General features: G+C 37.6%; 39 protein-coding genes (2 of these 39 only partly in view). 7 read left to right on the plus strand and 32 right to left on the minus strand.

Annotated elements, in window-relative coordinates; translation table 11 throughout:
* From EXT43_RS19270 to EXT43_RS19295, 6 genes are all read right to left on the minus strand, one after another.
* Positions 1 to 2714 carry the 5' portion of an ATP-binding protein gene (locus EXT43_RS19270; protein WP_130167692.1) on the minus strand. The gene continues 760 nt to the left of window position 1, outside the view, so only the first 2714 of its 3474 coding nucleotides appear in the window; its start codon is at positions 2712 to 2714; its stop codon lies off the left edge, out of view.
* 1 nt (position 2715) lies between these two features.
* The gene (locus EXT43_RS19275; RefSeq protein WP_130167693.1) at positions 2716 to 4974 is read right to left on the minus strand and encodes an ATP-binding protein; all 2259 of its coding nucleotides are present in this window, start codon (positions 4972 to 4974) and stop codon (positions 2716 to 2718) included.
* A gap of 9 nt (positions 4975 to 4983) precedes the next feature.
* The gene (locus tag EXT43_RS19280) at positions 4984 to 6252 is read right to left on the minus strand and encodes a substrate-binding domain-containing protein (protein WP_130167694.1); all 1269 of its coding nucleotides are present in this window, start codon (positions 6250 to 6252) and stop codon (positions 4984 to 4986) included.
* A gap of 83 nt (positions 6253 to 6335) precedes the next feature.
* Positions 6336 to 7259 (minus strand): diguanylate cyclase, encoded by a 924-nt coding sequence (locus tag EXT43_RS19285; protein ID WP_130167695.1) that lies wholly within the window; start codon positions 7257 to 7259, stop codon positions 6336 to 6338.
* Entirely contained in the window at positions 7250 to 9361 is a 2112-nt protein-coding gene (locus tag EXT43_RS19290; protein ID WP_130167696.1) for an EAL domain-containing protein, read from the minus strand. The genes EXT43_RS19285 and EXT43_RS19290 overlap by 10 nt, the downstream gene beginning before the upstream one ends.
* A gap of 601 nt (positions 9362 to 9962) precedes the next feature.
* On the minus strand, positions 9963 to 10367 hold the full coding sequence (locus tag EXT43_RS19295; protein ID WP_130167697.1) for a hypothetical protein: 405 nt from the start codon (positions 10365 to 10367) through the stop codon (positions 9963 to 9965).
* A gap of 993 nt (positions 10368 to 11360) precedes the next feature.
* Between EXT43_RS19295 and EXT43_RS19300 the strand changes: the two genes are divergently transcribed.
* Together EXT43_RS19300 and EXT43_RS19305 are read left to right on the plus strand one after the other, a co-directional pair.
* On the plus strand, positions 11361 to 12233 hold the full coding sequence (locus EXT43_RS19300) for a hypothetical protein (protein ID WP_130167698.1): 873 nt from the start codon (positions 11361 to 11363) through the stop codon (positions 12231 to 12233).
* A gap of 411 nt (positions 12234 to 12644) precedes the next feature.
* A complete protein-coding gene (locus tag EXT43_RS19305; protein WP_130167699.1) occupies positions 12645 to 14453 on the plus strand; it encodes a DUF4365 domain-containing protein in 1809 nt (602 codons plus the stop codon).
* A gap of 87 nt (positions 14454 to 14540) precedes the next feature.
* Here the strand turns inward: EXT43_RS19305 and EXT43_RS19310 are convergent, their stop codons facing one another.
* The 5 genes from EXT43_RS19310 to EXT43_RS19330 all read right to left on the minus strand — a co-directional run bounded on the left by EXT43_RS19310 (position 14541) and on the right by EXT43_RS19330 (position 19421).
* Positions 14541 to 15998: a hypothetical protein gene (locus tag EXT43_RS19310; RefSeq protein WP_205990976.1), complete on the minus strand. Its 1458-nt coding sequence runs from the start codon at positions 15996 to 15998 to the stop codon at positions 14541 to 14543.
* A gap of 257 nt (positions 15999 to 16255) precedes the next feature.
* A complete protein-coding gene (locus EXT43_RS19315) occupies positions 16256 to 16492 on the minus strand; it encodes a hypothetical protein (RefSeq protein ID WP_130167701.1) in 237 nt (78 codons plus the stop codon).
* 425 nt (positions 16493 to 16917) lie between these two features.
* On the minus strand, positions 16918 to 17775 hold the full coding sequence (locus tag EXT43_RS19320; protein ID WP_130167702.1) for a hypothetical protein: 858 nt from the start codon (positions 17773 to 17775) through the stop codon (positions 16918 to 16920).
* An 889-nt stretch (positions 17776 to 18664) separates the two neighbouring features.
* Complete coding sequence (locus EXT43_RS19325; protein ID WP_130167703.1) at positions 18665 to 19057, minus strand: hypothetical protein; 393 nt, start codon at positions 19055 to 19057, stop codon at positions 18665 to 18667.
* A gap of 49 nt (positions 19058 to 19106) precedes the next feature.
* The gene (locus EXT43_RS19330) at positions 19107 to 19421 is read right to left on the minus strand and encodes a hypothetical protein (protein ID WP_130167704.1); all 315 of its coding nucleotides are present in this window, start codon (positions 19419 to 19421) and stop codon (positions 19107 to 19109) included.
* A 108-nt stretch (positions 19422 to 19529) separates the two neighbouring features.
* Here EXT43_RS19330 and EXT43_RS19335 point away from each other — a divergent pair, with 108 nt between their 5' ends.
* The 3 genes from EXT43_RS19335 (at position 19530) to EXT43_RS19345 (ending at position 24090) form a co-directional block, all read left to right on the plus strand.
* Positions 19530 to 19862, plus strand: coding sequence for a hypothetical protein (locus EXT43_RS19335; protein WP_130167705.1), 333 nt, complete (start codon positions 19530 to 19532; stop codon positions 19860 to 19862).
* Between the two features lie 481 nt (positions 19863 to 20343).
* Positions 20344 to 22002, plus strand: a complete 1659-nt coding sequence (locus EXT43_RS19340; RefSeq protein ID WP_130167706.1) for an integrase family protein — start codon at positions 20344 to 20346, stop codon at positions 22000 to 22002.
* 501 nt (positions 22003 to 22503) lie between these two features.
* Positions 22504 to 24090, plus strand: coding sequence for a hypothetical protein (locus EXT43_RS19345; RefSeq protein WP_130167707.1), 1587 nt, complete (start codon positions 22504 to 22506; stop codon positions 24088 to 24090).
* A gap of 147 nt (positions 24091 to 24237) precedes the next feature.
* Here the strand turns inward: EXT43_RS19345 and EXT43_RS19350 are convergent, their stop codons facing one another.
* From EXT43_RS19350 to EXT43_RS19375, 8 genes are all read right to left on the minus strand, one after another.
* Positions 24238 to 24831 (minus strand): SLATT domain-containing protein, encoded by a 594-nt coding sequence (locus EXT43_RS19350; RefSeq protein ID WP_165385124.1) that lies wholly within the window; start codon positions 24829 to 24831, stop codon positions 24238 to 24240.
* Between the two features lie 126 nt (positions 24832 to 24957).
* A complete protein-coding gene (locus EXT43_RS20735; RefSeq protein WP_165385125.1) occupies positions 24958 to 25110 on the minus strand; it encodes a hypothetical protein in 153 nt (50 codons plus the stop codon).
* A gap of 236 nt (positions 25111 to 25346) precedes the next feature.
* Positions 25347 to 26042: a DUF4145 domain-containing protein gene (locus EXT43_RS19355; protein ID WP_130167709.1), complete on the minus strand. Its 696-nt coding sequence runs from the start codon at positions 26040 to 26042 to the stop codon at positions 25347 to 25349.
* Between the two features lie 532 nt (positions 26043 to 26574).
* Positions 26575 to 27489: a hypothetical protein gene (locus EXT43_RS19360; protein WP_130167710.1), complete on the minus strand. Its 915-nt coding sequence runs from the start codon at positions 27487 to 27489 to the stop codon at positions 26575 to 26577.
* A complete protein-coding gene (locus EXT43_RS19365) occupies positions 27482 to 28174 on the minus strand; it encodes a DnaJ domain-containing protein (protein ID WP_130167711.1) in 693 nt (230 codons plus the stop codon). Before EXT43_RS19365 ends, EXT43_RS19360 begins: the two co-directional genes overlap by 8 nt.
* 210 nt (positions 28175 to 28384) lie before the next feature.
* The gene (locus EXT43_RS20740) at positions 28385 to 28777 is read right to left on the minus strand and encodes a hypothetical protein (RefSeq protein WP_138519609.1); all 393 of its coding nucleotides are present in this window, start codon (positions 28775 to 28777) and stop codon (positions 28385 to 28387) included.
* A 566-nt stretch (positions 28778 to 29343) separates the two neighbouring features.
* On the minus strand, positions 29344 to 29589 hold the full coding sequence (locus tag EXT43_RS19370) for a hypothetical protein (protein WP_130167712.1): 246 nt from the start codon (positions 29587 to 29589) through the stop codon (positions 29344 to 29346).
* Entirely contained in the window at positions 29579 to 29779 is a 201-nt protein-coding gene (locus EXT43_RS19375; RefSeq protein ID WP_055022470.1) for a hypothetical protein, read from the minus strand. Before EXT43_RS19375 ends, EXT43_RS19370 begins: the two co-directional genes overlap by 11 nt.
* 857 nt (positions 29780 to 30636) lie before the next feature.
* Here EXT43_RS19375 and EXT43_RS19380 point away from each other — a divergent pair.
* Positions 30637 to 31440 carry a hypothetical protein gene (locus EXT43_RS19380; RefSeq protein ID WP_346470077.1) on the plus strand — a complete coding sequence of 268 codons (804 nt, stop codon included), beginning with the start codon at positions 30637 to 30639 and terminating at the stop codon, positions 31438 to 31440.
* Between the two features lie 131 nt (positions 31441 to 31571).
* Positions 31572 to 31934 carry a hypothetical protein gene (locus tag EXT43_RS19385; RefSeq protein ID WP_130167714.1) on the plus strand — a complete coding sequence of 121 codons (363 nt, stop codon included), beginning with the start codon at positions 31572 to 31574 and terminating at the stop codon, positions 31932 to 31934.
* A 69-nt stretch (positions 31935 to 32003) separates the two neighbouring features.
* On the opposite strand, the gene EXT43_RS19390 is transcribed toward EXT43_RS19385, so the two are convergent.
* The 13 genes from EXT43_RS19390 to EXT43_RS19450 all read right to left on the minus strand — a co-directional run.
* Positions 32004 to 33107, minus strand: a complete 1104-nt coding sequence (locus EXT43_RS19390) for a cell division protein FtsZ (RefSeq protein ID WP_240701539.1) — start codon at positions 33105 to 33107, stop codon at positions 32004 to 32006.
* A gap of 61 nt (positions 33108 to 33168) precedes the next feature.
* Positions 33169 to 34143: a WYL domain-containing protein gene (locus EXT43_RS19395; protein WP_130167716.1), complete on the minus strand. Its 975-nt coding sequence runs from the start codon at positions 34141 to 34143 to the stop codon at positions 33169 to 33171.
* Positions 34144 to 34288: 145 nt separating this feature from the next.
* Positions 34289 to 36130, minus strand: a complete 1842-nt coding sequence (locus EXT43_RS19400) for a hypothetical protein (RefSeq protein ID WP_130167717.1) — start codon at positions 36128 to 36130, stop codon at positions 34289 to 34291.
* Positions 36130 to 38550 (minus strand): AAA family ATPase, encoded by a 2421-nt coding sequence (locus tag EXT43_RS19405; RefSeq protein WP_130167718.1) that lies wholly within the window; start codon positions 38548 to 38550, stop codon positions 36130 to 36132. The genes EXT43_RS19400 and EXT43_RS19405 overlap by 1 nt, the downstream gene beginning before the upstream one ends.
* Positions 38550 to 40043 carry a hypothetical protein gene (locus tag EXT43_RS19410; RefSeq protein ID WP_130167719.1) on the minus strand — a complete coding sequence of 498 codons (1494 nt, stop codon included), beginning with the start codon at positions 40041 to 40043 and terminating at the stop codon, positions 38550 to 38552. The genes EXT43_RS19405 and EXT43_RS19410 overlap by 1 nt, the downstream gene beginning before the upstream one ends.
* Positions 40040 to 43318 carry an ATP-binding protein gene (locus EXT43_RS19415; RefSeq protein WP_130167720.1) on the minus strand — a complete coding sequence of 1093 codons (3279 nt, stop codon included), beginning with the start codon at positions 43316 to 43318 and terminating at the stop codon, positions 40040 to 40042. The genes EXT43_RS19410 and EXT43_RS19415 overlap by 4 nt, the downstream gene beginning before the upstream one ends.
* Before the next feature lie 4 nt (positions 43319 to 43322).
* A complete protein-coding gene (locus EXT43_RS19420) occupies positions 43323 to 44783 on the minus strand; it encodes a serine/threonine-protein kinase (RefSeq protein WP_130167721.1) in 1461 nt (486 codons plus the stop codon).
* 26 nt (positions 44784 to 44809) lie between these two features.
* Positions 44810 to 45499 (minus strand): PP2C family serine/threonine-protein phosphatase, encoded by a 690-nt coding sequence (locus EXT43_RS19425; protein ID WP_130167722.1) that lies wholly within the window; start codon positions 45497 to 45499, stop codon positions 44810 to 44812.
* The gene (locus EXT43_RS19430; RefSeq protein ID WP_130167723.1) at positions 45493 to 46185 is read right to left on the minus strand and encodes a VWA domain-containing protein; all 693 of its coding nucleotides are present in this window, start codon (positions 46183 to 46185) and stop codon (positions 45493 to 45495) included. The genes EXT43_RS19425 and EXT43_RS19430 overlap by 7 nt, the downstream gene beginning before the upstream one ends.
* Positions 46186 to 46232: 47 nt before the next feature.
* Positions 46233 to 46568 (minus strand): DUF4258 domain-containing protein, encoded by a 336-nt coding sequence (locus EXT43_RS19435; protein WP_130167724.1) that lies wholly within the window; start codon positions 46566 to 46568, stop codon positions 46233 to 46235.
* 185 nt (positions 46569 to 46753) lie between these two features.
* A complete protein-coding gene (locus EXT43_RS19440) occupies positions 46754 to 53032 on the minus strand; it encodes a DEAD/DEAH box helicase (RefSeq protein WP_130167725.1) in 6279 nt (2092 codons plus the stop codon).
* 4 nt (positions 53033 to 53036) lie between these two features.
* Positions 53037 to 56531 (minus strand): STY4851/ECs_5259 family protein, encoded by a 3495-nt coding sequence (locus tag EXT43_RS19445; RefSeq protein WP_130167726.1) that lies wholly within the window; start codon positions 56529 to 56531, stop codon positions 53037 to 53039.
* A 254-nt stretch (positions 56532 to 56785) separates the two neighbouring features.
* Positions 56786 to 57671: the 3' portion of a DUF2130 domain-containing protein gene (locus tag EXT43_RS19450; RefSeq protein WP_130167727.1), read on the minus strand. Its footprint extends 377 nt past the window's final position; the window shows 886 of its 1263 coding nt (coding positions 378-1263); its start codon lies beyond the right edge, outside the window; its stop codon occupies positions 56786 to 56788.

Consider the following 57671-nt stretch of genomic DNA (forward strand, 5'->3'; position numbering starts at 1 on the left):
TCGACAATCAATACCGTACAACCTTTTAATTGCTCAATGACATCATCTGCAAGTTCAAAGCCGCTAGTTTCAGAAAGTACATATAATGGTTCACTTTTTGGCACTTCATAGCCAGCTACTTGCACCAGCTCTGTTTGGGTTGCAGGCTTTGTAATTTGAGAAACTTTTGACGCAATACCTTTAGGAAGTGGGTTTCCTGGCTGATGAAGTGTTATAAACTGAGCGCTTTGGTTATTTTCGCTTAAAACTTCAATAATAGAACCTATGTTATTCGTTGTATCATCTTCATAGTCTAAGAACACGTAGTCAAAAACTTTGCTTTTATGTGCGCCAAGCTCTGCCATAGAGCATGTGCTGACAATACCGCCTAGCAAACTGATTGTCTTATCTAAAACCTCCCAAATATTTGGATTACTGCTCGCCACCAAAATGGCTTTATTCTCATAGCATTTTTCAGTACCCTGAGAGTTTTCTCCATTGCAGCGAACTTTAATATTGAAGGTGAAAACACTGCCCTGATTTAAAGTTGAACTGACAGAGATGTCTCCATCCATTAATTGGCATAATTGTTTACAAATAGACAAGCCAAGTCCGGTCCCCCCAAACTTTTCTGATATTGCTGTACTTGCCTGCTGAAACGCATCAAATAATTGTCCTTGTGTACTAGACGCGATCCCTATTCCCGTATCTTGGACCTTCACTTTTAAATTGTGTGTACCTTCTGATATGCGCTCAGAACTAACAATGACTTTGATATAGCCTTTATCAGTAAATTTTATCGCATTACTGATTAAGTTATTTAAAATTTGGGTGAGTCTGAGCGGATCTGTTTTAACATTCTCACAGTTTAAGTCACTGGTATCTAAATATACATTTAACCCTTTATCAAAGGCTCTAATAGCACTCGATTCAACTAGCCTTTCAATTAGCAGTTGTAGATTGATTGTTTTAAGATTTAGATCCAATTTACCTGCTTCGATCTTTGATAAATCAAGTATGTCATTAATTAATAGATTTAAATTTGACGCACTTTGCTCCATCATTTCAACAAGGTTTCGTGATTTATCAGACAACTCTTCTCGTTTTAAAATATTTAAAGTACCAATTACTCCATTAAGCGGAGTACGGAGCTCATGGCTTATATTCGATATGAAAGCACTTTTTATATCGCTATGCTTAATAGCATCATCTTTGGCCTCTGCAAGCGCTTGAGTACGCTTTCGAACTTTCGCTTCTAGTTCTGTATTTAATCGTTTTACTTTTATCTCTGCATCTTTTTCTTTTGTTATATCCCTAATAATTAAAGCAAGCCCGATTAAGGTATTATGCTCAGAAAAAACGGGACTAACAGATATAGCGTAATGAAGCGTTGTTTCGCCAATTTGTTCAGATAATTCATCTTTAATTTGTGATTTTGAGCTTTGTATATCATTAATGTAGGTGTGGGTCGGTAATTTTGAGAGAAACTCAATGTCTTTTGCTGGTTTCCCTAATGCTGTCACTTTAGAAATTGATAACAAACGCTCCGCTGTATTATTTATACTTGTTAACTCCCCCTCTAGATTTAACCCAACGATTGCATCAATAGACCCATCAACTATTGCAGATGCTTCTCTGCGAGCTTCTGCTAATAACTGACTTCTTGTCGCATTTCGATAAAACATGATTAATAGCACAGAGGTGAAAGCTATGACTGCAACTAAAAAACTGTATGTAATGATACGCTTCTCATTAATCAATGCCTCTATATGTTTATCAGGAACTAGAAGACTAAAGTTTATATACCCATACTTTTTACCTGGCCTCGTTTGTACCTTTTCCGAATGAACATAAAACTGTAATTCAGGGTTAAGTTTTGGTTCTATCGTATACAGCCCCTGATATTTTATTTTCTGCTTGTAAAGTTTATCCCACGTTATGTCAGGATTTAAGTCTCGTGAAAATTGATATTCTTCAATAGGATGGTAAACAAAGTCCCCCTCAGAGCTACTAATGATTAACTCAGAGTAATCGAAAACTGTTTGTTTAAGATTATTAATGAGTGAATTCGCATTTACATTCATAATTAAAAATGCATACCGCTTTCCTTTATCACTAAAGATGGGAATAGAAAAACGTAACATTGGCTGGTAGGGAAAAACCACTTCACCAAATTCTTTATTTAAAGTAAGTGATGACATGTAAATTTGACTCGTTTCGAGCTGAGAGCTTGGTAAAAAGTATGGCTCACCACTTTTAGCCTGCAATGAGTAATCAGGCACAGCTTCCACAGATGCGCCTACCCGTTGCACGCGTATTAACTCTTTACCTTCGGCCGTAACAGCAATAACACGGAGTTGCTCAACAGCAAGGTTATTCTCCATAAAGCCAATAAATATGGTTTCTAGACGCTCTTTCCACTGGTTGTATGTAGTACCATCGTATGGATCAATTCCATCATTAAATTCAGCTCTTGGTAAACCAGATATGGGGGGAGTCGAGTATAAAAAGCGGAGATCTGATTTTGACTCAGTAATTGAACTAGTTACTATTTCTTTTAAGCGCTCTTGAGTCTCAGAAAACTCTTGATCAATTGAGCCTAAAACATCATTTTTAACGTGCCCTTCAAAAAAATAAACTGCGAATAAGCCAAAAATGCAAAACACAAAGGAAACTACTGTTAAAAATACCTTCGAACCAACAAAACTTGTACCACCTTTATCATGAATATTCATACTATGTCCGTTCAATATTTGTTCTACACCACTTTAGCAAGATAGACCTTAAAGCGTCATACTCGAGTGGCTTTGCGATATAATCATCCATTCCGGCGTCAAAACAGCGTTGCTTATCAGCACTTAATACATTAGCAGTTAAAGCAATAATTGGCGTATGTTTGAAAGCAGAAAACTCTCTGATTTTTACAGCGGCTTGGGGGCCATCTAATACTGGCATTTGCATATCCATAAAGATGATATCAAATACGCCTAGTTCACATTGTTCAACAGCTTCCTGACCATTATTTGCCATATTTATAGAGGTGATATTAAATTCATTAAGCATCGCTTCAATTACTATCTGATTAATGTCATTATCTTCAACTACAAGGGCATTAATATTCGATAAATCAATGTCTTCTTTTTGCGACATTAGCACAGCGCTATCATGGTCAAAATCCATTGAAGCCAATGTGCGCTTTGATTTTAAATCAAAGTAAAAGTGAGATCCCTCCCCCAATACACTTTCAACTTGTAGAGGTGCTTCCATCAAATCTAATAACTTATTTGATATTGTGAGGCCCAAGCCTGTACCACCAAAACGCCTTGTGATAGACGTATCTGCCTGAGAAAATGCTTCAAATAGTGTACTCAAGTGTTCACTTGCAATCCCAATCCCTGTGTCAGAAACATTAAATGTCAGCTTTACTTCATCAAGTCCAATCTCTTGTATGTTAACTGTTAAAGAAACACTGCCTCGCTCTGTGAACTTTACAGCATTACCCAGTAGATTAATTAATACCTGCTTTAATCGTGTTTCATCTGCCAAAAAAGCCAATTTTTCAACTTCCGGAGACGTAGAGATACAAAGCTGAATATTCTTACTGTTTGCTTGTTCCTGAAATAAATGTTTAAGCTCTTCTAAAAGGTAGCTTAAATCTACAGGCTCAGACTCAAGCTCAATTTTAGAAGCCTCAATTTTACTCAAATCAAGAATGTCGTTGATAATAACTAATAAGCTTGCACCTGAAGACTGTATCAGATGTAGCATCTTGCTTTGTTCTGGTGTGAGCGTCGTGCGGCTTAGCTGGCGAGCCATACCTAAAATGCCATTCATAGGAGTTCTAATTTCATGGCTCATGTTGGCTAGAAACTCTGATTTAACTTTTGTTGTATGCTCCGCGCTTTGCTTCGCTTCAGAAAGGTCTTTACTTAGTTCTCTAAACTTATTAGCAGCCTCGGCTAAAATACCAATTTCGTCTTTTCGTTTTAAATCATAAATCGGAGCTTCCAAATCTCCGTTTAAGAAATGTGTAAAGCTATTTGTTAAGCGTTTAATCGCACGTGTAATTTGCAAGTGAAAGAATGCTGATAGAGTGACAATGTAAATAACAACCATCAAAGCAAGTGCATTTAAAATGCTTTCTGTCATTGAAACCGTTTTTTGAGCATCCCGTTTTATTTGTTTTAGCTGAGTTAACGAATCTTCCCTTAAACTATTTGCAAGCGTACTAAATTCAATTGCATCTCCAGCCATTACTACATTTACTAAGCTTAAATAGTTTCGATTAGCCTGAACACTTTTTGAAAAAGTATTTCGATAGCTATTAGACAAATCGATCATATTTTTAAATTTAGATTTATCTGCAACGTTTTTAGATAGCGAGTTCAGTATTTTTTCAACTTCAACTCTTTTGGCATAATCTTTTTTTGTTAAAAATTGATAAGCATCACGATGCAGCATATGCCATAGGTTAAGGTACTCTGTAACAAACAACTTCTCATTTGTATCAGTAGCCTTCGCTTTTAAATTTTCAAGAAGTGAAATTGCGTTCAAATAAATTTGCGGTAATTCTTTTTCAATTAAGTCATTCCGTCGTGTAAAGCGAAATGTCAGTACTTTTAAATTAGCGCTATAACGACTTACAAGCTCCGTCATACCATCAAGATGAATTTGAATACTTTCTGCGCCTTTTACTACATTAATTTCAGCTAATCGCTTTTCAATACTTTCAAAATTTTCCATGATTTTTTTAAAAACGGGTGCACTACCTGATGCACCATAAACTGAGATATCCCTTTGCATCTCAACAATATCTTTATTAATTTTTAAAATATCTACAGCATAGTTGCTAATCTTACCGATGTTATTAAAAGAGTCCTCAATCGTTTTAAGTCTTTGATTCATAATCAAATAACTCACACTCATAGCGACTAAGACAAGCACCATTGCTAGCGACATTTTGACAGCAAGAGACTTTGAAAAAAAACTTAACAATTTACTTCCTTATGCGTTAAGTAGTTCATACCACTTATCTAAACTGTAATCATAATTTGGCATCACAGTATTCCAAACCGCAATATTCGAAAACCGTTTAATATAACTGCCACCATCCCTTATTTCGCCTGCTTTAATAGATACTTTTCCATCTGTTCCCTTCAAGTCAGTTGACGCTTCTTGTCCTTCATACCAATAGTTCCACTCAGGTTTAGACATAAGCGGTTGGCTACGACTAGGGTTAGAAATGTAATATCCTTGCCTTGCTATAAATGCACCTGGGTAGCCAGATAACCACCAGTTCATATACTCATACGCAGCATCTTTAACATGCCCATGGGTATTTTTTGATAAACACATAACTCCATGCCATGCTCTGTAACCTTCTTTTGGCGATGCATAAGTTACTGGAATGCCTTGCCCATTTAGCGCACTGACACCTGGTGAGAACATACTTTGAATTGTCACACGGTTCATTTTCATAAAATCAACAGATTGCGGTACTGACGTCCAAAAACCTGAAAAATGACCTTGCCGTTTCTTTTCAAATAAAATGGCAAATAATTGGTCAATCTCGGCAATAGTCATATTGCCGAAATCATTAAATTTCATTAATCCTTTAGCTTGAGCAGCTAGAGCAGCGTCAAAAATGCCTATTGTTGGTGCATTCACTAATGCTACTTTCCCTCTATTCTTTTCATCTAATAACCATGCCCAAGATTCTGTTTCGTAGGGAATACCTTTTTCAATAACATTCGTGTTATAGCCAAATGAATCGACATTATGTACATAAGGCATGAAGCTAATTAATTTGGATGGTGTTTCTCCTAACGAACCATCCGGCTGTGCATAAAGAAGCTTATTTGGTGAATCGCCTGAACCTAACTTTGCATCCGGTACAATTTTGCCTGTCTTGGAAAGTGGGTTTATTTCATCCCAATAAACAAGTCTATCAACCTCGATTGGCTGGATTGCATCAGCTTGCCACAAAATATTAATAGAGTCAGACCATTGCTCATACAAATCAAAAGAGCTCGGGTCTGCTGCTGCTTTTTGCAAAACGGCGGCACTTCCCATTGGCGAAAACTCAATGTTTATACCTAGTTCGCGCATTGCTCTTTGTCTAAGCTCTTCTTGCAACGTAACATGTGTTCCCATTACACGAAGGGTTACTTTGTTCTTTGCAAAAACATAAGGGGCTTTAAACGCAAGTGTTGATGCCGCAGCACCAACACCGAGTGTTTTTAGAAAGTCTCGACGCTTATGGGAATGTTCCATTGTATTTCTTGGTAAGTTAACAATCTCCAAAGTATAGGCTATGTTCCTGAGGTTTCTACAAAAAGCAGTAAGAAAAGCCTAAATCAATCACAAAAACTAAGCCTAAAACAGTTTCGCCCATCACTTTTAGCCGCATAAAGCGCCTTATCTGCGCAATTAATTAGCTCATTAAAGCTCACCTTATTTTGATGCTCATAGATAACCCCACCGATACTGACTGTCGCGCGGCCCCAAATAGACTTAACATGCGGGATATTAATCGTCTCAAGCTCAGTTGATATACGGTCACATATGAATTTAACACCTTCGAAGTCAGTGTATGGCAGTATGATAAGAAACTCCTCGCCACCATATCGTATTGCTATATCTTGAGGTCGTTGAATAGAACGCTCAATAACATCAGCAATTAGTTTCAGGCAAGCATCTCCTTGCGGGTGCCCGTATTGATCGTTGTATAACTTAAAGAAATCTAGATCAAGCATTAGCAAACTGAACGGTTTCTTCTCTCTTGAAGTTTGTTTAAAAACATTAGCAACTTCAAGGTCTAAATAGTGCCGATTAAATAAGCCTGTCAATGGATCTTTATAGGTAAGCTCTATTAGTTTTTCTAATCGAAGCTTATTCTCTAAGTGATTTTTTGTACGATGTATCAACGTGGATGCTGTGATGGGTTTACCAATAAAATCGGTAGCTCCGGCTTCCCAGCATGCATTTTGACACTCTGTATCGTAAGTCGAAGTGATGAAAATTATTGGGATATTTTCGAATGTAGCTTTAGCCTTAAGTCGCCTACAAATATCCAGACCACTTATATCCGGTAAATTAATATCTAGTAAAATCAAATCTGGAAGTAAATCCTCACAGGCTTCTAAAACAGCCTGACCAGAAGAGTATGCATCAACAGCAAAATGCTCTTCTAAAATTACACCTAAACTTAGCCTTACCATCTCATCATCATCAACAATGAATACTTTACATTGTGATAATGGTTTTAAACTTAAGGGCATAATATTCCTTCAGCTTTACTGGTTTGAATTAGTTTATCAGCGTTGTCGAATCTCAATGGTTTACTAAGTAAATAACCTTGGCCTATTTGACAGCCAAGCTCTTGCAGTCGATCTTTTTGCTCTAAAGTTTCAATCCCTTCAGCCACAATTTGGAGTTTTAAAGAGTGAGCTAGTTCAATTATAGTCGTTACAATATTGAGCGCTTGCTCATCGTTAAGCATATCGCGCACAAAAGACTGATCTATTTTTAGCACATTTAGCGGGAACAACCTTAAGTATGAAAGACTGGAATACCCAGTTCCAAAGTCGTCAAGAGCAATACTGACCCCCATACCAGAGATAAGTTTTAATTGACTTACAGTATAATCAAAGTTTTCAATTAAGGCCGACTCTGTCACTTCTAACTCTAAATAACGACTTGGTAATTGGGTTCTTTCAAGAATTTCGGCAACAGTATCTACAAGTTTAGTATCTGTGAATTGTTTCGCAGATATATTTACTGCTACTTTAATAGGCAGACCTTTATCAAGCCAAGTTTTCGCTGCAATACAGCTCTTTTCAAGAACTTGTTCTCCTAAGCGAAAAATAAGCCCCGTTTCTTCTGCATATTCAATAAAGTGAACAGGAGAAATAAAGCCACCTTGCCCATCTTTTAAACGAACTAAGCTTTCTACACCAATCAGTGTGTCAGTGTTTAAATCATATTTAGGTTGATAATGAACGTCGAGATCATCTTCATCTAATGCCTTTCTTAGTTTATTTCCAACCTCAAGACGCCTATTCATTTCAACCTGTAAATCATCACTAAAATAGAAGTAACTATTAGCAGATTCGTTTTTTGCTTTGTACATTGCGGAGTCTGCATGGCGAAGCATTTCTTCTACACTTGATGCATCATCAGGGTACACACTTATGCCTAAACTTGCTGAAAGAACATGTTGTTCACCACCAGATCTAAATGGCTTGCTAATAACACTAAGAACCTGACTGACTAATGGCTCTAAACTTAAAGAATTAGCCGAGTGAGGAACAACTAGTGCAAACTCATCCCCACCAACACGAGCAACAGTAATGTCGTTACATGCAAATCGGTCTAAACTATGACCAATATGTGCAATTATCTCATCACCGATATGGTGCCCTAAGGCATCATTAATAAACTTAAACTTATCTAGATCAAGTAACATTAAGCTTAACTTAGTGTCATTAAAAGCAGCCCTAGCAATACCCTGCGTAAGTCTATCGTGAAGTAATACTCGATTTGGTAATGATGTTAATTGGTCATGATGAGATAGATATGTCATCTGCATCGACATAGCTAAGGCTTCGCTCACATCTTGAAATACCATAACAGCGCCGCATTGATTATGGTTTTTATCAAGAATTGGAGCTGCGCTATCTTCAACTCGATGTTCAATTCCTTGCTTACTAATCAATTGCGTATTTAAAGCCATGGCGACAGGTCTATTTTCTTTTAAAGCAACAGATAAAGGATTAATGGACGGTATTTTAGTTGTCGCGTCGCATAACTTCATGACTTCTTCAATATGGCGACCTTTTGCTGCAGTTTGTGACCATCCTGTTAGTCTTTGTGCTACAGGGTTCATGTACACAATATTTGCATTTTTATCAGTAGAAATAACTGCATCTGCAATCGAATCTATCGTAATTCTCAACTGCTCTTTTTCAGCAAATAGTTCTTCTTGTGTTAGCTGTAATACCTTTTCTTGCGTTCTGATTTTTATATGATTTTCAATACGAATTCGACAAAGTCTGAGGTTTAGCGGTTTAGAAATAAAGTCTATCGCGCCTAAAGATAAGGCTTTTTCTTCAATCTCAGGATCGCTGTGAGACGTAATAACAACAGTTCTAATATGTGCCAAAGTAGGCTTTTGCTGTATCACTTCTAAAATGTCAAAACCACTGACTTTAGGCATTTCTAAATCAAGAATCAAAATGTCTGGTCTAATTTTTTCAATCAGCAGTATTGCTTCAGAGCTGTTGTTAGAAGTTGAAATATCTCCAATTCCTTCTAAAGCATGCTCCAGCTGCAAGGTATTAATTTCTTCATCATCAATGATAAGAACGCTGCAATTGTCCATTTAGGGTTCCCCTCAATACTTTGTACCTACTTACAATAACGCTAAAACAGTAAATTTGCGACACACTTTTTTATTAGTCTTAAAATATTATTTTTAGTTTTTTAAGTAGTTTTTGAGGTTGATTTACTTTGCCAGAAAACAGCATATTCAGAACATAAGAAAATATTAAAGTCGTAATCACCTTCAACAGTTTCTAACTTAGAGCTAAAGAAATTAAAGAAAGAAGCAGATTTCACAAAGTCTTCGCTCAAAACAGAGCTTTACAATATTAGGTTAACTCCTTTTGAGTCAGAGATTTATTAGCAAAACGTCAGCTTTATAGAATAGGGTCAATCCTACCAGGTTGCTTTGGTTTGCTTTAGGTATCTTCGAGTCACCTTTAGTTATATTCGTTTTGAGGAATAAACTAGCAAGAATTTACAGTTAAATCTGGGCGAAGTCTTAAATACATATAAAACAGGCCTTATTGGAATTTGAACACAAAAAAGCCCACTGATGTGGGCTTTGGTAAGGACATTAACTAAAACTAACGAGAATTTGATTACCAACTTTTTGTATTAGCTGAGAAAATTTTGCTCAAATCTAAATTGACAGTCACCGATTAATAATCTGTATTATCACTGATACCTGCATCATCAAATCCCCAGTCCGTCGCACCATGGTCGTCATCAAACGTTATGATCCCGCCTTCATCCGATAACATGAAGCTATGGTCTGTGTGGTTTACATGACATTCATCGGTACTTGATATTGAATCTGACAAAGCTAAGTTGTCATTAATATCTATTAGCGATACAGGCTCTATGAGGGGCTCTGAAATATCACTTTCATCTAAAAGCACGCAAGCAGTTGCTGCAGTCATATCTATCTGCGCTGAGAGGTTCAAAGGGTTGGTCAGTATGTCATCACATACATCTGTTTGCATTATTTGTGTGTCTATATCTTCTTCAATAAATGGCTCTACAGAACAATGGCCGAATAGTTTTAAACTTAGTAAGTCTGTCATAATTGCACCTTAATTTTCGTTTTGGCGCTATTTGACTTTAAGAATTTAAAACTCATTTGCAAACATATTTTTATAAAAACTTTTATCGGCTAAAAAGTTTTCAAAGATAAAAAGTGTTGACTGCTTTTATCAATGGCTTTGTTTCTCGTGCAGCGCTAAACACCAGCCTGTTTACGGCTCAACCACAGCTAATGCTGTGCAGGCAAACCATCTTATCTATCTCATAATTCGTTCTCCTAGGCTCTTTGTAGAGCTTGTTTATTAATAAAAGCAAAGATACTCGTCCCGCTACAATTCGAGATTCTGTATCTGTTTTTTGTCAACGAGATAATCGTATACGCATTATCAAAGATTAATAAAAGTAGATTATGCAGAAAGTGTTCTGGTGTTAATTACAAAGCGAAGCGTCATCTCGTATCAAAGCAACCGCTTTGACTGCAACAAAAAGCAGTTGTGAAACAACTCAATAAATCGCGTAGTAAGAATAATTGCGAAGCCAATTTTCGAGCGCAGCAGCGCATGTCCGACTGTGGCGGACTAACCCCGCTTTTGTTTTTGTGGAGCAAAAATTTACTGTGAAATAGCGAAGCAATGAAACAGTAAACCTAAAAGTGAGGACACGAACGACTGCCAGCTTTACAAGCAACATGATTTATCAATGCGCAGCCTGGCATGGCAAAAGGGGGGTTAGTGCGGCGCAAGCCGGACATGCGCTAAGCGTCAACCCTAGAAGCGAACGCTTCGTGGAGCTAGCTCGTTGACGGATGTCAACATTAGAGCTGGCGTGGGTTGTAAGCGTTTAATCGCAAAGTGAAACCTTTGCGATTAATGAAGTGAAACGTCTTATTTAGTTTATTTATAAGTAGTTTCATTAGGTGTGGTGAAGCAAATGCTTCTCCTAATGAAAAACGATAATTCTTCGCTATGTTAGCAAAATTCGTATCACTCAAACCTTCATATCTCCTAGTAAACAAATCACGATGGAGATAAAAAATGACGATAGATAAAGATACTTCCGATATTACCAACAGTAATGTATATCTGCCCTACTTTGACATCGATATGCATTACAAAAAATATAAAAACCGACGACAACAAGGCCAAGTAAAACTAGAGTGGACAATAAAATATGCAATGCGGTTTGGATTTGTATCAGCCATTGTATGCGCAGAGATATGGCAAACAAGTAGAGCAAAAACCTTAGAGTTTTTAAACAAACTCGTCGGTATGGGATTACTTCAAGCAGCGAAAACAATTCGTGCGGCAGATGGTCGCGTCTATGTATTATCATATACAGGCGCTCAATATGCGCGTGAATTAACACAAATTGACTTCCCTTATCGCTCAACATCAGAGCCAATACACCAAGTGAATCAAAATTCCATTATGCATGACAGCATTTTAAGCTTAGTTCTCGCGCTTGGTATTCAAAATAGTAATACAGATGGTACACCGAATCCGCTATGGAAAGCCTATTTGACTGAGTTAGAGTTTAAACGCCTATTTCCATCAAATGATGTAAAAAACGTTGATGCGCTAGTATTGCTAAACAATAACGAAGTCGCTGCAATTGAAATAGAGCACTCATTCAAGCGAAAACAACAGCATGAACAAAGTATTTTAAAATTTAAAAGCGCACTCTTTGGTGAGCAGAAATTATATGACAAAGTCTTTCTCATCGTAGCTTCAACAAAAATACAGCAAGACACACAGCGCTTTTATAAGCAGCTACTCAATGAAATGCCAACAAGGTATGACAAGAAAACAAATCTGCCACTGTTGACGGAGCGAGAAGCTGAGATACTGAAAGATAGAATAATTATTAGAACCAAGTTTATTAACTTGATAAATGATAAATTTTACTGAAATTCAATAATGCTTGCAATTAAGGTTACATGAAGAGTTTAATTTATGAGTGATTAATAAATTATAGCGCTCAGCTTTCATTAACTTACCTTGATGTAATACTAATAATGCAGGTTCAAATAACTTCTCTCTATCTAAAGCTATTTAAAACATGCTTCCTAAGGCCCGTTTTGAGTGTTTAGCGAGGGCCACAACAACTTAGCGAATTAGCTTGACTCTGTAAAACGGACATTCGCCTAAATGGTCTCTGCCCAAGTTAATTTTGTATGCTTATAGCTTACATGCCTTAGGTTCAAATTTTGTAGTAATTAGAATACTCTGACATAACTCTTAACATGACTTGCTCTATGTAATTTGAATTATTCTAGCTTCCTGTTAGAGTAAAAATCTTCAAGGTTATCAGGGGTCAGTATGAATGCAGGTGAGATCGGCGCAGCCGCAGGGAGAATTTTTAACTACAAAGCGCCACTTAATTGGATTATCCGAAGTCAAGAAGACCAAGATGATCATGGTATTGATTGTGAAATTGAACTGAAAGATGCAAACGGTATAGCTCTTGGTCAAGAGAGCGTTTTTAAAATTCAGCTTAAAGGTCAAGAAAGATGTTCATTTATTGAGGGTGGACATAAGCTGTCTTTCTCGGTTTCTCGCGCCCGTCTTCAGTATTATCTCAACTTCAATATTCCAGTGATTTTGGTGGTTGTTGAAGTGTCTAAAGAAGATGTTTACTGGGTTTCTGTGACTAACAATCAAAAGATCTTGGAGAAAGTAAGAAATTCATCTACTGATACTTTGACTGTTCATTTACCTGTTGAAAATAAGCTGGAAAGAAACGATTCCACAGCATTTGATAAACTGTTGGTGTCAGTACAAGAATGTTGGGACTTTCTGTCTTTAAGAGACCTTAAGCTTGCGGTAAACAACTGTAAAACTCTGCAACCAGAAGCTTTAAACAAATGTATTGAACAAGTTGGTGATGCTTTGTTTAAAGCTTATCATATGAAGTTAGAGCAACTCCTCATTGCTGGGTCATATGGTGAACTATATCATCAAGCTGGTGACATAATTCAATCTCGCGTTGTGCCAGCCAAAGATCGTTTTTTAGCTACTCTTTACTTTGACTATGCCTTTAAGGTTGCTCCTTATAAAAAAATAAAGAATGAGCAGATTGAAGAACAGTTGAAACTATGTGAATACTTAGTTGTCTTTGCAAGAGAGCAAAGAGAGAGTGCTTTACGGCTTACCGCAATAGCTAAGGCTAGAAGTTCGCTATTTAGCTTCAAGGTAGAGCAACTATATGCACAGCATCATTCAAATCAAAATTTCAAACCTGACAGTTTTGAATATTTGTTTATGAACAGAGAAATACACAAGCAATACCATGATGCTTGTGCTCAGTTGCAAAAAATCATAAACCTGTGCCATAGATTCATTAACCTCAGTCAGTTTAATATCTTGGCTGATTTGATGTGTGATTTAGCTTTGTCTCTAGGTACGTTTAAAACTATTCATAATGCACGTGGCTCAAATGAAGCGATCGTATTCTTGGATGAGTGGTTTGAAAAAATGCTGCACACAGTATTGATGTACTTATCAATTATAAGCGACATGAGGAAAATTGAGCTGCTTTACCTAATGTTCAATATACAGTCAGAGCTTAAAACTATTGTTAAGTTTGACGTTAGAGCTTTAATCATTGAGCATTGCCCTAGTGCTCAGGATTTTTTGGATGTACTTGATAAAGAAATCGCCAATAAGAATGAACCGAAGTCATTTTTTGAGGCAACTATCGAAGATCAAAAACAATTGTTTACGGATAGGGCTAAGAATCTTGGTATGGACCCAGACGATCCTTCTTCGAGAGAAGGTCATTTTATAGCAATAGGTTTAGCCAATTATGATCCTACAAATGTTATTGGTCATTGTGAGCACATGTTTGTTGATTACCGACCGCGAGGGATGATAGCCCAACAGTTAGGGATGCACTCTTTGAGTATGCCTATTATGACTTGCTTAAAGCACAAACACATAGGTGTCACTGGAAACTTGTTGATCGAAGCATTTGATAGTTCTGTGGGAGTAGTCTTAGGATTTAAGCAAAGGCACTGTGATAAATGCTCGGACTGTTCACCAAGACCTAATGAATGGGTTTGGAATTTGAAATGGCAACTAGAAGAGCGTGCAAAACATGTCGAGTGGCTTGATAAGATAGATTTTTAAACCGCTAAAGCAAGTCATTTAGAAATCAAAGAATAGAGGTACTATACAGCACCTCATTATAGGCAATTAAGCGTCGTCCACTTCAGCCTAGGGCTTTTTTGCCACAACAACCGTCATGGAGTTGAGCACATCATAAGGCTGGTGGAAACCAGTAAACCCTTCTTCTTCTGAGTAGAAAATATGGCTGATATCCGAGAATGCATCAGGGTTAACCTTGTGTATAGCATTAGGGTTGTGGAACATAACCAGTCCATCAGACCATGATTCTTCATAGTCGGAATCGTCCACATTTTTCGTAAACGGAATTGGATGTAAACCGTCAGGATTATACAAGAAGCCTTGTCTGAGCATTGTTACATCTTTACTACCGAGGCCTGCAATTTTACCCATACGGTTGAATTTAGGTATTGTTGCTTGGTTGCTGAATAGAACAGCACTAATATTCTCGGCACCTTCTTGATTGAAGAACCCTGACGGAATTTTCTTACCATCCCATTCGTGGAACTTGATTTTTTCAAGCACTGGTTTTCCTTCGACATAGCGGGATCTTACGCCATATAAATATTCAGACAACGCTGTCCGTGACCAAGTCATAGAGTTGTTATTGTGATAGTCGTGAATTGCAAAAATCAGTGAGTGATCTTTAACATGCTCTTTCTCCCAGTATTTGTGCTTGAGCTTCGAGAACAGAGGACTGCCGAACTTGATCGGCATGTAGTCGGTTAGTCGCTCAGCAATGTCTTTATGATCTTCTGGTGGTGGTAGATCAGGGCGAGCAGGGTTGCCAGATGGATTAACTGTTACGGCTTCAATAAAGTATTTCTCATCGAAGTAATTTACTTCAAAATCTGGTGCAGCATGGTTGTTATTGATTTGCAGACCTTGAGTATGCAAGTACACGTGTAAGTACATCTCCCAAAGACGAGCATTAAAGTTCACTGATTGGAACTCGCGAACAAAGTGACCGTCATTATCAACAAACGAGTTTGCAATTTCGTTAATGATGTTTCGTCCTGCATCGAAACGAGGTTCATTAGCGATTATTTTATATCCGTGATGTTGTTTATCTTCTGGAATGATTGCATTGAACAGATCCATTACTGCATCTATTTCATCGCCCTGTGGGTAGATGTCTTGCGGGTCATTTGCATATATTGAGTTAATGAGTACAGCCATGTCTTCTCTGGCTTTGGCTGGAGTTGCATGAAAGTCCTTGCTTCCGTTAATCCAACGGAACAGCTTGCGAGTATCTCGACCCATTATAGCAAAGCCATAGTCACGGTCTGTAGAATCTTGGAAGATAATACCAAGGAGAGTGTTGTTTAAGAACGAATACCATTCGACTTCATTGGCTTGGAATCGAACAAGCGGCATTCTTGAGTAAAAGTACGCATCGAACTGACGGCGAGTAATTTTGCGTCCATTTACAAATATATTTTTAAGCTTTTTATTCTCAAATGCTTCTTGTTGTTGCTTAGTGATTTTTGCTTTTTGTGCGGCTTTTTTCTTCTTATCTCGTTTTTGTTGCTTTGTTAATTTCGTCATATCGCGAACATCCATTTAGTATATGCTGTTTGGTATCACGATATCATAGACATAACTATCAGACATTGGTTTTGAGTGAATAAAAAAGAGACTAGAAATATGCTAGATAATCTATTTTTAGTAAGTTAGACCAAACTAATTCGAATTTAGCCACAAGATTATGCTAAATCTCACTTCAGTCCAAAAATAACTTAGCGATAACGTCAACGCCTCGACCAAAAACTTCATTAAAAAAAGCGCCCATTGGGCGCTGAGTATTACAAGTACTTCTCTCTTAAGCTCGATTCTACATAGCCTAAAATTTCTGCAAATATGAATGCGATAATAAGTCGTGCATATCCATCAATACCAGAAAATGCGTAACTTGTTGCAGCGTTGTAGATGGAAAAATAGTCCACGACCCAAAATACAACTGCAATAACCACAAATATATAAATCACATTCACGATAACTCGAACTAAATCTAAAACGAACTTTAAGCGTAATGTCTTCACACAGTTTCTCCTGTTTTATGTACTGTGCAAATACATAAGTTTGCTATGAGGAAATTTATACTTAATGAAAGTGACTAAGACCACCTACTTCATTACATTGATTTTTAGACTGAAACAAGTTCTTAAAAAGAAAAAGGGTTAGCCGCATTTGGGTAGTAAAGCCCATGACTCAACATACCTATAACTAAACTTAAAAAGGGGAATTATATTGATTCTGTTAATAGTAGTTTTAGTCACTTTTCTACTAATAGAACTCATAGGCTTGAGTTAGAAAAATGCAGAAGCTTCACGCTTATATTTAACCGCGAAAATCATTTACGCTACATCTGCAATCAAAGGATAATAAAGTAAAACCCGATTAGATAATGAGCAAACTTTAATGATTGAGGGTTTAGCAACCCTCAATCATTTATTTTAACTTAAATTTAACCACCACAGGCAGGCGCATTAATACCTGAGCAATCTTTGATTGTAACCGTTCCTGTTCTGATAGGGATAAAATAGTTGAAATTTTTTATGGTAATATTAATACTATTTGCTTGAGAAATAGTACCTACTCTAATTCTCAAATCAGCTAGCTCCTTTGCATTTTTAGGAATTATATTTCCATTCTCATCTACAACTTCATTTATTGTTGCTTCAATTTTAATTGGCTGCGAAAGTAATTTAAGAGACACTTTGATATGCCCTCCTGATGACAGCGGTATAATAAACTGATCTGGAATATCAGTTTTAATCAAACCAAAAGCTTTACCAATTGAGATCAAACTTGCTTCAGCTGTTCTCATTGAAGAATAAATACTGCCATTTAGCTGAGAGTTAATTTCAGATTTGCAAAATGCACAATTTACAAATGACCACGCATTATCAATACCAGTGCTTCCACCAGTTTGTATCTCTATATTTTGGGCGCTTGCATGTAGACTTTGAATTGAACTCTTAACATCTTCTATGTATCTCTGCACTGTGCTAGAAGTTGCTGTTAAAGATGACCTAGGGGCAACCTCTGGTGGTCTTGGTGGTGGAAGTGGCGTTGACTCCAACCAAACTTTGTATGTAGAAATTTCTTTGTTATATAAATCTACAACATGAACCGTTTTAGAATTGCTTGAGCCAAGGTTTGATTTGCTAATGTTGTTCATAGCCCATGAATTTGCTTTAGATTGCCTCTCTAAGCTAGTGCACTGATAACACTCCGCTCCATTATATGTCTTAGCCTCTGAAACAGACGAACAGGCTATTAGAGTTGAACTTAATAACAGCAGCGAACTAATAAATCTCATAAATACTCCACTTAAAATTAATGATATTAGTTATCATTTGCATTCTATGTTCCGTGTTGTATATATGTAAATAGTGTTTAAGCAAATTTGGTCCTAACTGAGGGAATTTTACACAAAGAGGAAGGTAGACTGACGATGTACACAAGTATACCTATACTTTACAACTGTAAAGACATGGCAAATACATTAGTTTGGTCGATGAGAAATCTAAAGAGAAAAGCAGACACATAGTGCCTGCTTCTCTATTTTATTGCTCTGTCATTCATCTGAGTTTGCTGCAACGCATTCGTGCAACTCACACAGCTAACTCTCCCTACAGTTAACTCTTATCGCAAACCGCTTATATATGCGAGCTGACTTCCTAAAGAAGCCAAATCTAGGTCCTCCGCCAGGGTGCGGTGGTAACGACATTTGCTAAGTGATGATTGAGCGTCCTGCTTATTTCAGTCTGTCTCGCACTATTAAGTAAGAAATAAACAAGCAAAATAAGTTTATCCATTACCAGTTTAGTGAAGTGAATTTTTGTTTTTCTTATTAGCGCCGCTATTTTGTACTTGAGCTAGCATGTGATGGATAGTAGAAATGACATTGATATTGCTCTAGGCCGTATAGTGAAATCATGCTCAGTTTGCGATGTGTTATAGTTAATTACTAGCAAAGGTAACGAGCTATATTTTTTCCTCACATTGAATTGGAGAAGTGCTATGAACTTTCAGATTGAATACTTAACTTTTCTGGTCCCCCTATCAATGATGATTGGCGGAGCTATTTGGGTATATCTAGATAATAAAAAAGCGAGTGCCAACGAATAGTGTCATTGCAAGTAAGGGCATGACGCTATCTGGTAGTAATATGTTCTAGAAAAAGCGACTCTTTCGAGTCGCTTGAATTAACCATCATTTTCAATGATTGTGTTCCAATGCCACTGCACTAATTCGAAGAACAAATCAGGCGGCAGTAGAAAGAATTGTTCAAATTCATCAGCCCAGTGCTCGCAGAAATCTTTTATTTGGTCGATGTAAAAGATGAGTATGCTGTACATACCGCTCCCTTCAAGATACTGACTTTCAAGACTATGCTCTCGAGCAATAGACTTACTAACACTGACCCCGACGACTTTTCCAACATCATCACGATGAACGTATATGTACTGTGAAAAGTCTAACTCAAGCCTATCTTCGTTAGTGACATTTGCAAGCCAAAGGCTCGTCGATGCGTCTTGAAAAGGTGACTTAGACTCTCTTGTGTACTTTCTGACAATTTGAAGTTTAGTTTGGCTCATGTTTATCTCCTGTATGTACTTAAAGATAAACATGTTCACTGCAAGCGAATTAATACGAGTTATCGAAGTCAAATTCCAACTGACGCTCATCAACAAAGCCTTCACTATCACCAGCGTCATTACTCATTAATAAGTTAGTGTTGCTGCAAAGTAGTAATAATAGTGACTTTAGGAGAGATAACTGTTCATAGCTAAAACTAATTTTGTAGCTACTCGAAAAGCAGTGAAATAGCAGCTTCTCTACATCAAAATTATCTTCCGTAAAGTTTAGGTCATAAATAGCGTCATACTCTTGATAAAGGCACTGGCTAACTTTCTCTAAAAAATCGGCTGCTACAGCTGCATTAAATTTGTAATTATCCATTTCATTTACTCCATGTTATTAAAATCAAAAATAAGAAGCGGCAGACAATGCAAATTTTGCATAAGTAGCTCGTATTTATTTTCGAAGACAAACTTTTTGGAGATGAATATGACTAACTCAAACGTTGTGGAACTATTTCAGAAGCGACCTGCAGTTGCTAATGATGAAGAATATATTGCTTTATATGAACAAAATGATGGCTACATATATTACGTAAGAAACTATGTTGCCCAGCAGGAGTTTATAGTCGTTAGCGACTCTTTTATGCAAGCGTTGCCTGAAGAAATGCGCCCAGCTACGAACGTGTTTTTCAGTTGTAATTTCTACTTATTGAAACAGTTCAAGCGAGATGTGCAATCGCATATTCAAAACACTGGACAATTTTTATATTTTTATCACTTGTTTGATAAATCAGTTAACGTGTTTTTTGACTCGTTATGACTTAAAGCCAGCTCTGCTGGCTTTTTTAATTCAATGATTGCTACTAAAACAGGTTGATTTCTATCCATATAAACATTAATTTTGGTTACTGCTTTAGAATTATTAGGGCAAATACACGAAGATGGAAAACACAGAAAAAACACAAAGAATTTAAGCCAATGATTTTTATGCGCTAATTGGGTAGATGCATTACATATCACAGTTAATACATTTGTTATTGATGAGTAATGCCATTTAATGACCTCGAACATAAATCACTATAAAACAAATAGTTACACGAGTCGGTATGTAACACATATATTTTTCAAACAAGCTTAGTTTGAAAAATATTCGATAAATAATAACACAATTCGTAGCACACTCTGTTTATGAGCAGCCGTTACAAAAGCGGTCGCGCATTCTACTTTACCCCACTCTAAATTTTGTTGATCTAGATCAAACGACAGGCCTGCAGGGCTTAATAAACCTGAGTTTTAGAGAAATGAAAAACACGAATAAACCCACTACAAAAGCCGAATACATCAAAGCAAAAGCAGTTTGGAAAGAGACGAAGGCACCTTTTTCAATGTTGTACATAAAAAAGTGTGTTACTGCGATTCAAATAATTTCAAATTTTGAGAGAAAAGTTGCTTTAAAACAAGGAATTAAAAATAAGCCCTTGGTTCGTTTGTCTAAATATGAGCAACAACACAATTTACGGCTCGTTTTCACCCCAAAAGGTAAGGTCATCTTCTATTCTAATTTCCCAAAAAAATTAGAGATCCGAAACGTAAAGCTAGGGGAGTTACCAGAACTCACCATTGCAAAAGCAAGAGAGCTTACGCAAACGATATTAGAGGGAAGAACGATATTCGCCGATTTAAACACTATTTTTAAAGAGTATGAGCAGAACCTGACAAACCGACATTTACTCGCACCAACAAAGTTTGCAGCCGGTTCATTGAGAACATATAAGTGCAGAGTAAAAAAGCTTAAGCAGTACTTTAATATGAAAACGAGATTTCAAAGTATTACGGCAGGGGATCTTGAGCGAATCATTGATAAAATTATTGCTAGCGAATCCAACAACCAAGCCATAGAGCTATTTGCTCAAATAAGGCGTATATGGAAGTTTGCCAAAAATAAGTTTAACAATGGCCGTAATCCTGCTGCTGACATTGATGATTATTATGTTTCGGATCGAGTTGATACTCCCCGTCCGTGCCAAGCCTACACTGACTTTGATTCAATTGCAGAGTTGTGGATCAACCTTGCAACTACGCCATGCATTCACCAGAAGAACGCAGCCAGGTTTATGATTTTAACGGGCTTGAGGCCTATCAACATTCCTCAAATGAAATGGTCATGGCTGAATAGCATTACCTTTCCGACCTTAATAACTTTTCCGTCATCAATCGTAGGTGTACGTGGTGAAATGAAAAACCAAAAAGAATACAGACTCCCACTAACAAAAATGATGCGTACTATTATCCTTGAACAAAGGGCATGGATGGAATCGGCACGACCTAATTGCAATCAAGAGTTCATTTTTCTGCAACCACGCGACCCTATGAAGCAATTTTCTAAACGCTCCCTCGATAAAATTATCAAAGACTATTCTCCATTTGATGCAGTAAAAGGTGATATCGAACAAATTGTAATGAAAGGCTCTGCGGGTGCATTTTGTACTATGTGTAGAAGCTTCTTTAAATCCAATACAAAAGAGCTGATGGTATCAAACGGCTACCACTTTAAGCATGCAGAAGACTTAACCCGTTTAGCACTTCATCATTTGAGAAAGTCTGATGATCCGAATGGGCTTAACTACGATAAATCTGAAGAGCTCTACGGCACTTCAACAAAACTTAAGTTTAATGTATTTAAGTTACACGAGGTCAGCATTTTAAAACGAGTCCATGAGCTTCAAAGCTTAGAGTTAAGGCCGACAGCATTTCATGTAAACCAACAAAAAATAATCAAAGATAAGGAACATAAAAAAGCGCTAAGAGAGCGAATAAAAGCATCTCTTGTCCATAAAGGTGCATACATTCAATTCATAAATCAGCCTTTTGGCGATACAGGAAAATCAGTTAAAGAGTTAATTCTGACTAAAGATGGTAGAACTGTAATCGAAAGTTACCTTGATGATATTGCTGTTTAAGCTAAATACTCATCCGAAAAGTATACTGAAAGAGCATATAGAAACTAAATAATGACTTAGCGTAAAGCCGGGTCATTTTTCGTACAACAGCAAAGATAATGAACACTTTTCGCTCAAAAATAATAAATAGTATTGGCAAAAATAAATTTAACGATAGAACGAAGAAAAGTATTGAATTTTGATGAACTTACAAAGAATTTATAAAAAATACACAAAAATCGTTAAAAAATTTTATTTAAAAAAAATTAAAAAGTTTAGTACCCAAAACATACTAATACACCACCAAAAAGCTCAGATTTGATAATAAGCTTATAAACGACTTATCAGTAGCTTAAACAAAGCCATTTAATTTCACCACCAAAATGATCTTAGTAGTCATAGGCTTAAAGCCATAGCTGGCAAGGCTTCCCCCTCTTGCAGCAATCAAAAAACTCATTCAACATAATAAAAAAGCGACAAAGTTAATTCATCCCAGATGAAATAATAAAGACTTAATAAAATATGAAAAAAACCAACAAGAAGTTTAAGAAAAATAAAATAAGCAGAATATTAGATAAAATTAGAAACCTATCTAAGATAACAAGTGAAAATGAGTCTGAGAAGCAAAGTGAAAGTGAGTGTATTAGCAAGTCGAAATTCGACAGTATTAAACCACCATATAGTGATAAAGATATTTTAATATTATCTGAATGCGCTGCAGCAATTGAATACCCAGAACCAGAACCAGGTCAACCAAAAAAAGATCGTAGGATGTCTAAATATGACAGTGAAAAAAACTTAAGATACGTTTTTTATCCAAATGGAGTCGTAAAAGTTTTTGCAGAGTTTCGTAAAATAGATGGGTTAAAAAGTACTCTTTTAGGTAACTTTGAAACAATGACAGTCGCTGAAGCTGCTAGGCTTAGCGCCATAATTTTAGATAATCACCTATATGGTCAAACGCTTGGAGAAGTTGCTGAACTGTATATAGAAGAATTAAAACAAGAGCAAAAGAGTAATCGTCGTTTATTTTCAGATGGAACCATTAGAACGTATTCATGCTACCTTAGAAAATTTTCAACTATCATTGGTGTTGATAAAAGGTTTATTGATATTACAAGTGATGATATTCAACTAGCATTTACGAAATTAAAAAGTGATCTTACAAGGGAATATGTAGAAACCATTTTCCATCGCGTTAAAGATTTATTTAAGTTTTCAATAGACAGACTAAATTATAAGAACAACCCTTTTAATAATGTCAAAAGTTTATATTTATCTAAGAAAAGATGTGAAATAAGAAAGTATGAAGGCTACACAGATAATGAATCTACAGCAAAGCTATTAATCACCCTGGAACACAACGAAAATAGAAATTTAGTAAATGCTTTAAAGCTATGTATTTTTGCCGCATTGAGACCTCAGTGCGCTTGCACATTAAAGAGCAGTTATTTAGATAATTTAGATGATCCGAAGGTTTTGATAATACCAGGTAGTACCACAACAGAAAGAGGGCCAACCAAAAACCAACAAGAACAGAAAATAATATTAACCAGTGAAATGATAAAAGCCATAAAAGATCAATTAGCATATTCAAAAAGAGTATATGGTGAGATAAAAGAGTACTTGTTTGTAAGCATACGAAATCCTGAAAATCATTTACCATACAATACGCTTAGGGAGTTCATGCTGAAGAATGCACCTAAGAATATGGATAAGGCAAACCCTTATAAAATTAACAAGAAAGGCTCTAAAGGTTCTTGCTTAACTATGTTTAGAAAACTTGCTAAAACAAATGTACTGGTTGCATTATCAGATGATTATTCAACACTAACGAAAGCTGAAATTGAATCAAAAGAAATATTACACCACAAAAGTAACTCTGAGAAAAAGCTATCAACAGAAGAAATATATGTAGCTGAAGCAAATAGAATGCTTCATATTTTACATACAAATCATGACCGCTCCGGATGGCATTACACTTCCGCTGAGGAGCAACACGGGACGTACTCAAAAGTATCAAACAATTTATTCATAATGCATGAAAATGCAATCCTTGAAGCTATGAATAAAATAAAGAAAAGTAATGAAGAATATCAAACCATCTAAATCTGGCGCATTATCTAAACTGTTTATGGACAAAAGCGCGTTAGAGTATTTATTCGGTGACGCTCGCATAAGCGGCGTATAACGCTTGGCTAATCTAAGTAAGGCACGAACGCACCCAAGCTTTTTGCGTTCGCACTTGATACGTTGTTATACCTTAAGCGCACCAAACAATGTGCCAACCCAAATAAATTCAGAACCTAGTATTGCTGCGTATAACCAAAATTGAGAAAAATACCTCAAAGTAAATATTCCACGATACCAAAATGGAAGTTGATAATACTCAGACATTTCTAACTTAGTTCGCATAAAATCGACTTTTGTATGATTTTCATAGCGTCTAAGTATTTCATCATACTCTTGGTTGAAAGAGTCATATTGGTCGTCTTGTTCGGTTAGCTTAATATGCGGGAAAATTCTGCGTCCTAGTCCATTTAGCTCCATTCCACAGTTATGGATTCGCTCACCACGTACTGCGAAGTTAGCCATACTCAAAATAATTGAAACAGCCAAAATCACTATAGTTAATATAATCTGTACAAAATCAATTGTAGTTTTGCTTTGTGTTAGTTCAAGACCGAAGCCTTGAGCTAAAGGAGTGATGAGTAAGAAAATTGATGACAAAGTAATTGTCCACAAAACCGCTTTATTGTGATGTTCCAATCGACGTTGTGCGGCAAATCTATTCTTAGTAGTTTTGATTACTCTATCATGTAGTTCTTTATACGGTGTGACGTCTGACATCATACTTCCATTTAGGTATAACGCTCGCCTAAGAGGCGAAAAATGCTTTACTAAAGGTTGCGAAGAATGAGCGCAAGCCAAGCGTTTTTCGCCCATTTTTTAATGCACTTGTTATATGCTTTTTCATTAAATTTTAAACCTCCCGAATGTCTTTCTGGCTATGAATAACGCCAAACCAGCAAGTGTTAATATCGATAGGCCAATTGCACCAAAAAACATAGCTATTTTTATGCCTGAAAGCTCACTGCTCCGAATCGGCTCATTAAGATCAACATTCATCAAGTTTCCTAACACATAAATCATTGCGGTCATTGAACCGGTGAGTATAGGGCATAGAACAAAGTAAACGCAAAATCTAAGAAATCGATTCTTTTTATTAAATGGAGCATCGATACGGTAGTTAAAATTTGAACTCAATGCCTGTATCCCTTCGTAGCGAGTAACGCCGCCAACACGGGCGTATTTTTTGCGGAGCCGAAAGCGGAACGAAAAATACGTCGCGGAGCTTGCCCTTGTTAACTGTTTTTCCCCTTCTTAGCTTCGGCTTTAATAGACCCAATATCAACGATAGCCTCAAGCCTATTTTTCCTTTCTTCGCGGGTTACGTACCAATCTTGGAAGAGCATTTCTATCAAATTAATTAGCAACTCGGCTTCATTAGGGTCTACATCAACAATGAGATTGATATCCTTTTCCATGTGCGCGCCGATATTACCAACTTTCCTAACAGCGTCTATTGCCTCCCACGTTAAATGGTCGGTTTTGTCCTTAATAGCCTCAATTTCATCAACGAGTCGCCCTGGCTTAACCCGCCAGTAGTCACGAATTATTCCTTGAAGGCAGCGCCTTGATAATGTGGCAGAAGCTTTTGGGCTGTACTCTTTGATTAAGCAGGCTTCGGTATAATCATCTATTAGCGGCTTGGGAATGTACTCCGGAAATACTTTCGCATTAGATGGTGGAACAAGTCTCCAGTGTTTAACCACATCCCCTAATCTTTCGCCATTTGGTGTTCTGCTACTCACATGGAGATTGGCTTCGAGAGTGAATTTCTCGCATTCAGGGTTTGGGCAAACGATGAATGTGGTATAAAGCGTATGCCGCCCATCTGCATTATCGTGGTATACCGTTGTTTGCCCGCCAGAAATAGTATTCGTGATGGTTACATACCTCTGACAATGTGGGCATCTCCAATTAAATGCTTGTGCCATGATAATCCCTTACAGTTAACAGCGTATTACCGAGAATTCCCGTTAACACTCTATGTGTTAATTTCCAGAATTATCAAAATACGGTTTTTAATAATCTAATTATTAATAACTTACACATAGCTAAAAAGATTTACAATTGTTTAGGCTACGCTATAACCGAAAATTTACTTATTCGAGAATGGAGAGAATTACATTACGAGAACACGCATAAAAAATAGCATGTAAATTAGCAACTTAAATACTTATGAAAATTTTAACGAGAAGCCACTTAAATTGCATAACGAGAGTTGATTATTTATACATTAAATACGTTGAATGCCTGCTTCGCTAAAAGCAGCCATTAGAGAGTTTACCCTAACTCGTTTTGGGGCAAAGGCGAGTCAGCAGATAACTCGCCTATGGACATGATCAATTTAGAGCCGAAAGACAACTACATGCTATTTAATGCGTCGATTTCACGGCCGTTAGCTTAAACTTCCCCCTAAATCTAAATATTAAGCTTTCTTTAGGAAAAAGTTTGTAACTGACTGAATTAAAACTGTGATTTGTTAATCCCCTTTGTTCTCAAGTTACCATTTGTCACTCTATAAAGAGTCAATGTATATCCCGTAACTTGATACCCTGTATCTGCAAATCTAAATATACTCTCGGCCTTACTGTAACCTGTTTCTGGGCCAAAATAGTGTTGGTAGCCGTACCAAGTTTCACCAGAAGCATATTTAATATGATAATTGCCTAATGGCACTTCAACTTCAATATTACTGCCACCATGAATAAATATATCCATAACATCTTCACCCGTGTATGCATCGACAAGCTTCACTAAATAATTGCTGCCAGAACTCGTATTTATGCTGAGAGGAGCAACGCTAAGTGAAGAAACCCATTTCCTTATTTTTCCATTGTATGGGGTTGCAATAATGGGCTCATTAAACGTTGACTTTGGTTTACTGCTGCTTGAACTCTTCTTCCCATCGTCTAGTAGATAAATTGCTCCAAAGATTAATGCTCCAATTAAAGCTAATGGGATCAACCTAACTATAACTTCAAGTATCCCTTCAAAGATACCCTGTATAAGACCCAAAGCAAGGTCCACAAAAAACATTATGATCTTAATAAAAATGTTCACCAGAAAGTTGTTGGAGTAATCTCTCTTGTGAAGTGGAACATTATTTTTCTTCGTTGATGGTTTAGGTATTTTTGTATAATCGGCTGTTGAGCCTTGAATCCAGTTATCAGAATTATTGAGACCTAGACTCGCTCTCAGAGCGCCAATGTCATCCAAAGTCCTGTGAATTTTATCGTATGACTTCTTCCTATTTGTGTTAAGAAGTACTTCACTCGCATCTATCCGAAGGGCATCATTACTGCATTGTCTAATCGCTTGGCTAATTTCTTCTTGAGAAGCTAAGTCAGATATTCCTAATCTTTTGTATAAATTACGCATAAGTCACCAAGTAATCGTAAGCATCTTTAATTCGTTGAAAATTTATTTTGGCCGCAGCGGTAGCTTCTTCTCCTAAGGTCGCATATTTATCTGGATGATGCATTTGAGCCAACTTTCTATAGGCTTTTTTTATTTCTTGTAGAGTTGCCCCTTTCTCTATACCTAGCGTGACATAAGCCTTATCCAGCCTACTTAAATTATCTTCTGAATTGTTGGGTCTAGACTGTGACGACCAATAACTTGCATAGCTTGGGTCACTAGGTTCGGGAATAGCTTTACCGGTAAATTCAGTAAAGATGCTATTGAGTAGGGGTTTGCTAATATTTAGTAAATCCGAGATATACCGCAGAATATGATTTTCAGAAGGCAAAAGATAATTGTCCGCAATGGACATTTGAATTGCCATCTCTAAGAAAAGTCTGGCTTTTGTACCGGTGAAATGAGCCTTGACGACTTCAGATGCTAATCGAATAGCTTCCACATCTCTGCTTTCAATTATTTCCAATAGCTTATTAATGTCACTACCACTGCTAGATGCACTAGCTATTTCCTGAAGCTGAGCTAATTCTGAGTCATCTAAATTACCATCACTAAGCGCAATCCAACTCAAAATTAAGAGTACGGATGTACCTAAAGGATTTTGGCTATTTTTTAATATACGAGTGAAATTAGTGTATGCGGGCATAAAACATAAATCCATTTACGCTTGCAAAACTTTTTGTTTTGCTTGTTACTCAATAAGATTTAAAAACTATCAAACCTTTTCAATAGTTACAATTTTAACATTAGGGCTAATCTTAATAAGTGATAGCAAATTGTTTTGTAATGGTAAATTATTTTGGGGCATTTGTGAGTTAATTAACCCAATTGCTTGTTGCTGGTAATTGCTAAATCACTAAATATTTATATTTTTTGTTAGGTATTTATATGTAAAAAAAGTTGTAGTTGAGGCAACGAAACCTGCTACTCCATAATAAAAGGCTACTATTGCAGGTGGAGGAAACTGATAAAACACTATCGAAATGACCATTATTCCACATATAGAACCGACAATTGACATCGTATAGATGTTGAACAAATTTAACCTAAATAACAAAAGAGATGTTGAGTAGCCAATTATGAAGGTGATAGGAACAACAAATATTGGCAATATTAACAACAATAAATCAATCCATTGAAACGAATAATGATGCCATGTTACACCATCAATAGAAGTCTGAGGAGTATATCCTCCCAAAAGTGCAAGCGTTATCGTTGCCATAATTGAAGCGAGAACCAATGCTTTCAATATTGCTCTATTATTCATAATAGTTGTGGCCAGAACTTTCGATAAACAAAGACCGTAGCATACCTACATAAATTAGTTAAGATAACTTCATTAAACTCCTCAAAGCTGTCCTTAGAGCAATTACGTTTACTCGTTTTGGGGGAGTAATAAGTTAGCCTTCATCCAATTACTATAAGTTATCACCTAACAAACATACGTATTTGCACAGGACAAATAAGGAGAATCTGTGTGAAGACATTTTGTTTAGAGCTCGTACTTGGGTTAGTTCAAGTCGGTGTGAATAGTATTTATTTGTTTATTTCACTTGCGATATTTTTGTGGGTTCTTGATTATCCCAAAACTTCTAGACTGGCGTCTGCTAACTTACTCGAAGGCTATGAGCACATTATTTTGGCATACATATGTGCTGACATTTTAAGTTTCATAGAATCAAAATTACGAGACAAATACCTTTAATTCTAAGCGCCCTGTGGGCGCTTTTTTAAATTCTGATATAACTACGATTTTACTCTCTTATAAACCGATAAAAGCGCCATATAGGCGCTTTGCTGGACAAACATAGGAGGTTAGTAAAACCTTAGTAACACATACTCAAGCATCTTTTTCATGCTGGGTGCGTGCTTTTCTGCATAGATATAGTAGCCCGTTGCACCCATTACAAATTTGGTGCAAAACAGGCTCATTACGATTAACCAAATGAGATTTTCTGTGACCTTAAGCTGATAAAAGGTAAATCCAACACCACTGAATAGAATCAGTGCGATAACGATTTCTATGCGATTACGATAGATAAATGAGTGTTTAAAACTCATCTATTCCACCACAAGAAATATCTATACCCCAATCAGTATCATCAAAAACAGAGAAAGAATCACAGCTTGTTGTATCAGAAAAGTCACTGTTATCTGTGCCAAATACGTTGCCACCTATATCAACACAATTGCCATTATCAGCATCATTGATAGGTAAACCGGTTGCAGGATTAATCGAAGTAGTCGTCATTTTTTAACCTCTTAGAGTGGGTGAGTTCTCTTTAAAAGTTAATGATTTTGTGATAAAAAACAAACTCGTTTGACTGCGAAGCTCAGCAACAAACAGTTTGAATTATCACTTTCTTCTTTTCTATTTATCTCACTATTCACAGGCAATTTTACTTTGTTTTGTTACGAAGTAGACTTACTTTTTCGTCTGAAAGACATCACATCCAGCCTAATTCGGAACGAAATTAGGCAATAAAAAGCGTCTCAGAATGAGACCAATAAGTCGCGTAATGTACCGTAGGCGAAGCCGAAGAAACATGGAGCAGCGCGAATGTACAGCTGGTCTGTACTCACCGCGATGATGTTTCGCCCTAGCGAAATTCGGTTGAAATTTGGTACAAATTGAAAAGCGAACCACCTTTTCGATAGAAAAGTAAGCGATATGATGAAGGCGGATAATGGGGCACCCATCGCCTGTTCATAAAGCGGCATTGTGGCGGTGAGTACAGAGCGTAGCTCGGTACATTCGCGCTATGGCTTAATACGCTAGAGCGGTAGCTCGTCGAGTCAGCTCGTTGCGGAGCAACATCAGAGATGACGGGCGTTTTAAGCCATATGTTTGAACAACAACGTTGTGAAGACATCAGCTGAAAGCTGCCTGTTGTTGCGATAATCATCGCGACAACCCTACCGGGCATGCGCACAAAGCATCCCGGTAGGAAAACCGGCAAACAATCGCTAAAAAGCGATAATTTGCAAGGTGGGTTGTTAGTTAAAGATTCAAACTAACAACCAAGGTCTTTAAATGTGAAAAACATCCAAAACAACAATACCAGTAACCAACTTCAGCTCGCCTACCCTCGCTATTTTGATATTGATATGCGCTACTATGGAGGTGCAAACAATCATCAAAAGTTTAGCAATCGCCTGAGGCTCTCAATCCTCATTGCCATTCGATTTACAATCATCACACCAGGCCTTGTGAGTTGGCTTTATGCCATCTCACACCGATTAGCCTTGGAGCATTTAAATAGGCTCACCAACGATGGCTTTTTAAAGCTCGTTAAAACACATCGTAGCCCCGATGGGCGCGTCTATGTTCCAACCTACAGTGCTGCAAAGTACGCTGAAGAAATAATGAATATTGATGTGTACTTCAGAGCCAATACCAACCCCGCTTTACAGTTTAACCATAACAACCTAATGCATAACCTTATTAACGCCTTTGTGATGCTAAGAGGCATTCACAATTATCACAGTGATGGCACCTACGCCCCGATGTGGCAAAGTTTCATAACTGAACCCGAATTCAAACGCGCCAATACAAGCACAGAGACCCGAACAGTCGATGGCGCAGTACGCTTATTAGATGGCTCAATTACAGCTATAGAAGTCGAACACTCCTTCAAGAACAAAACAGCACGGCAAGCCATTCTTCTAAAGTACCTAGCCTCACTTAAAAATGGCGACTACGACAAAGTGTTTTTATTCTCCCAATCGCAGCAAATTTTTGACGACATAAAGCGCCTGCATGAACAATTATTCGAAGAAATGACAACACGATTCGATAAGAAAACTCGCCACCCTCTCCTATCGCCTGAAGATGTCGAGCTACTGCAATCATCGATTATCTATCGAACCAAGCTATGTGATGAAATAAGTGAGAGGTTTTATAGCATTTAGATTTTGCTTACCAGTGGCGATAATAGCACCATATAAAAAGTAGAAATTTTTCGCAGAAATGGGCTATGAAGAAGGGTTCTAAATTGGGCATAACCGAGTAATGTCGGGAAAAATAAATTTAGGAGCCCTTAATGAATAACAAAGTTGGCATCTTTTGGTTTGCTGAAAACACATTAGTCTTTAAAGCTCAAAGTGCTATCGACTTAAAGCCAGATCAACTTGGATTTATTGATAGCACGCTGCAACACCAAGTTGAGTGGGAAGATAATAATATTTATCAATTGTTTGGTTTAATGCTAGACAACACTGACTACTACAACTTTCCCAGAGGTCGAGTTGTTTTTAATGTTGATCAAAATGCCTCATACGTATATTTAGACAAAAACTTGTTTAAAAAGCATATAGTTACAAAGATAAAAGCTAATTTTTCTTTACTAGATACAAATGTCAGGTTCTTTACTGATCCTCATTACAATTGCTTTGGTAGTATTTAGAACAAATAAAATACTACCAAATAACTGAGCACAGATACGCAGAGCTAGATTGGTGGTAACCTTGTGAAACTACTTACCAGAGGGAGCTGGTGATTGACTGCGTATAAAAGCCGGAATATCAAAAATATCACTTTGACTAGATACAACTGCTTTAGCTTTTGTTGTTTGCTCTACTTTAGGTATTGTTTCATCTATGTTTTTGGCATGAATTAACTGACTTTTTGCACCAGTGGCTATGATGAGTATTTCAAAGTTATTCGCCAAACTCGTAATTTTAGAAGCACCACAAATAACCACTGCGTTAGGGCTAACTTGATGACGTACTGTATCCATGATGGTGTTGTAACTACCTAATGAAATCTCATCGACACAATTAATTTGTACAATAACACCTGTACTTGTGCTCATATCAACACTGCTAACCAGAGGGTTACTCAGGGCTTGCGTAAGAGCCATTTGTAAATCGCTTTCATCTGCACACTTTCCAACCCCCAATACAGCATCGCCTTGGGCGTCCATTACTCTTTGAAAGTCACGCAGATCTACGTTAATTAATCCCTGATAACACAGCATATCAATGAGTGAGGTAATTAAAGAATGTAAAATTTGATTACTGTGCTTAAAGGCATCAAATAAGCCAATGTCATTGCCAAGCACCTCAATAAGTTGATCATTTGGTAAAGTGACAACAGCATTAGCGAACTGCTTTAATTCATCAAGCCCTTGCTCAGCTACTTTTCGCCTAAAATCCCCCTCACTGGTAAAGGGTAATGTTGCAATACAGATTACAGGCTTATTAAGATCTTTGGCTAACTTAGCTATGTATGGGCTAGCTCCTGTGCCAGTGCCACCTCCTAAGCCAGTTGCGCATAAGAGAATATCGCAACTTTTGATAAGCGTTAATAATTGCTCTTCACTTTCTTGTGCGGCGAGTAACCCTATTGCTGGGTCTGCGCCAGCGCCATAGCCGTTTGTAAGCTCAGCACCTATCAACACAAAATCATCATTTTGAGAGTGCTCTAATACAACCTTATCAGTATTAACGCAGTAAAACTTAGTTTGCGGGTTTTGAACCTCATTAAAAATGGTATTAACAGTGTTACAACCGCAGCCACCAATACCAAATACGCCAATAGACAAGCCATCTAAATTCTCAACTAACTCAAACATCATTGCTCCTCATTTTTTAAAGAGCATAACAACAAGGTGCGTCAATTTTTGACGCACCTAAAAGTCACAAGTTATAAGTGTTTGAAGCCTCATTTAGTTTTTTAATGATTCTGCTGCGTACAGCTTGAGGCTCTATTACCTCAAGCCAATGTGATGCTCTAAACAATTCACTTGTTAATTGCTCAGTGTCCTGCACATTGAATTTAAGCAGTGATGTTTGAGCATCTAACTTTTTCTGCTCTATTAACTCACCAAATTGTACAAACCCCTGATTCAATGAAGATTGAGACGGCACTTTGATAATCAAATTAATACTGTCCTGACGCTTTCCTTTATTAATCGCAGATCTTAAAGAGCTTAACTGCTCTAAATTTGGTTCACGCCGTGTCTTTTGTAATACTTTCACATTACGAATACGATAAACCGGCATCTGATAGCACTTGTCATGCAGCGTCCCTACCATAAACTGCGCCATAAGAATTCCGTTGTCTTCTTCAAGACCATAGAAGCTAAGTTCAGTAAAAGCTAACCAGTGTGCCTGATCATATAAAACGCGATAAATCTCAGCACTAACTGAACGATTATGTTTTATTGCATGCTCGATTTGTTCAACAACCTTGCTGTCAAGATTCACCTTAATCGAGCTATTATTTTCTAGGTTTAACCATTCAGGTTTGATGCCATTTAGTCGCTGTAATGCAATATCAGCTTTAGCATGAATTGTTTGTTTAATATCTACAGGGATATTCTGTGGCAGAAGCTGCTCAAGCAGTAAGTAATGCTGAGCAAGCTCAATACTTAGTAGCGGTGAGCTTCCCCGCCAATCCTTACTAATAGACCATGCATAAGGTTTTGTTCGTGTATCTTTTTCAAGGCCAAAACAGCCTTGATCGTATAAAGATTGAAGATCACGCTGCAACATGCGTGTTGAGAGGTCAATACCATGATTTAAGAGCTTAACTTTTAAGTCGAGTACTGAAACACGCTGCGGTTCAATTGGAATACTATTCAAAATTAAGTGATAGCGTTGGATTAACATTATCTCAAAGCCTCAACTAATATTTAATATAATAGAAAAAAGGGCTTAATTGCCAACCAATGTTGTATAAACTATAGCTAACTGAAGAGATTTAATTTTGTGATCAATTTAGAATATTAATCACAAAATCAAATTTATCTAGTCATCATAATTTAACTTGCATTTGGTATCGACCGTAGTCTTCAAATCTATATGGAACATTAACCTCTGATAGTTTAGCTGGTTTTATGATAAATACGTTAACCCCATCTGGAATACGTTGCACCTCCCAATTATGATTACAGCTAGACCTTCTAATAGCGAAACAGTTTTCATCCCTAGAAATCCATTGTTCTTCATTGGCTTTTTCGCCACAACAAGGGCAATACAACAACTCTTCAAATCTTTCTGCGGCCTCAGTAACTGCATCAACAGCCTGGGCGATAGAAACATCCTGCTTATGCTCTTTCTTAAACTCCAGTAGCTTGGGTTTAGTAGCTAGACATGGCTTTATTATGGTGATGCTATTATTCTCAAACTTCCAATAGCCATTTGCATTCATTCGGTTTAACGCTTTTAAAAGCAGTGATGGAGCTTTAGATATTGTAATTCCAATAGTTCGCAATGTTTGACTGATTAACCACTTCGAAATCAAAACAGCTAGCTGTTCTAATGAATAAAAATTGGTTGGTGCAGTACAAAGGTATTTTTCATTCATTTCTACAGAAGAACCTAAAGAAAGCAATATCCTTTGACTGTTTTCCATCAACTCTGTGTCTGAGAGGTCAATACTATTGTTGAAACACGGAATAAAGAATAAACTATGTTCAGGTGTTTTTAATACGATTTCAGAGCCAGTTGTTACCTCAAGATAAATGGCCTGGTTTCCATTTCTTTTAAAACAGTTTGGTGTCAATTCATTAAAACCAAGTTCATGCAATGTTCGTTTCACTAAGTCACGACAATATTGTGAATATGCAACTGCAAGCTTCTTATTTCGTTGAAAGATTTGTTCAGAATCGAGGTTATTAGCTTGCTGAGTATCCAACCAACTATTCCATAACCTTGCTACATGACGATAATGCTGATCATGTGACAAAACGTTGGTCATATTTAACTTAAGCGGAACATGAATATTATGAGTTAACTTTAGGTACAAACCTGAATGTTGTAATGTTCTTATTTTTTTCAACATCTTCGTTAGCAGTTCAAGTGTTGCTATTCCGTGTACTGCGGCATCATCCGCCTGTTCATCATCAGAAAAGCCTTCTCCCCATAAGGTAAAGATACTGTTCCGCAACTCAAAATAAATACCGTCCGCATTCTGAAAACTCACTGCTTGCTTGAATATTTCTTCTAATTTTTTAACTTCTAAAATGCGCTTAACTAAATATTGCTCAATATTACCCAATAATTTCACATAGACTCGATTTTCATAAATATTGAGCTGGTCCTCACTTTCTAAAGCGAGGATTTGTTTAGGGATCACACCAGTTAATGTCCTGGTTTGCCAACACTCTGAATGAGAAGCTAGGTGAGCATTGGCGGAGCGTGCAACTTTTTTAGCCCTGGATACTGGAACAAGATGCTCTTCATAAATTAACTCCATTCTAGGCCGCCTGGCAATTTCTTGGAGATGCCCTTTTTTTAGAACATCGACTAGTAATTCCTCAAATTTACTCAATTCAAAGCGAGCAAGTAATTTATCTGGTATAAGAAAAGAGCTATCTTTCCCCAAGTCAACCGCATCTTGATATGCGAGTATTGCGCTCTCGATAATTTCTAATTCGGTCTCAAGTTGTTCCGACTTTTCATTATGAATAAATGAGCCTACTTGAGATCCAATGTGAAACTTTTCTGTTCCATCACTAACAAGAAAATCATCTGGCTGAATATTTGAATGTCCATTAAAAATGCACGGTGCCTGAGCCGCATATCTTCCAGACACAATATTTTCAGGAAGCTGTTTTACTAACTTCCCGTTAAATCTGTCATACCAAGTAATCATTAAAGACTACTCTTTTTCTTCAATTCATTATTTAAGAGTTTCAAGCTCGCTTCAGGTTTGGAATTAAAGCCTTGAGTACGCCAAAACTCATTTAATGCATCAATTAGATTTGAAATATCTTCATGCTCAGTGTCATAACGGCCAGTCGCTTTACCCGCCCTTAACACCTTAGTTGCTAACATATGATCCAAGGCAAAACCCAAATCACTACCACACTCAAGCATCACTGGTATAAATCTAATCAAGTGCCTTTCTAGTCGATTGCCCCAACTAACATTGAATTCTTCCTCTAAAATCATTGAAAGCTCAGAACCATCTAATGCTTTAATAAGCTTAGTGACTTGAGAGTTATGTTTGTTAGCTGCCGCTTCAAAGGCTGCCTCAAGTGAATCAAAACTGTAAGTCACTTGCTCAAGATCTTTGTTGATTTCAAACGAATTCTTATGCCTTGGAAGCTCCATTACATGGGCACGGTCATAAGTTTTATCAGCGAACTCAAACGTTGTTTCATCGTGGTTAGCTGTGCCAATAAACCAAAGGTTTTCGGGTATTTTAATTTTTCTTCCATCTATTAACTTTTCAGGCCCATTAGGTTGTCCTGTTGTCATCAACGTAAGAATACGGTCTTTGGGATCTAATTCTAAAGCTGATAAAAACTCTGCAAAATATTGTTCTGGTCTGGAAAGATTCATTTCATCTAGTAAAACGATGTATGGACGATCACTGTATGCCGGAGATTGTGCTTCATATAAAGCTTGCAAAGTTTCTTGCTCGTAAAACTTCTTCTCGAACGCATTAAAGTGACCAATTAAATCTCCTTTATCACGCCAGCCAGCTTGAACAGATATGGTTTTCACACCACCACCAACAGCCCTTGCAAATGCTTTTGCTAAGCTTGTTTTACCTGTACCGCTGATCCCTTGTAGGATATGTAAACGGCTCATAGCAAGGCCAGCAATAAACAGCCAAATATCTTCAAGGCGATAGTACAACTCTTTCTGTTCATGAGAGTCCCAAGCAATACGATGCTGAAGCTCTTCTGCAAAGTTTCTTAATGAAGGAATAGACTCTGTTGTCCCTTTAGCTCTAAGTTTGCTATCAAGCTCTAACAGAGCTGGGAATGCGGTTTTAGTCTGTTGCTTATTAACTAGATCATCAACATCAGCGCTCAACTGATCAACTGCTGCCTTTAGTAATTGATTGTGTTTTTCCAAAGTTTGCTTCTGCTTTTGAACTTGCTCTAACTCAATAACGGACATTCTACTTTTTGTAAGCTGCACTTTATTTTGCTGTAGCTCTGCATGAGCATTATTGTATTCTTGCTCTAATGCTTCGTAGGTCTTTTTAAGCTCTTTGTAATTTTGTTCAAGCTGTTCGCTAGGCTTCTCATCTAACTGTAAACGCAGTTTGCTTACCTCTTGTTTGTAATGATTAAGTTGCTCTAAAACCTCTTGTGGCGTAGCGTCACCAAATTGTCTCTCTATGTCCTTAAATGAACTCAACTTTTCAAGTAACTGCTTTTCACCTTGGTCATACTGAGCAATTTGCTTTTCAAGGTTAGACTTCTGGTTTTCAAGTGAAGATATCTGATAGGTGAATTCTTTTTCAATTTCATCTTTTAGTGAGATTTTATAGCTACTGGCTTCTTCATTGGTTAGTTGTGCTTGCTTACGCTTTCTCTCAATTAGTATTTTCTCTTGGTTTAATTGGAACTCTTTTTCGTCTAATTCTGCTTCTTTAGAAGATAACTCATGTAGCTTTTCTTCAAGCAAGGCTTTTTCCGCTTCATTCAACGATTGTTTAGCTTTAGTTAGCTCATCTACTTCTTTTTCAAGATTTAATTTTTTCTGTTCCAATGATTCGCGAAGCTTATTCTGTTTTTCCTCAAACGAATCCAGCATTTCCATGTGTTTTGCGGCAAACCCATTTTCAGCATCAAGTTCTTGCTCTTTTAGCTCTTCGAGTTTGTTGGCAATTTCAGCCGTATCTTCTGCATTCTTCTTTTTGTTTGCTAATAGCTCTTTAGATTGCTTATCTAAATCTTTTTTCTCTAACTCGATTTTCTTTTTAAGTTCTTCAACCGACTCTTCTAATTGCTTTGATCTTGATAAACTTTGCCTATTATCCGCTTCAATCTTCTTGTTTTGCTCTACTAGCTTTTTAAGTTCGCCAACCAAAGTTTGAATATCGTTGCCGTAAGATTCTGATGCTTCTTTTTTTTGCTCTTCACTCGCAGCATCATGTGACGTTTTTGCTAGCTTAAGCTTTTCAGCCATAGCGCCAAAAACAGAACCGCTATCACTTTCTGCTAGATTGTCCACAGCAGCTAAAGCGCTACCAATTTTATCCGCTGTTGAATTTGATGGATTTGTTGCATTTGCAGCTACAGGCTGCTTCCGTGCTTTGTTTCGTTTTGCCATTATTTACTTCCTAATATTCTTTCTAAAACTTTTAATAATTCATCTACTGAATTGAGGTGATTTATAACCTCTTCTTTTGTTAAAACTTCACCACTCGCATGACTGGCTTTATTGTTTCTGTCATCAGCAAGCCGTATTGCATCGTCTAGCCAGTTAGGCAGTTGAATTGATAATTGCTCCACAACCTTTGGAAACGTTAGTAACATCGCAGCAAGCATCGGCTTTAATGATTGGTTGCCTCTTGTCATTGCTGATTGAACATTGCCCCCTCTAACGGTTGCTAACCTTTTCGCGGCATAGGCACTAACGCCGCTAACTCCTAAGTAAATTTGCTCAATAAGTCTTTTGTCATGCTGAAAAACAGGTCGATTACCGTTCCACCGCATGACTAAAACTTCCCAGTCATTGCTGGCTTCATTAGGCTTCATAAAGGTTTTTAACCAAGCTTCGATTATTTTCTGCAACTCACTCAACAACCCATCCAAGACTTCTGGTCTAGGTATTTGCGATTGTTCAACCTGGTTCTTAAATCGCAGTGTTGCTAGGACATGCTTTTCTATCAGTGAATATTCTTGAACCCAGGGATAGTTTGATAACAACTCTACTTTTGCCTGCTCCTCAAATAGCTGTTCTTGTTGCTTGTAATTGAGCGTATGTTCATCTTCAGCGATCCCCATTACTTCATTAACTCTAGAAGCAAAATGCTTATTTGAATCTAACAACTGTTCAGCAATATCATTTAGCTCAGGAAGGGTTTCCGTTAGTCCCGTTGGGTCAGATAAATACCACGAGCGCTCACCAGAAATTGTTGAAAATAGCTTAGTGTGGATAAACGCTGCGATAGGTTCAGGCTCAATAAACTCAATTGAGTAGGTAACTTCTAACGCATCGTCAGATATATAAAAATCAGCTTGCTTTAACTGGTTCAATACTCTGCGATAGGCTCTTAAGCTGGTGTTCATTTGCTCTGACGTTGGCGCTTCTGGCTTAACGCTATTACTTATTAACAAGGGCTTTACTAACTTCCCAGAGCCTTTACTTCGAACAAATTGAGGGAAACGCTCACTGAAATCCATGCCTTCAATGTGCGGTAGTGTAGAAAGTACCCTCGGCATCAACTTTCCCGTTGTTGCATCTTGAAGTATGTAATAACTTGTTTTCTCGTTTGTAGACTCTTCTACACCTAAAAGTAACTGCTTGGCTTTTTCTGTATGACTCCAACCATCAAGGTAATCATCATTAGTTAACTGAGCTAATATGTGCCTAATAAGCTCTTTATCTAAATTGCTATATCGGCATAATTTTTCGTTGTCGCGGCACCCTGCCAAAATAAGCTTTAACACCAACATCTGAAAAATATTCAAACTTGGTTTACTTTTGGGCGCAGCTACTCGCCATAGATAAAACGGCCAAAAGATATCTTTTTCATTCTGGTATCGCTTCAGCTTACTTTTCAAGTAGCAAGCATCTTGAATATCTCTATGTGTAATCATGATTTCACCCCACAGAGTTCGTGAATAAATGCCCATACTTGAGGAATGGCTTTTTCAGCTGACTCGCTAGAAAACATCGCTTTATCACCAACAACTTTAATTAAACTCTTAGCTCGACTAAACGCCACATTTAAACGGTTTGGCGTGCGAATGAAGCCATATTTTTTTCGGTATGCATTCTCATCTGATGCCGAAAAGTCATTAGAGCGAACCGTTGATAGAATCACCACATCAAACTCTTTCCCCTGAAAAGCATCAACAGAGCCAACTCGAATTTTTTCTTCTCCTTCTTCAGTTGTTTTAAAGCCTGGCAGATACTCCCAACCATCTTTTGATTTTTGGCAAATGCCTACTTGCGCAAGCTTATTTAAAATTAACTCTCGCTGAGCTGCAAAGAAGGTAATCACACCTACACTTAAATTAGGATTTTCTGCAAACAACTCTTTCACTTCACTAACAACTTTTTGTGCTTCGCAATCGCGTTGCCAACTAGTCCCTGAACGCTGCTCTTTGCCAGACTGTAATGGCAAATCAATCCACTCGGCTACTTTACCTTTATACTTAGCAATACCGAGATCAAAATGCTCTTTCCTTGAGCCTGCTTTTAGTTTTGGCTCTCCTTCAGCTTCATAAAACGAACGACTAACAAATCCGCCGATATCTGGATGCATCCTAAACTGGGTATCCAACATCACAGTTCGCTGAATCCCATCTTTGGCTTGGCGAGCTTTTAATTGCGTATATAATCGTTCGAAAAGACTCATTTTGATCGCTTTGGCAGTCTCTTGTTGCAAGTCACCTGCTTCAATCATTTCATTTTCAATATCGGGTTCTAACATTTGCGGTAGCTGGAAGTGATCTCCAACCAATACGATCCGCTTCACTGCCAGTGACATTGGAATAAACAAATCAAGCGGGTTTGCTCTGGCAGCTTCATCCACAATGACCGTATCGAAGGTAAAGTCTCCGCCAACTTCATCTAAAGAAGCATTAATTTGCTCTTTATACTTCACAACCTGTTGACCGGCAGAGCGTTGGCACGATGCACCAATTGACGTTGTGTAGTCTCTTACACTTTTTGCAAGGTAATCCGGTTGATACTTGATTAAATCTAAATACTCCTCGATAACATCAGGTATTCCCGCTGCACAATTCATTGCGTGCTTAGCGATAACTTCATTCAATTGATGAAGCGTTGATATTTCTTCTTTTGAAAGCTCAACTTGTAACGACTTAGGTCGGTAATCGGGGATTAAATCATCGAGTAACTTATTTTTTATTTCTTTAATTTTTTCAAAATCTTCAGCACTGAGAGTCAGTTTTTCGATAATTTCATCAAGAACTTCAGCTTGTTCTTCATATCGCCCCGTTCTGCGTAAAGCGGATAGACACTTGAAAGACTGTTCATAGCCATCATCGTAATACGCTCGTTCAGAGGTTCGTAAACCTCTAACTTGGCTCAGCAACAAAGAATTAGAAGTTGGGTTGTTCTCATCAACTTGAGTGTCAAACTGTTGCTCAAGTTTTGCTTTCAAGGACTGAGGTATATCAAAACCGTGATTTATCCTAAGATTATCAATATCCTCAAGAAGACTTTTTATCCGCTCGTGTTTTTGTTTTTTATCTACACGAGAAGCTAGAATTGTCGCTATATCCTTGCGAATGTTTTTTATAATTTTATAACTGCCGTCATTTTGAGCTAACTCATTCGCAACTTCAGTTAAATTACTTGTTTGTTTCTGGCTCCACTGCTCCAATAAATAAGGGGCGCGGGTATTGTCATCCGCTCTAATCGCCGGAATACCAAATGCCTCAGATCTAGCGATGACATTATCCACCGCATCATTTTGATAGCTAGTAAGTAGTATTTGCCCCGTTAAATTGCTTTTATGCTCTTCTGCCAACCTATTTTGCAGCGCACTAATAACTTGGGTTTTCCCCGTACCTGGAGGGCCGAGAATTAAGGCAATATCAGGTGTATTAAGAGCGACATCTAATGCTTCTATCTGCTTTGGAGTTGGCTCACCTTTGAAAGATCTTCTCGCCGCAGCGGTTAACGGCTTCAATTTATTTTTGGCTTGTTTTTGCCTAGAAATACTAAAATCTTGATCTTCAATTAACAGACGTAGGTCTTTCATTGGATTCAAAAAGCCTGTTATTGAATCCCTTGCTTGCTCACGTCGTTGCATTTGCACAATTGAGCCACTAATCGACAAATAAATAACACCTTTTTCTTCAGGCTTTCCGTAAGAGTTTAAATTGAGCGTTATATACTGATTAGTATGCCCCGAAAATTGAGCAGCAATACTCTCTACCTTTTCATCCTTTTCAAGCCCAATATCACCAATATTATTCTCTAACCAGCTAGGTAAGCGCTTGTTGATCTCTAGCGTAGAGTTAGGCTCTTCTCTTAAAGCGGAGACTAAACGGTTAACTTTATCAGTATCTTTTTCTTGGAAGTAAAACTTCCATTTAACACCATCAATCGAGTCTTCTTTATCGATTTTGATATAACGAACAAAGCCAGCGTTATTGGCGAGTTCCAGCGCTTTTTCTTTAACTTTTTGGTTGTATTGATTCCATAAGTTTATGTATGTTGAGTTATCTCGATTTAACTCCTCAAGCTTTTGCTTAATCAAGGGATCATTGATTCTAGCTACTTCGGTAAAGTCAACGAACGATAATTCACAATCTATCGAACTCAAATCGAACTTAACCTTGCGGCGCAATTTCTTAACCGATTTCGCCCACATCCTTTGCTCTGGTGTATATTGCGCTTCTAGCAAACTCGTTTTACCTACAATCGTTAGCCCTCTATTTTCAGCAACGCTTGCTTTATTGATTGCTGTTAGCACTTTCGATTGGTTATTTACATCAAGTACAAACTCGCTTTTTAGCCAATCAGTTACGCTATCAATGTCTTTGTTTTTTAGCTTTGCGAGTTTAGCTACTTGCTCAATAGTGTTTTCATCTACAGAAATTTGCAGCTCGTGAAAATCCAAATTATTTGGTAAGCAGGGGATCGCTTGAATAAGCACCTTATTTTCTTGTTTAGAAATCGGTATCCAAATAAAGTGCTCAATGTCGCCATAGCTATCAAATACTTCAGCGTTAGTAACCTGTGCTAAAAGCTCATTTTGCTTAATAAACAGCTCGTCGTGGATAATGTGAAAAGAGATATCTTGTTCACAGTCGAAAGCCGAAATAGCATCCTCTTCTATAGCAACTTCAATGATCTTTTCTTGAGTTAAATGTTTAAGATCTTGCGTATTCATCAGCTTACCACCTCAACCTAAACAGGTTAGCTATTTGCGGCTCAGGGGTCTCGACGATTGGTTTGATGAGTAGCCATTGATTAGCTCTTGTCGAAGCCGATACTGGTGTTTTCGAGTTGAAGGTTTGAAGTTTGTTCTTACCCATCCCCATCTCAAAAGATTTAGCACCTAGTGGAGTGATCTCTAAACCCTCTTTGGTAAAGCGTATCGACAGTAGCTCTTGTGATTCAGGCCAGTACATAGAACCAGGGCAAGAGTTTTTGAGTACAATGGTTTCGCCAATATTAAGCGTTTGGTGATACCCCGTATCAACGTATGTATCGTAAATCGTTGTGTTAGGTAGCTCTAAAATAGATAAATCTTGGAGGTTATTACGAATATACAAGACTTGGCTGTTGTTCATTGAAGTACCACAGAAAGGACACTCTAAATGGCCGTCACTCACCAAGAAGTTAAAAGAAGCATTACATTCGTTGTTTTGGCACTTCACTAGCATATGCGCAAGCTGTTCAAAGACTTCCGCCCATTCACTTAAACTCGGTCTGGCTAGCGGATCGTTTTTACCCGCGTTAAAGCATTGTTCAAATAAATTGGAAAGTGGCTTTAGCGCTACCAGTTCTAATGGAATGCCTTTGGGGTAATCTTCATCTAGCGCATTTGCATGATCAGTTGGGTGGTATATCCAAGGTAACTCACCCGCAAACGCTCGCTCTTCGTCTTCAGGTGTACCATTTTCAACAGCTTCACCAATAAATGGATGATTAGTTGTTAATAGCTTCATCGCGACGATTGCAAAGCTCCATGCATCCGTTAGCGAGGAAACAAAGCTGTCGCCATTAACCACTTCTGGTGCACCAAAACCTGGACTATAAATGCGACCTGGCTTGCCTTCATCTACCAAAGAGTCAAAACTTTCTCGTTGATTGACACAAATGTTGTCACAGTCAATCAACCACACTTCAGAGTAATCTGGGTTTGCTGAAACAAAAATATTAGCAGGAGATAAGTCACCGTACGCTAAACCCCTTGCATGAAGATCTGAGAGTGTTCTGGCAAGCTTTGCCAAAATAGTCATTCGACGTTTTAAGCCACCCGTTGATAAGTAATGCTCTGGTGACCCCTCCGCTGCAATTAATTCTTCAGTTTCATTCATTAACGATTCGAGAGGAATTAATCCGTCCATCAACTCCATTGCATAACCAAAGTTATTTCCTTTCATGGCAATGCGCGAGAATGGTTTAGCAATGTTTAATTGCTCTAACGGTTGCCTCATTAACCAATGAACATGCTCAAGCCAATTTCTTTTTTTATCTTTATATCGCTGTGTGCTCATTTTAACCAGCACGTTATCAACCTGAGTTGTACAAACAACTCCCTGACCACCTTGTCCTATCTTTTTGATTAACTCAAACTCTTGACCAAAGGTGTCGGTTACAATGCGCTTCTTTGTTTGTTCACTTGTCATTTGTTTATAACCTTTATTTTGCACAGTCAGCTCAAAACCAATAGTGCGAGGGTTTTATCATCCGTGTGATTCGGCGTACCCCAGTTCCTAAATTCGTTTTTTAGCCAAGCCTTAGCTTGTCTAATGCTCTTGCCCTTAGTGCTTTCAATAATCGAATGTGCAAAGTCCAGCTCCATGCCTTGGTGCAGATCTTCGCTAATACCGTCAGTCATAAGCGCAATCACATCACCTACACTCAATTTCTGCTTCGTTATCTGCCAGTCTGAAAACTGTTTAGATTTACCTAAGCCTGTAGTTATGTTGCCAAAATCATTTGTATCCGAATGCTCAGCTGTCTGTTGCGAAGTTAAAATTAAACCGTCACCTAACTGAAACGTTCTTAGCTCTCCGCTATCAGAAACCCAAGCAATCAAACACGTTGTTACTGCATCACTGGCTTTAAAATCGCCAAGCGAGTTCAACCACTTTTGGTAAACCCGCTTGATAAGCGCTTTACTTTCAATGCTGAAATCAACCGCCTTAATCACATCAAATGCAGCTCGACATGCTTGTTTTGATCCCACATCCGAATGAGCCTTGGATCCCATGCCATCACAAACTACAGCGAGCCAACCACTAGGCACCCTTTTTACTAGCACCGAATCTTGATTAGTCTGACCATTGAGTAAATGACCAGGCCCAATGACAGAAACACTTAGATGGCGAATACTTACCATTGGCCTTCTAGATCTAAGCCTAAATCGTCATCATCGTTGTCTAACTCATCAAAGTTAATCGGTGCAAGTTCGTTCGGGGTTCTACTTTGAGAGCGTGCAGTTACGCTCATGGTGACCGCTCTAAAAAAACGGTGAATATCTCTGGCTTCATTAGCTTTAAATACTGGCGCTTCTAAATCATTGTTAAATGCTTCAAGTACGTCGATATTAGCTTCAGCGCCTATCGCCATTGCAAAACGACTGGCTTTTTGACCGCGTTCACTCGTGGTTAAACGTTCTAAACCTGCTTTCCAACTGTCTGTTGGAATACCGTCCGAAAGTAAAATTAATACAGGGCGATAATCGCGAGATGTGATCAGTTCTTTATCTTCGAGCACCTCCGTCGCTAACTCGAACGCATGACCCATTGGTGTGCGACCAATCGCATCGAGTGGCTGCATCGCTTCTATTTCAGATGCTTTAGCAAGTGGTAGGTGCATTTCAGCCTTATCACCACCAAAGGTGATTAAGCCCACTTGAATTTCAGCTTGTCGTGCTGATTCTTGCCTAAAAGTAGAAACCATGTTTCGAACGGCTTCGTTAAGCGCTGCAATCTTCCCGTCCACTGACATACTGCCACTGGTGTCCGCTAGAATAATGACAGGGAGTGCTCTGGCTTTTGCTACTGCAAATTTTTTTAAACTCATTTTCTATCCTTTTAATTTTGATTAACTGTAAGCCAATCAAACTTCAATTAGTGTAAGTGTTTGTGACTATGCTTGAATGGGCGGATCTTTCTAAGATCTTTATTTCGGAAGGCTGTCATTACTGTTCCATTTGAGGACATAACAAGCTGAATTCCATTCATAGCTTTTAGTTCTGGCTCAATAGAGCCATACTTTTCAATTTCTTTATTACCAATCACGTAATAGGTTGCACGCCTTGAGTGAATAACACGACCATATTGATAAGCAAGCATCACCTGCTTTTTAGATATCCCTCTTTGCCCTTCTCTTATTTGTGCGTGCTGGCTATTTTTTAGGTCTGGTACAACGAAAAATCGATCTTGTTCTTTTACAATAAAGGTCATAACGTTTTCCTCACATGATTAGATAACCTTGTATTGCGAGAACCAGACCACAATTAAAAGTCAATAATTACAGAAACTTAATAAATAACCCCGACATCAAAAACCTAAAAAAGTAATATTTATTACATATAAGTAATTATCTATACACCAGATTTCAAAGTGAAGTTATAAATACATATCCGATATTACTCATACTTAATTGCAATATATGAATCATGGTTTGCAGCTTCTAACTTAAACGACCATTTTCTGACTGCATCAGCTTGCCCGAATTCATCTTTAGTAAAATCAAAAGTATTAAACCGGTATGGGTAACGTGTAGCCCAATAGCCCATCCCTTGATCAAATATGATCTTGACTTCACTTCCATCTTTCAGTTTTAAGAGTAAAAATCGACCATGTGGGAGATCCTTTGGCTCTGAAACTTCGGGATATACCGTTATTCCAAAGTTTTTACTAACCTGTGTATAAAAGTAAGGCTGATCAGAATGATTTTGCCAATTATCAGCAACACACACAGGTGTTCTATTATCACGATCTCTTTTCGGGTATGCAGAGTAAAGCTCCAAATCAAATTCATTTGTTTTTTCTTTGATTGCAGCAACAAAGTTAATTATTAAGAATGAGCTTAAGGGAGAGACTAAGAACTTATCATAATAATAGGCACTATCTATGCCACATGATATTTTTTCTAAAAGACTATCGTCATGTTCTGATATAAATGCTAAAAGGTTGCTGCCAAAAGATTGGACATTGCAATTTAATCTTGCGCCTACGTTATCTATAACGGTTGCAGAGTTTAAAGATGACTGGCTTGATATATTGTCAAGGTTGACCAATTCAGCAACTAGTTCATTGCTACTTGAAAGGGTTGATTTAACAATAAGTGTATCTAAAGGCTCACCCCAAGTTTCATTTGGGAAACAAGCATTTTTATCTAGCGTTCCCCAGGATTGAACGCTTTCACCTTTAATGACATCAAATAACATATGTCCACTTTCTATAGGTAGAACATCGAATTCACTCGCATACCACTTAATACTCGGAACAAGATCTTTTTGAATGCTCCAAGCGATATCAGGCTGAAAGTGTTCAAGGTATTTTCTTTCGATATAAATAGAGACATCTAAATTAGATACTGCAAGTTGATTAATCCAATTCCTATACTTCCACTCAGGCCAATCCCAATCCTGTATGTCTCCACCAAGATATATTCGTACACCTGTAACATCTGTATCAATAACTTTCGATATTAATAAAGATATACAGTCCATTTCTACTAAGGTGTCATTACCAAACGCCCTTAGTTCTTTAGGCAACCTTAACTTTTCAACAAATTGAGACGTTACCAAGAAGTCATTAGCATAAACTCGATCTAAGTTATCAATTTCATGTTGTGTATCATAATCCAAAAGACATGCGTGACATGCTCCTTCACACCCAGTGTTAGTACATGTCCCGAGGTAAGTTTTCGCTGCCTCTATTACTTCGGTAAAGTTCTTTAATATTGATGTTGAAAAACCAGCTCCTTGTGAAGCCATATCATATAGAAATAAGCTTGTAGCTTTTAAACCACCTCTTTGAGTTACATCACGAACAGCAACACCTAGCTCATTAGTTGTAATGCCAGATTGTTGAGCCAATTTTGTTCTTATGGCGACACCAAGGGTATACATTAATTTAGAGTCAAATATGGCGTTGCCTGTACATGGATCATTAATTTGTAACTCGAAAATACTAGTTTGAACATCATGCCCCAACATAAATGGATGCGTCACTTTATTATCGATACCAAATTTACTTTGTTTGATGGCCCAAGAATTTTCAGGGCCTTGGCAGTAAATACTGTTATCTACACTAGTACCCTGCAACCTTTTATGCTGTTTAGTTAATTTAGAAACACCCCCGTTGTTATCCAAAGCTTCAGCCCTACCGCAACACAAGCAAAGCGCATAACCTGCACCATTACCCGCATTATAATGAAACAGCTTTCCATTATCATTTGTCCGATATCGACCAAGCTCAGGGTTAGGTAGATGTTGCCAAGTAGCGTCTTCTAAGGATATTTTAGGCTCTTTGAATGGCAAATATTTGGGCTGCGTATAATCATTATGCAATGGTGTACTATAATCGACAGTAAACCCTGACGGAACAATATATTCCTGCCATGAAATATCACTTGAACAACACTCGGGATTTGTACAATATTCAGGCTTAGTTAAAGAAGTACTCGTAGTGTGGCACTCATTACACTCCCAAGAAACTCTGAATAGCTGCTGTTCAGTAATTTCATTTTCACTAAACGGCATTTTCCAATTTAATTGCAAGCCTTGTGATTGATAAACAATGCTGTCTAATACAATTTCCGCACCTGGTGCATATTCCCTTAAAGCTACATCCAAACTTCGACTTGGATAGCCTCTTCGCTGGAATTTATTTTGTTTACTACCAACTGAATTCCGATTTTCCTTGCTATCTTTACTATTCGTTACAAGCGCAACAACGCCTGTAGGGAAACCATACCCAGGTAAAAAACCACTTCCCGATAGTTCAGCTAACAAGTAATTTTCTTTTAAACGTTTTAATTGACCTGATAGTTTCCTTAGAGCTGCCTCACCCGCTCCCGTGCTATCACAACGGCTCAATTGAAAACTTAAGGATTCATATTCTTTCATCCACTTATCACAAGATTCGAGCATTTCTTCCTGAACCATTGAAACTAATCGTTTACTGTCGTAAAGGGAAAATACTGTTTCAAATCGCAGTTGGGATATACCTCTAAGTAACCTTTTATCAGTGAGCGCATCTGTTGAGCACCAATCTTGGAATTGTTGAATGACTGATTTTCCAGCAGCTTCAGGTTCAAGAAAAAATGTACCTGCATGCATTTGCAAAATACTCTCATCTCTTTGATAAATTGACATTAAAAAAGTTGAAAGTACTAGTGAATTGATATGCCTTAATACTAGAGGTTTACTATTTAGCGAGACAATTGGTACATTGATTGGTGTTTCAAATGGCCACTTTGGGTGGGAGAATACACGCTCACCGTGAGGGGTAGATTTACAAAACGTTAATGCCATAGCAGTAGACTCTTGCCTACGACCAGCACGACCAGCACGTTGTAAATAGTTCGCGGGACCAGGAGGAACATTATTCATAACAACCATTGAAAGGGAGCCAATATCAACCCCCATCTCCATCGTTGTTGAACAACTTAAAATTTGTATATTTCCAGATTTAAAGGCATTTTCTAATCCAGCTAAACGCGAACTTTGTTGTTGGGCAGAGTGCTCCGCCGCACGTATTAAGCTAACCCCCTCAAGAATACGGTCATTTAAATCACTCCAGTAACCTTGCTCCCTACCTTTTTCAATAAACTCTTCTGAAGTTAAATCATCTATCTTTGTACAGTACTCAAATCGTTCATCTTCATTTGGCAAATAAGGAGAGATACCTTTTAATGTAGTATCTAAAATTCGGCTGGTGTAGGGACACAACCAACCTTTAGTCATTAATTGAGGAGCGGCTACCTTTTCAAAATTTAAGCGATAACCTCTATCTTTATAATCTTTAATTAATATATGTGTTTCTAGAAGTTTTTTCCAGGCATCCCCCAGCACATCATTGAATAATATACAGTTTTCTTTTGGGTTTAATCCCGTCGCTTTTGCCAACATTCGAACCAATCGATGCATACTTCCTATTGGCTTAGCCATAGGCCAATTACGTAGTGCTTTCTTTTCTATTTCATCTCTTGGTGAGTCATCAGAGCTAATTAGACTTCGAGGCATAATTCGTGCCCCCATCCAGTTCAAATAATACTTGGGTATATCAACAAAGGTATTCTCACGAATCCAAAAATCTACACATATTTTTAGGAAGTCTTTCCAATCATCTAGATTATTCAACCCTATACTTCGCCATGACTGAGGCTCTTCGTTGATAGCATCAATAGCAGGATATGTTAATGCGACAAGCCCCATTGTTTCCAAACTATTTTGCGTCTTTGGTCTACGAGCAAACTCTCGATATAAGAATAGTCTTGCTAAATTTTTTGGATCTGAAAGCAGTGATTCTTTATCTGCATATTCGCCTATTTGTAACTGATCTTTTTTGTCACCTGTTAGTTCAGCTTCTATCGCACCAGAAAGTAACTGAATTTCACCAGTGCTTGATAACTGCTCTACTAAATCAAACCACGAAACTGATGAGGTACTTGATATTGAATCACGGTACTTAGGGACAGCATTCATGATCTCTTCGTCTGTTTTCCCCATAGACTTAAGAGCATCTATGATCCCCTGTGTCGATTCATCCAACTCATTTTGTTCACTCAAATTTGCCAAACGGTGATAAACATAACTACGGACAAAGTTTCTCTCTGAGTCAAGTTGCATTTTTGCTGAAAAACGAGCCGTGCCTTGTCGGCTATCAGTAAAAGTTATCATTCGTTTACCACGAAGATCTTTTACATCATCACTTTTTCCTGGGGCGTGCTCTAACATAGTAGGTACAACAGTCCCCATCAAAAATGGTGCACCAAGTATTGCTCGCTTAAAGTTCGTACCTGTTTGTTTTTCAACTTTCTCACAACAAGCACAACGTAAACCATCATGATCATCGTTTGTAATAATGCTAATCGCGTGACTATCTTCTTCATAAGAAGATGAAAGTGCCATTGTTTTGAAGTTTAAATACCTAATTCCTTTTTCTGATTTTAATGCTGAAAAGATTTGAGCATGCTTAGTCATTAGAACTTCACTTTCAGGCTCTTCTTGTTCTGAATCATCTAGTTGCATCTCGACTTCATCAGCATAATCATCAAGTAACTCACCAATCCTTACACTTAATTGTCTCTTACCTCCAGATACAACTAATTCTTCAGCATTTAGAGAACTTGTCCCACATCCAGAGCAATGAGCCAACTCAAATACTGGTGCGCCACAATCACAATGTCGCCTCTCTTCAAGATAAACTTTGCCAAATTCCCAACCACTTTCTAGCAAAGTGCCTTTTTTCTCAGGACAGTGGTTATCAATACAGCTCCAAATTCCCTTTTGTGCTCGATGGAAAAAATGTGCTCTAACAGGTAAAAATGCCTGGGGATCACCATACTGCCTCGAATATGCTTTCGCCATTAAATCAATTAGTAACAGCGCTTTTCTCTTATGATTAGTGGTTAACTTATTTTCCGTCGGCCAAAGGACTTTAGCTATATCAACTAAATTCATGGGCCTTTTTGTTAACTTTGTTCTTAAACTTTTAGCTACTGGTGAGCTAGATAAGTAACTAAATAACTCTCGGCTATCTAATGAAGATGCATATTCAATATCTAGCTTCGCGGTAGAATCATTATCTTTTATAGCAGGGATTAATCGATCACCATTAACTACATGGATTTGTGTTGTCTCAATACCAGCTAGCTTCGCTAAGTAAGCCTTTAACTGCTCATTTGTTTCTTTTTGATTATTTTTATCGCCAATTGTGGCTGACGTTGCCACGAAACGAACATCTCTAGGGTTTACTTTAAACGCGTGCATCACACGCGTTAACAATAAGGAAATCTCTGCTGCTTGCGACCCCACATAAGTATGTGCTTCATCTAATACTATCCACTTGAGCTTACCTTCAGATTGCTGAATTATTGGTTGGTCTTCCTGTCTAACCAGCATGTATTCAAGCATTGTTGCGTTGGTTAACAGTATTGGTGGGGGAGTATTTCTAATAACCTCTCTATATCTAACCCTCTCAGGCGTATCAGCTTGCTCTTTCCTTAATATGTCTTTTTTAGGAGGCTTAGTATCAGTATCGCCATTGTATAAACTATATTTAATTTTACCTTCAAATCCTCTTGTCCAAGAACTTAAACGCTCTCGTTGAGAATTTATTAGTGCATTTAATGGGTATAGAAAAAGTGCCTGTACCCCAACTAAATCATCTTCAGACTCTTCAGCTTGTTTTGCTAAATCGTTTAATAGTGGCACAAGGAAACATTCCGTTTTACCAGAACCTGTACCACTTGTCACAACTACCGACTTAACATCATCATCCATTAAATAACCCCAAGCTTCTAATTGATGTTGATATGGTGGTCTAGCTTCTGGCCATGAATAGTCTTCCTTAATATCATTACAATACCGAGAAGCATGCTCCTCTTTGTAATCCTCTTTTTCAGCTGGTTTTGGCAATGGTGGGGTTGTTAAGTTATTAAAAAAAGAAGTGGATAATTTTTTCTTTTCAACTAAGTCTAACAGCGATGATTTTGAAGGATTCCAACCAAACATTGCCTCAAAAATAGGATCTGCCAAAAGACTATTCCCTTCTCCAAATCTTGCTGATAACTCTTGGTGAATATAGTTACGCAGAGATGAGCTTCGTAACCTCATTTTGCTCAATATTGCTTGAGAGCTTCGCTCACAAATATCTTCGTATAACTCAGTAAACGGAATATTATTAGTCATTGACCTAATCCTTGGAAATTAAAAAACTAGCTTGAAGAGCCAAGCTATACGCTTTATGAACCCACTCTCTATCCTCAGATAGTAGCCTGGAAATTGCGACTTGTAAGAAACGGCCAAACGGTTTATAACTCACAGGAAAGTCATCTTCCGAATTTAAATGCCCTGCGGCCCAGTAGGCGGTCAGTACTGGTAATTCCAACATAAAAAATTGATTTTTATACACATGTTCTGGGAGGGTTGGATTTATTAACAGACAATAAAGCTTCTGAGGTAATACAGCTCTCATCAAATTTGGTTTTAGTTCGTGTCTGAATTCTTCATCTTTTCTAGCCGATTGAACTCGACAAATAAACTTGCCATTTTGACGTTCGAATAATTCCTTTTTTGCCATATGAAAAGAATCAAATTGGTTTAATTTCCAATCATCACTGTGACTTTTAATCCAATCACATGTTTTACCGGTTTTCTTGTATCTCAGAATATCGGCGATCGTTGCAAAGCCTTCTCCTCTAGAGGATAGCTTTTCCAAAAAGTCTTCTATCTGCATCATCATTAGTTGTTGCGACATCACAACATCAAGTCCTAAAGAGGAAACATCACGGTCTATTCTGGCTATAAGACTATCCATAGCTGAGTACCAATGCTCTAAGTCTAAACAAAACCAACTAAAAGGAAGCTGATTTTGTAGCTTCCAAACATCTTCAAACCATTCTTGCTCTGACTTTCTAAATAGTAACAATGCAAAAAGCTTCGGGTAATTCACCATATGAATAAATACATTAAATGTATTTGCTCTAACCAAGCTCAAAGCATCAATAAATATTTCTAATTCATCCCAAGCTTTGTGAGTCGGGTCTTGTTCCATTAGCTTTAAGACATCATGAAACCATTTCAAATCATTACTTTTGATCGCACAAGATAACGTTTCATCGAAATCAACATTTTCACCAAAAATCGTCACTACTGTAGGTTGAACTTTATGTTCAGGATCTGCAAAAACAAGCCAAGGACCAGATTGTAAATCCTTAGGAACAACAAAAGACTTTCTGCTCTGTTCGTCATAATCAACATCCATAACAACTTCACTTTCATTAAGTTTCCACATAGGACGAAGCTTTAAATTGACAGAATCGGGGTGTTTATGAACATGCATATTATTGATGAAGAACTTTTCCTTTATCCTTCTTTCATTGGTAACAGGAATAGCCAAATGTCTATCTGGGTATATTTTTGCTAAGTCACTACTGTACCCCAAAGCCTTATTTTCCACACGAAAACTGATAAAGTCCCATGTATCATCAGACTGTGCATACAAGGTATTAGCTAGTTTAATTAGTACCTGACAATCGATTAGCATTACAGGAGATATTTCAACATTTCCAAAACGTAAATGCTCATTTAAAGAAACTTTGATTTCATCACGCTGTTCTCCTCTGTTTTCCTTAATTAATACAGCATTAATCTTAAAACCCCAAATCGCACTTTCATTGTCGCAAACAACTTTTAGTGAGCATCGGTATAAATCATCAATACATATTCGTTGATACTTTGTAACAGGGCGTCCCGTATGTGAAATAAGGCAGAGACCATTTTGGCCTGTGGGAATTTCAAAAGATAATGACCCCGAATTTGGCCAGCGTAAGTCAGCACTGACAGAAGCGGCAATACCATTAGGCAACTGAATATCGAGTCTTTGTCCTAAAATAGCTGGCTCAACACTCCTTAGCCAACGTTCCTGAGATTGGCATAATGCAACACCATCATTTTTAAAATTAATGACATTGACTTCAAGTCTACCTGTGGCATCTAGGTGATGAGTAAAACTAGATTTTTCCGGAATGACATTCAAGTTTGACTGCCAAAGGATGTCACCATCTTTACTCCAGATAACATTACCTCGACCAAATACATTATCAGCCTGCCATGCGCTAACTTTATCTTGCTCTTTGCTTTTCCAAAACAACTCTTCTACTGGAATCTCTGCAATATTACCGTCTAGGTTGGATAAAAGTGTTGGTAGTCCTTTATAAACTTTGTCATCGACAGCTAATGGCTCTAAAAAACCTTTTACCTGACACAAAACCACATTAGTACTAACGCAATCAGTAATAACTTTAAATGAACCATGAATAGTTGATACTTTCGCACTTCCATATACTTCATAAACCGATCGTTCAGATCCTACAATAGTACCAACATGCTCGACTGTCGATAATGCATTTGAAGCCACAGGCTCTGCTGTAGAAACTATGTATACTTTTTCATTATGACTTTTTACTGAACCTTGCCCAACGAACATCAAGCCTTTAGAAGCTGAAGCAAAAATCCAAGGCATTTCATTTGATAATGCCTCTCCTCGGTAGTAGATGTTTGACGTTAGCTTTTTATCTTCACTCCATAACTCAAAGCTAAGTTCGTTTTGTGCTGGTTCTCCAAAGTAATTGACAGTTTTACGAGATACTTGCCAGCGTTCTGCTCCATCCGTTTTTAAATTAAAGGAAGCTGATAATTTTCTTTCGAGTGTCGAGCTTATGGAGTACATGTCAAAAAACTTAGGTAGCTCTGCATTTTCCAGTTGCTCATTGAGATCATCAGGATTTATGGTTGCATTTAAATGTATCAGCGCTTCTAAATGCCATCCTTCTTGCCCCTCACGTAAAAAGCGTGTAACTCTAATAGGATGCTTTTCTCTTTTTACAATGCTAGAAGCTCTTCTAAGTAATACTCGCATTAACTCCGTTGCTTCATCATCATCCAATAGAAACTTTAAATCGTTCTTCCATTTAGGTTTTTTAGCATCCAATTCCAACACAGGATCTTTTACAGCATAAAGGTGGTATTCATCCCTTAACAAAATAAGATCGTCTAATAAGGATGCGGCTAGTTTAGCCAAGGAATCTTGCTGTAAGCTTTTCGGTAAGTTATGTAGAGATTCGCCCGCTAGTTCATACGATGATTTACTAAGGTGAAAACGGCTATATTCTTCAATTAAGTTGATAAGATATTGTCTTAAATGAGTTTCATTTTCTCCTGTTAATATTGCTCTTGGAAACCCCCCTTGACAAAATAAAGTAGCAAAATACTCATCTCTAGTGGTATCAAAAATAGTCTGTTTCCAGGAATCTAAACCTCTTTCCACAGCTCCTCGAACGGATGACTGATAATAAGGGCGGTAATCCCTAATACCTAAACTATCGAAAAGTGGTTGCCACTTATCTCTTCCACCACCGTAATTTCTTTGTAGCCATGTTGCTGAATACAGAACAAACAATTTATCAAATATAATTGAAGCATTAAAAACGACGCTAGGTGACTTCCCCCCCAGCATATTCTTTAGTTTTAATCGAAGAGAAGTAAGCTCTTCATCTGTTACTTTATACGCCCAAATAGGCTTTCCTGATAATCTTGTACGTGGAGGAATACTAAGAAATTCACTCTCCCAATGTTTTAATGCGCTAATACCAGTTAACTTTTTTGAAGATATAGCTGAAGTACTCATAATAAATTGCCTATTTTAGGGCGATAGGCTCGTTTGATATTTTTTATTATCCGAGCAAAGATATAAGTAGAGGAGTAACGCTGGGGTATTATCACTGAAATTCCTTTTTACTGCTTCCCGACCATGGGATAGTTATATACTACTAGCATTAATCTACCATTCATTTAATTAAGATCAAATAATTATGCGACCAATTAGATTAAACTCACAAGCAAGTTAAGAGCTCTATTATGCTCTTAACTTGCTTGAGATTATTATTCAAGCGCAGCGATTTCATCTAACATTGGCATTCCACCGTGTACGAGGCCCTGCAGTTCCCCACACATTGACAACATTTGTGCAGTTATGCCTGAAATTTGGCCTTCACGCTTTTTCCATATTCTTTGTATTGCGTTTCGTTCTTTATCAAGCTCGCTTTTCATTTGTTCTTGATGATCAACAACCGCCTTTACACGTTGAACAAATTGAGGGCTGCATATGTAATCATAAATAGCTTCCATTTGTTCATTTTTACCTGCACTTACCGTTTTTTGACGCTGTGTCTCTAACAAAGTAACCCTCAAAGCTTCACTTAGCCCCTTTGCTAAAGCTGGTTTAACTAACCAAACTCCATCAACCATTAACATAGGCTCATTTGTATTTGCAGGAAATACAGTGGTTACAAGTACTCCAATATCACCGGCAGCATTTTGTACATCTGTTTTAAGTTTGCTAACCCAAGTGTTTGACCAGTTTTCAGCTCGCTTTGTTTCCCACACTATTTTTCCACATACAGTTCCTGAGCGCATGCAAACTGTTTGAATAACATCTGCGCCTTTAGCGCCTTTTTTTACAGGTTCAATAAAATCAAGCGGATATAACTGTGCTAGTGTAGTCTCTAACTCAAGTTCTAAAACTTCACCTTGTAGTTGTTGTGATCCCTGCTCTAGCTTGCGTTTAAGTTCGTTATTAGCTTTGGAAGCATCATCAATTTTTTTACGATACTCTGCTTCTTTTAATTTAAACTCGTTAGCAGCATCATCACGCAGTAACTGCTTTTGCTCCTCAACTTTGCGAGCTAATTCTAGCTCATAGTTTTTTTGTTTATCTTCAAGCTCTGCTTTGGCCTTTCTGAGTTTAAGCTCTTCATCTCTAAATCGA

The organism is Pseudoalteromonas sp. CO109Y (assembly GCF_004208935.1).
Lineage (GTDB): Bacteria > Pseudomonadota > Gammaproteobacteria > Enterobacterales > Alteromonadaceae > Pseudoalteromonas > Pseudoalteromonas shioyasakiensis.

What these genes read in the sequence shown, in the direction of transcription:
- EXT43_RS19280 (WP_130167694.1), bottom strand. Translation starts at nt 6,252, where the DNA reads ATGGAACATTCCCATAAGCGTCGAGACTTTCTAAAAACACTCGGTGTT.
- EXT43_RS19285 (WP_130167695.1), bottom strand. Translation starts at nt 7,259, where the DNA reads ATGCCCTTAAGTTTAAAACCATTATCACAATGTAAAGTATTCATTGTT.
- EXT43_RS19290 (WP_130167696.1), bottom strand. Translation starts at nt 9,361, where the DNA reads ATGGACAATTGCAGCGTTCTTATCATTGATGATGAAGAAATTAATACC.
- EXT43_RS19295 (WP_130167697.1), bottom strand. Translation starts at nt 10,367, where the DNA reads ATGACAGACTTACTAAGTTTAAAACTATTCGGCCATTGTTCTGTAGAG.
- EXT43_RS19300 (WP_130167698.1), top strand. Translation starts at nt 11,361, where the DNA reads ATGACGATAGATAAAGATACTTCCGATATTACCAACAGTAATGTATAT.
- EXT43_RS19305 (WP_130167699.1), top strand. Translation starts at nt 12,645, where the DNA reads ATGAATGCAGGTGAGATCGGCGCAGCCGCAGGGAGAATTTTTAACTAC.
- EXT43_RS19310 (WP_205990976.1), bottom strand. Translation starts at nt 15,998, where the DNA reads ATGACGAAATTAACAAAGCAACAAAAACGAGATAAGAAGAAAAAAGCC.
- EXT43_RS19320 (WP_130167702.1), bottom strand. Translation starts at nt 17,775, where the DNA reads ATGAGATTTATTAGTTCGCTGCTGTTATTAAGTTCAACTCTAATAGCC.
- EXT43_RS19325 (WP_130167703.1), bottom strand. Translation starts at nt 19,057, where the DNA reads ATGAGCCAAACTAAACTTCAAATTGTCAGAAAGTACACAAGAGAGTCT.
- EXT43_RS19330 (WP_130167704.1), bottom strand. Translation starts at nt 19,421, where the DNA reads ATGGATAATTACAAATTTAATGCAGCTGTAGCAGCCGATTTTTTAGAG.
- EXT43_RS19335 (WP_130167705.1), top strand. Translation starts at nt 19,530, where the DNA reads ATGACTAACTCAAACGTTGTGGAACTATTTCAGAAGCGACCTGCAGTT.
- EXT43_RS19340 (WP_130167706.1), top strand. Translation starts at nt 20,344, where the DNA reads ATGAAAAACACGAATAAACCCACTACAAAAGCCGAATACATCAAAGCA.
- EXT43_RS19345 (WP_130167707.1), top strand. Translation starts at nt 22,504, where the DNA reads ATGAAAAAAACCAACAAGAAGTTTAAGAAAAATAAAATAAGCAGAATA.
- EXT43_RS19350 (WP_165385124.1), bottom strand. Translation starts at nt 24,831, where the DNA reads ATGTCAGACGTCACACCGTATAAAGAACTACATGATAGAGTAATCAAA.
- EXT43_RS20735 (WP_165385125.1), bottom strand. Translation starts at nt 25,110, where the DNA reads ATGAATGTTGATCTTAATGAGCCGATTCGGAGCAGTGAGCTTTCAGGC.
- EXT43_RS19355 (WP_130167709.1), bottom strand. Translation starts at nt 26,042, where the DNA reads ATGGCACAAGCATTTAATTGGAGATGCCCACATTGTCAGAGGTATGTA.
- EXT43_RS19360 (WP_130167710.1), bottom strand. Translation starts at nt 27,489, where the DNA reads ATGCGTAATTTATACAAAAGATTAGGAATATCTGACTTAGCTTCTCAA.
- EXT43_RS19365 (WP_130167711.1), bottom strand. Translation starts at nt 28,174, where the DNA reads ATGCCCGCATACACTAATTTCACTCGTATATTAAAAAATAGCCAAAAT.
- EXT43_RS19370 (WP_130167712.1), bottom strand. Translation starts at nt 29,589, where the DNA reads ATGAGTTTTAAACACTCATTTATCTATCGTAATCGCATAGAAATCGTT.
- EXT43_RS19375 (WP_055022470.1), bottom strand. Translation starts at nt 29,779, where the DNA reads ATGACGACTACTTCGATTAATCCTGCAACCGGTTTACCTATCAATGAT.
- EXT43_RS19380 (WP_346470077.1), top strand. Translation starts at nt 30,637, where the DNA reads ATGCGCTACTATGGAGGTGCAAACAATCATCAAAAGTTTAGCAATCGC.
- EXT43_RS19385 (WP_130167714.1), top strand. Translation starts at nt 31,572, where the DNA reads ATGAATAACAAAGTTGGCATCTTTTGGTTTGCTGAAAACACATTAGTC.
- EXT43_RS19390 (WP_240701539.1), bottom strand. Translation starts at nt 33,107, where the DNA reads ATGATGTTTGAGTTAGTTGAGAATTTAGATGGCTTGTCTATTGGCGTA.
- EXT43_RS19395 (WP_130167716.1), bottom strand. Translation starts at nt 34,143, where the DNA reads ATGTTAATCCAACGCTATCACTTAATTTTGAATAGTATTCCAATTGAA.
- EXT43_RS19400 (WP_130167717.1), bottom strand. Translation starts at nt 36,130, where the DNA reads ATGATTACTTGGTATGACAGATTTAACGGGAAGTTAGTAAAACAGCTT.
- EXT43_RS19405 (WP_130167718.1), bottom strand. Translation starts at nt 38,550, where the DNA reads ATGGCAAAACGAAACAAAGCACGGAAGCAGCCTGTAGCTGCAAATGCA.
- EXT43_RS19410 (WP_130167719.1), bottom strand. Translation starts at nt 40,043, where the DNA reads ATGATTACACATAGAGATATTCAAGATGCTTGCTACTTGAAAAGTAAG.
- EXT43_RS19415 (WP_130167720.1), bottom strand. Translation starts at nt 43,318, where the DNA reads ATGAATACGCAAGATCTTAAACATTTAACTCAAGAAAAGATCATTGAA.
- EXT43_RS19420 (WP_130167721.1), bottom strand. Translation starts at nt 44,783, where the DNA reads ATGACAAGTGAACAAACAAAGAAGCGCATTGTAACCGACACCTTTGGT.
- EXT43_RS19425 (WP_130167722.1), bottom strand. Translation starts at nt 45,499, where the DNA reads ATGGTAAGTATTCGCCATCTAAGTGTTTCTGTCATTGGGCCTGGTCAT.
- EXT43_RS19430 (WP_130167723.1), bottom strand. Translation starts at nt 46,185, where the DNA reads ATGAGTTTAAAAAAATTTGCAGTAGCAAAAGCCAGAGCACTCCCTGTC.
- EXT43_RS19435 (WP_130167724.1), bottom strand. Translation starts at nt 46,568, where the DNA reads ATGACCTTTATTGTAAAAGAACAAGATCGATTTTTCGTTGTACCAGAC.
- EXT43_RS19440 (WP_130167725.1), bottom strand. Translation starts at nt 53,032, where the DNA reads ATGACTAATAATATTCCGTTTACTGAGTTATACGAAGATATTTGTGAG.
- EXT43_RS19445 (WP_130167726.1), bottom strand. Translation starts at nt 56,531, where the DNA reads ATGAGTACTTCAGCTATATCTTCAAAAAAGTTAACTGGTATTAGCGCA.